This window comes from Azospirillum sp. VT-I1 (assembly GCF_055698305.1).
The window spans coordinates 1-55497 of record NZ_CP168805.1; the positions used below are offsets into that span (position 1 = coordinate 1).

Here is a 55497-nt window from a genome sequence, read left to right on the forward strand (position 1 = left end):
AGCTACGCCATGCTCGCTGAAATCTTTGGGGTGCAGTGGCCGCAATGAGCCTGAAGACGATCATCCGCCTGCAGAAGCTGCAACTGGACGAGAAGCGTCGCGTCCTGGCGGAACTCCACACGCTGGCCGACCGGCTGCGCAACGAGATCGAGAAGGTCAAGCAAGAGATCGCGCACGAACAGGATACCGTGCGCGACGATTTCTCCGTCTCCTTCACCTATTCCAACTTCGCCCAGGCGGCGCTGGAGCGCGGCCGGCGGCTGGGCGAGTCTTTGGCCCAGGTGGAGGCGCAGATCGAGATCGCCACCGACGAGATGGCCGAAGCCTTCCAGGAACTGAAACGCTACGAACTGGCGGAGGAGGAGCGGCAGAAGCGCGAACGCGACAAGCAGAAGCGCAAGGATGCCGCGATGCTGGACGAAACCGCCCTGGTCGGCTTCCGCCGCCGTCAGGCGGAGGAGGAAGCGACCGGCGGGTGAGCGTTCCGTCGGCGCTTGTGAAAACCTCGCCCGCCGGCCCTTACAGCTCTGCTACCTCGACCACGCCCGGCACCGCCTTCAGGGCCGAGCGGCTCTGCGCGGTGATGGTGTAGCTGCCGGGCAGTTCGATCTCGACCTCCTTCAGCGGGTCGATCTCCACCAGCACGTTGATCCGGCTCTTGCCGCGCGACAGCCGGTCCAGCGTGGCGCGCAGATTCTCGATCGGGCCGGGGTCGCGCAGCACCACGCGCAGGCCGGCGCTGACCGAGGCGACGGCCTCCTCCAGCGGCTTGATCTCCTGGCAGGTCAGGCGGACCTCTTCGCCGTTCAGCTGGGCGTCCACCGTCATCAGCACCGGGCGGCCGGGCTCCAGCAGGTCGCGGTTGGCGGCCAGCACCTCGGAGAACAGCGTCACCTCATAGCCGCCGGTGGCGTCGGACAGCTCGACGAAGGCGAAGCGGTTGCCGGACTTGGCGGTCTTCTCCTTCTTCGACACGACGATGCCCGCCATCTTGTAGCGGGTGGAGCCGCCCTTCGCGATGGCGGTCTGCAACTCCGCCGAGCGCACCACCTTCATCCGGCCGAGCGGGCCGGAATAGGCGTCCAGCGGATGGGCCGACAGGTAGAAGCCGATGGCGCCGAACTCGTGCTTCAGCTTCTCCAGCGGTTCCCAATCCTTGACCTTGGGCATGTCGGGTTCGGGCAGGCCGCCGCCGCCACCGCCGAACAGGTTGCCGATGCCGCTGTCGCGCTCCGCCGCCTCGGCCTGGGCATAGCGGATGATGGTTTCCAGCGCGGCATGGACCTGGGCGCGGTTGGGGTTCAGCCCGTCGAAGGCACCGGCGCAGGCGAGATTTTCGAGCTGGCGCTTGTTGATGGTCTTCAGATCAAGCCGGCGGGCGAAGTCGAACAGGCTCTTGAACGGGCCGTTCTTGCGCCGCTCTTCCACCACCGCCTTCATGGCGGGCAGGCCGACGCCCTTCACCGCGGCCAGAGCGTAGCGCACCGCCTTGGTCCCGTCGGGCAGCTGCTCCACCCCGAAGATGGAGTCGGATTTGTTGATGTCCGGCGTCAGCAGCTTGATCCGCAGGCGGGCCAGTTCCTGCCGGAAGACGTTCAGCTTGTCGGTGTTGCCGAGGTCGAGCGTCATCGACGCCGCCATGAACTCCACCGGATGGTTCGCCTTCAGATAGGCGGTGTGGTAGGCGACCAGCGCATAGGCGGCGGCGTGGCTCTTGTTGAAGCCGTAGCCGGCGAACTTCATGACCTGATCGAAGATCAGGCTGGCCAGATCGGCCTTCACGCCGCGCGCCTCTGCGCCGTCGCAGAAGATCTTGCGCTGGTTGTCCATCTCCTCCTTGATCTTCTTGCCCATGGCGCGGCGCAGAAGATCGGCGCCGCCCAGCGAATAGCCGGACAGCACCTGGGCGATCTGCATGACCTGTTCCTGGTAGATCATGATCCCGAAGGTCTCCTTCAGGATGCCTTCCAGGCTGTCATGCATGTAGTCGGCTTTTTCCTCGCCGTTCTTCACCCGGATGTATTTCGGGATGTTGTCCATCGGGCCGGGGCGGTAGAGCGACACCAGCGCGATGATGTCCTCCAGCCGGTTCGGCTTCAGCCGGCGCAGCACGTCGCGCATGCCCGAGCTTTCCAGCTGGAACACGCCCGTCGCCTCCGCCCGGCTGAGCAGCTGGTAGCTCTTCTCGTCGTCCAGCGGGACGGTGGTCAGGTCCGGCTTCTCCGGGATCAGGTCGACCGCCGTCTTCAGCACGGTCAGCGTCTTCAGGCCGAGGAAGTCGAACTTCACCAGACCGGCCTGTTCGACATACTTCATGTTGAACTGGGTGACCGGCATGTCGGAGCGCGGGTCTCGGTACAGCGGCACCAGCTCCTGCAGGGGCCGGTCGCCGATCACCACGCCGGCGGCGTGGGTCGAGGCGTGGCGGTACAGACCCTCCAGCTTCAACGCGATGTCGATCAGGTGGCGCACGGTGTCGTCGCTGTCGCGCGCCTGCCGCAGCATCTCCTCGCTGTCCAGCGCCTGCTGCAAGGTCACCGGGTTGGCCGGGTTGTTCGGCACCATCTTGCAGATCTTGTCGACCTGACCGTAGGGCATCTGCAGCACGCGGCCGACGTCGCGCAGCACGGCGCGCGCCTGCAGCTTACCGAAGGTGATGATCTGGGCGACGCGGTCGTAGCCGTACTTGTTCTGGACGTAGCGGATGACCTCTTCGCGGCGGTCCTGGCAGAAGTCGATGTCGAAGTCGGGCATCGACACGCGTTCGGGGTTCAGGAAGCGCTCGAACAGCAGGCCGAAGCGCAGCGGGTCGAGGTCGGTGATGGTCAGCGCCCAGGCGACGACGGAGCCGGCGCCCGAACCGCGGCCCGGCCCGACGGGGATGTCGTGGTTCTTCGCCCATTTGATGAAGTCCGACACGATCAGGAAGTAGCCGGGGAACTTCATCTTGACGATGACGTCCAGCTCGAACTCCAGCCGCTCGAAATAGGTCTTGCGGGTCTCCTCCCGCTGGTCCGGCGTCATGTCCGGGGTGTAGACGACCTTTTCCAGCCGCATCTCCAGGCCGGCGCGCGACTGGGCGCGCAGCTCGTCGTCCTCGGTGCGGCCGCCTTCGCAGGCAAAGGGCGGCAGGATCGGCTTGATCGGCTTCAGCAGGAAGGAGCAGCGCCGGGCGATGGCGACGGTGTTGTCCACCGCCTCCGGCAGGTCGGCGAACAGCAGCCGCATCTCCTCCGCCGACTTGAAGCGGTGGTCGGGCGTCAGGCGGCGGCGGTCGTCCTGGCTGAGATAGGCGCCCTCGGCGATGCAGAGCAGCGCGTCGTGCGCCTCATACATGTCCTCGGTGGCGAAATAGCAGTCGTTGGTGGCGACCAGCGGCAGGTCGTGCGCATAGGCGAGGTCGATCAGCGCCGGCTCGATGGCGTTCTCGATGGCCGCGAAATGGCCGCGCCCGCCCTCGTGCCGCTGCAGCTCGACATAGAGGCGGCCGGGGAACAGCCGCTTCAGCTTTTCCAGCACGTCGAGCGCCAGATCCTTCTGCCCCTCGTGCAGCAGCCGGCCGATGGAGCCGCCGGGACCGCCGGTCAGCGCGATCAGCCCGCCGGAATGCCCTTCCAGCGCATCCAGCGGCACCTGCGGACCGGCCAGCGGGTCCGATTCGAGGAAGGCCTTGGACACCAGCGCCGCGAGGTTGCGGTAGCCCTCCTCGTTCTGGCAGAGCAGGACGAGCTGGTCGGGGGTGGCCGCCGCCTTGCCGGGCAGGCCGGGCTTAGTCTGGGCCGGGCCGACGCGGGTGATGCCCAGGACGGTGCCGATGATCGGCTGCACGCCGGCATCGGACGCCGCCAGCGCGAATTCCAGCGCGCCGAACAGGTTGCCGGTGTCGGTGACGGCGACGGCCGGCATCTGCTGTTTCAGGCAGAGCTTGACCAGCTCCTTCACCTTGATCGCACCTTCCGACAGCGAATAGGCGGAATGGACGCGCAGGTGGATGAAGTCGGCGTGGGGCATGGCAACCGGGGGCTTGCTGCGACAGGGCCCCCGGTTCTAGCACAGGCGGGGCGGTCGCCGCGACGGTCGCGCGGATGCATGCGAACGTGGTATGGGAGTCGCCGCAACGAGACCCCGTAACGAAATCAGGGATGGGGAGGACGCCGCGATGGATCGGCTGCACCTTGCACCCGTCGCCCGACCGCTGCCGGCCATGGGCCGATGCCGCGCCGTCCGGGCGGCGACGCCTTTGGCCCTGCTGACCGGCCTTGCGCTGGCGCTCGCCGCCTGCGAGACGGTGCCGCCGCCCCCGGCCCCGCCGCCGCCCGCAGCCGGGCTGCCGGATGGACCGGCCAAGCCCTTCAGCGCCGGCAAGGGCTGGACCGTCACCATCCACACGCCGCCCGGCGGCAAGGCCTTCTGTGTCGCGGAGCGCGGCATCCCCGTCGGGCAGGACGCCGCCCCGCGCCTGACCTTCCGCACCGCCTCCGCCGAATCGGGCTTCATCCTGTCCGGCTTCACCCCGTCGGACAGCGGAGCGACGGTGAAGCCTGGCGAGCGCTATGACCTGACGGCCAGCCTGGACCAGGGAACACGGATGTCGCTCGGCGCCCGCGGCCTGCCCAACGGCAGCCTCTATGTCGCCATCCCGACCAAGAGCTACCTTGAGGATCTGGAGCCGCTCGCCCGTTCCCGCCGCGTCAGCTTCCGCAGCACCGGCCTGGGGGATATCGGCGCGATGGTGCTGTCGGGATCGTCCTGGGCGATCAACGCGTCGGACGAATGCCGGATCCTGCACGCCGATCCGTGACGGGACTGCGCAGGTCAGCCCCGCGGTGGGAACGCCCCGCCGCCGATTGACCGGCCCGTCGGCGCCCGTTTAGCCTTCGCACCATGCGTGCTTCCCACATTCTGCTCGCGGTGGCGGTCGCCGCCGTCTGGGGCTTCAACTTCGTCGCGATCAAGGTCGGGTTGCGCGATTTCCCGCCGCTGCTCTTCTCCTGCCTGCGATTCGCGCTGGCCGCCCTGCCGGTCCTGGTGCTGGGCTGGGTCAAGGGGCCGCCGGTGCCCTGGCGCTTCGTCATCGGCATCGGCGTGATGCTGGGCGTGGTGAAGTTCCCGCTGCTGTTCCTGGGAATCGACGTCGGCATGCCGGCCGGGCTCGCCTCGCTGGTGCTGCAGGCGCAGGCCTTCTTCACCGCCATCTTCGCCGCCTTGATGCTGGGCGACCGGCCGGGACCGCGGCAGATCGCCGGCATGGCCGTCGCCTTCGCCGGAGTCGGAGTGATCGCGCTGGAGATGCCGGCGGGCGACTCGCTGCTCGGCCTCGCCCTGACACTGGCGGCGGCGGCGGCCTGGGGCGTGTCCAACATCGTGATGAAGCAGGCCAAGGCGCCCGACCTGTTCAGCCTGATGGTCTGGGTCAGCCTGATCCCGCCGCTGCCGCTGCTGGCGATGTCGCTGGCGCTGGAGGGGCCGGATCGCATCCTCCACGCCTTCACCAGCCTGACGGTCGTCGGCGTCGGCTCGCTGGTCTATATCGCGGCGGGGGCCACCCTGTTCGGCTTCGCCGCCTGGGGCTTCCTGATGCGGCATTATCCGGCCAGCCTCGTCGCCCCCTTCTCCTTGCTCGTGCCCATCTTCGGGATGAGTTCCAGCGCGCTCCTGCTGGGCGAGACCTTCACCGCGATCAAGCTGGCCGGCGGGCTGCTGGTCTTCGCCGGGCTTGCCCTGTCGGTGCTGAAGCTGCCGGGGGCGGTGCGGGCGCGGGCCTGATCCGGCATTTTGCAGGTTGCGGCTGTCAAGGTCCTATTAACCTTGACTGTCTTGACGGATCGGTAGGGCGTCCGGAACATTCCGGCTGAACGGTTAGACACTACACCATAGGCGTGCCTTGATCTCTTCCGACAGGATGGCGCAACCGGACGGTGGGCTGCCGAAGTCCGCGGTCGGGCATTGGCTGGCGCATCTGCGCGCCAGCCGGCCGCTGCGCCTGCTGCTGCTGATCGGCGGGCTGTCGGTCGCCGTTCTGCTGGCGGCGACGGTCCACTATATCGACAGCATGCACGAGCACGAGTTGCAGGGGGCGGAGCGCGAGCTGTCGACCCTGAACCTGTCGCTGGCCGAACAGACCACCCGTGCGATGCAGAGCGTCGATCTGGTGGTGACCACCATCATCGACCAGATGAAGACCGAAGGGATCGCCACCCCCGCCGACTATGTCCGCCGGATGGGCGGGCGCGACACCTACCAGATGCTGCGGGCGCGGATCTCCGGCCTGCCGCAGCTGGACGCGGTGACGATGATCGCGGCCGACGGGCATCTCATCAACTTCTCGCGCTATTACCCGATCCCGCCGGTCAATGTGGCCGACCGCGATTACTTCGCCTATCTGCGCGACCACGACACCGCTGAGCCCTTCATCAGCGAACCGGTGCAGAACCGCGGCAACGGCAGCTGGACCATCTATCTGGCCCGCCGCATCAGCGGTCCGGACGGCAGTTTCGTCGGCCTCGTCCTGGGGGCCATCGAACTCAGCTATTTCGAAAGGCTGTACAAGGCGCTGCAGCCCGACGGCGACGGCAGCATCAGCCTGTGGCGGCGCGATGGCATCCTGCTGGCCCGCTATCCCTTCCTGCCCGACATCGGCCGCCCGCTGGGCCCGCGCCGCTTCCTGGAGGTGCTGCAGAAGGCCCGGTCCGGCGTCTACCTGTCCACCCTGGGGCAGAACGACGTACCGCGGATGGTGGCGACGCGGGCGCTGGCCGATTACCCGCTGGTCGTCAACGTCACCCGCAAGCTGGACGCGGTGTTGGGCGAATGGCGCATCCAGGCCTGGACCATCGGCGCCGCCGGCACCATCGGCGTCGCCGCGCTGCTGCTGTCCTTATGGGCGCTGGCCCGCCAGTTCAGCGCCTACGAGGCGGCGGCGCAGGCGAAGGACGCCGCCCGCCTCGCGGTGGAGGGGCGCGAGAAGGCGGAGCACGCCCTGCGCCAGAGCCAGAAGATGGAGGCGATCGGCCAGCTGACCGGCGGGGTCGCCCATGACTTCAACAACCTGCTCCAGGCCATCGGCATCAACCTGCACGTCATCGAAAGCCGCAGCGACGACGAGCGGATCACCGGCCCGGCCCGTCTGGCCCTGCAGGCGGTGGACCGGGGCGCCACCCTGACCCAGCATCTGCTGGCCTTCTCGCGCCGGCAGCAGCTGCGGCCGATCCCGGTCGACGTCGCCGGGCTGGTGGAGCGGGTCAGCCGCCTGCTCGGCCGCACGCTGGGGCAGTCGGTGCGGATCGAGCCGGAGGTCGCCCCCGGTCTGTGGCCGGCGATGATCGACCCGACCCAACTGGAAATGGCCCTGCTGAACCTCGCGCTGAACGCCCGCGACGCCATGCCCGGCGGCGGCACCCTGTGGATCATGGCCGCCAACCGGGCGGTCGCCGCCGACGCGGTGCCCAACCTCGGCGCCGGCGACTACGTCGTGCTGCGGGTGTGCGACACCGGTACCGGCATGCCGCCGGAGATCGCCGCCCGCGCCTTCGAGCCCTTCTTCACCACCAAGGAGGTCGGGCGCGGCACCGGGCTGGGGCTCAGCATGGTGCATGGGCTGGCGACCCAGTCCGGCGGCGGGGTGGAGCTGGACAGCCGGCCGGGGCGGGGCACCACGGTGACGCTCTACCTGCCGCGCGCCCTGGAGGAACCGGACGCCGCGCGGGCCGGGCAGGGGAAGGCGGAGGACGCGGCCGCCGGCCGCACCGGGGAGGATGGCGGGGCCGGGGCTGAAGCCGGGACCGGGGTTGGGGCCGGCTGCGCCGTTCTGCTGGTGGACGACGAGGAACTGGTGCGCACCGCCACCGCCGAGTATCTGGCGCAGGCCGGCTTCGCGGTGCGGGAGGCGGCCGACGCGGCGGCGGCGCTGTCGCTGCTCGACGATGGCTTCCGGCCGGACGTGATCGTCACCGACCACATGATGCCGGGGATGACCGGGCTGGACATGGCCCGCGCCCTGCGCGCCAAGGACGACGCGACGCCGATCCTGATGGTCACCGGCTATGCCCAGGACCTGACCACCGCCGCCGCGGCGCAGGAGGTGGAGCTGACCGTGCTGTCCAAGCCGGTGGAACCGTCGCGGCTGGCCCGCTCCATCCGCCAAATGGCGGGGGTGGGGGCGGGAGCCGAGGACTGAGGCCGGGGAACAGACCGGGCTGCGGCGGCGTTGGAAGGGCATCCGATTCCTCCCATTGCCTTCCGGAGCAGTCATGAACGCCCAATCCACCATCCGCCATGCCTATGACAGCGTGTTCGAAGGCCAGACCAACCTCAGCATGGGCGAGCGCATCGTCTCCACCGGCCTCGGCCTTGCCGTCGCGGCGGGCGGCCTGCGCAAGGGCGCCAGCGTTCCCGGCGCCATCATGGGTCTGGTCGGCGCCGCCCTGGTCGCCCGCGGCATGAGCGGCCATTGCCCGATGAAGGAGCGCCTGTATGGCGGCCGCCAGGACTCGCTGGGCCATCACGGCTCCCACGGGTCCGCCGACGCCGGTTCCGACCGCATGAGCCGGTCGCACATGGCGGAGTCCTACTGACGGGCACGCCCTTAACCGCGTCCTGGGACCCGTGCCCTGAGACCCGTGTCGCAATCCATTCACCGGCCGTCACAGGCCATTCACGGGAATGAGCGACGCCATTAACCCTGATGGTGAATTGTTGGGCAGACCAGCGACGGGGTGAAGACCGGGCGCCGTGGGTGTGACATCCTGCGGGACCCGGGCTGCAGCCCCCGACCTGTCGTCCCGCTCAGGAGATTCACCGCATGTGGTTTCCCGCTTTCCGGCCCCGTTCCTCCATTGCGGCGGTGGCGGCGCTCTGCGTCGGCTCGGCCCTGGTCCTGCCCCTGGTCCTGCCGGCGCCGGTCCTCGCCCAGAAGGCTCCCCAACAGGCCCCGGCTGCCGCGCCCGCCGGCACCTCCGCTCCCGCGTCGGTCCGCTACGACATCGGCTACGACATCTTCTATCCCGTCCGCTCGCAGAACGGGATGGTGGCCTCGGAACACCGGCTGGCGACGGAGGTCGGCGTCGACATCCTGAAGCGCGGCGGCAACGCGGTCGATGCGGCGGTGGCCGTCGGCTTCGCGCTGGCGGTGGTGCTGCCCAACGCCGGCAATGTCGGCGGCGGCGGATTCATGATCGTCCATGACGCCGCCAGCGGGAAGGACGTCGCCATCGACTTCCGCGAGATGGCGCCGGCCAAGGCCTTCCGCGACATGTATCTGGACGCGCAGGGCAAGGTGGTGCCCGACCGCTCGCTCTACACCCATCTGGCGGTGGGCATCCCCGGCACGGTCGCGGGTTTGGCCCACGCGCTGGAGAAATACGGCACGATGACGCTGGCCGACGTGATGGCCCCGGCGATCCGGCTGGCGCGCGAAGGCTACACCGTCACCCCGCAGCTGGCCGGCCTGCTGGAGGTCGAGCGCGATCATCTGGCCAAGTGGGACGCCACCCGCGCCATCTTCTTCAAGGGCGACCGCCCGCTGACCGCCGGGGAGACGCTGGTCAACGCCGACCTCGCCAACTCGCTGGAGATGATCGCCCGCCAGGGGCCGAAGGCCTTCTACGAAGGGGAGATCGCCGAGAAGATCGCCGCGGAGATGGCCCGCAACAGCGGCTACATCACCAAGGAGGACCTGAAGGCCTACAAGGTGGTGGAGCGTGAGCCGGTCAGCGGCAGCTACCGCGGCTATACGGTGAAGTCGATGCCGCCGCCCAGCTCCGGCGGGACGCACATCATCCAGATGCTGAACATGCTGGAACGCTGGCCGCTGAAGGAATACGGCCCGGCGAGCGCCCGGTCGATCCACCTGATGGCGGAGTCGATGAAGCTCGCCTATGCCGACCGCTCCGAATATCTGGGCGATCCCGACTTCACCAAGGTGCCGGTGAAGGGCCTGACCTCGCGCAAGTATGCCGACGAGCTGGCGGCGAAGATCGATCCGGAGAAGGCCACCCCGGCCAGCAGCATCAAGCCCGGCAAGCCGGCCCCCTACGAGAGCGACCAGACCACCCATTACTCGGTGGCGGACAGCCGCGGCAACGTGGTCAGCACCACCTACACGCTGAACCTCAACTTCGGCAGCGGCATCGTCGCCGCTGGCACCGGCATCCTGCTGAACAACGAGATGGACGACTTCTCGGCCAAGCCGGGCGTGCCCAACGCCTTCGGTCTGGTCGGCGGCGACGCCAACGCCATCCAGCCCTACAAGCGGCCGCTCAGCTCCATGTCGCCGACCATCGTGCTGAGGGACGGCAAGCCCTGGCTGGTCACCGGCAGCCCCGGCGGCAGCCGCATCATCACCACCACCATGGAGACGGTGATCAACCACATCGACTTCGCGATGAACCCGGCCGAGGCCGCCGCCCTGCCGCGCGTCCATCACCAGTGGACCCCCGACGAGCTGCGGGTGGAGAAGGGCCTCAGCCCCGACACCGTCCGCCTGCTGGAACAGATGGGCCACAAGGTCGCGGTGAAGCCGACGATGGGCCGCACCCAGACCATCCAGCTGCGCGAAGACGGGCTGTACGGCTATTCCGACCCGCGCAACCCCGACGGCATGACGCTGGGATACTGACGGGCCGGCGGCCGGTCGGCCGGACGGCATGTGCCGGAAGGAAAGAAGGACGCCCGGCGCAGGCCGGGCGTTACAATTCCCGTGTACAAAGAAAAAGCGCCGTGCTTTGGTAACCTTTGATCCGCCGTGCCGGGGGGCACGGGATCGCGAGGGCTAGGGGCTCGTTCGGATAAGGCAACGGAACAGTTGGCTTAAGGCGGGCCGGTCGGTTAGCCTTTGCAGGAGTGAACCGGAGCATTTGCCGTGGACAAGGCCTTGGTCGAAAAGAACCGCGAGTGGACCTATCAGCGTGAGGGAAAGCAGCCCGTCACCATCCGGGTCGCCGATTTCGAACGCGAGGGGAAGCGCATCGTCGCCTTCCTGGAACAGACCGACATCGCCAAGGCGGCCGGGTCGCCCCAGCCTGCCGTGAACGACTGGCCGGGCATCGCCGAAGCCTATGCCAAGGAACAGGGCGTGGCGCTCGGCGACATCTATTGGTACGAGCTGCACCCGCGCCGTTTCGCCAACGGCCGCCCCAACGTGTCGGAATACCGGCCGGGCATGGCCGAATGGCGGTTCGAGACCAGCATCCCGCTCGCCCGCGCCATCGTGGAGCAGCTGGGCTTCGACCCCGACAACCTGCCGCTCGACATCTGATCCGTCCTCCGACCGCTTCGCAACGCTCCCCCGCGCGCAGCCCCTGTGATGCGCCGCGGGAGCGGTGTATGATGTCCCGTCGGGCATGCCGGCGGCCGGGCCGCTGCCGGGTTCCGCGAAGGGATGTGCCGCGACCGGGAGACTGAGGATGAAGACGGTGCGGAGGGCGCTTGCCCTGGGTGCGGTGATGCTGGCGACCGCGGCGGCCGCTGCGGTGGCCGTGGTTCCTGGACCGGCGCAGGCGCGCACGTCGGTGTCGGTCGGCATCGGCTTCGGGCCGGTATTCCCGGCCTACGGCTATTACCACCCCCACCGCTACTACGCGCCGCCCCCGCCGGTGGTCCAGTATTACGCGCCGCCGCCGGTGGTCTACGCGCCCCCGCCGCCGGTCGTGCAGTATTACAATCCGCCGCCGGCCGCGGTCGGCGTCGATCCGGCCGGGCCGGTCTATTACTCGCGCAGCGGCCAGCAATGCCGCGAATACCAGAGCCGCGCCATCGTCGGCGGCCGGTCGCAGCCGGTCTACGGCACCGCCTGCCTGCAGCCCGACGGCACTTGGCGTATTGTTAACTAGGGGCGCATCGTCAACTGACGGCGTTTGCGCCGTTTCACGCCCATCCGCTTCACGACCAGCCGCTTCACGTATGCTCCGCGCAGAGCGCCGGCAGTTCGTCGGCATTCTCGCGGTGGATGGCGCAGACCTCGTCCCAGCGCGACAGGAAGGCGTCGAGCAGGCCAGGGTCGAAATGACGGCCGCGCTGCTCGACCATGAAGCCGCGCGCCTCCTCCAGCGTCCAGGACCGCTTGTAGGGCCGGGTGGAGGTGAGCGCGTCGAACACGTCGGCGATGGCGACGATGCGGCCGGACAGCGGGATGGCGGTGCCGGCCAGACCGTTGGGGTAGCCGCTGCCGTCATACTTCTCGTGATGGCTGAGCGCGATCTCCGCCGCCAGCCGCAGCAGCGGGATGTCGCTGTTCGCCAGGATGCGGTGGCCGATGGTGGCATGCTGGCGCATCACCGTCATCTCCTCCGGCGTCAGCCGTCCCGGCTTCAGCAGGATCATGTCGGCGATGCCGATCTTGCCGATGTCGTGCATCGGCGCCGCCTTGCGCAGTTCCTGGGCATAGGCGGCGCCGCAGCCCGCCGCCTCGGCGATCAGGCGGCAATAGAGCGCCATCCGCTCGATATGGGCGCCGGTCTCGGGGTCGCGGTATTCGGACGCGCGCGACAGACGGTTGACCAGCTCCTCCCCCTGGCGCTGGAGGGCGGCGGTCACCCGTTCCACCTCGTCGGCCAGCAGGGCGGCGCGGTCGCGCAGCAGGGCGCGGCTCTGGCGCAGGGCCAGCAGGTTGCGCAGGCGGGCCTGCACCTCCGGCACGACGATCGGCTTGGTCAGGAAGTCGCTGCATCCCTCGTCGAGCGCCCGCACCCGGATGTCCACCGCGGTGTTGGCGGTGATCATCACCACCGGAACCGTGTCCAGCCGCGAATCCTCGCGGATGTGGCGCAGCAGCTCCATGCCGTCCATCTCCGGCATCATCTGGTCCAGCAGGATCAGGTCGGGCTCGTTCCCGCGCAGCCACTCCATGGCGTCCAGCGGGCTTTCCATCGCGACGGGCTCGGCGTCGTCCAGGCGGCGGACAATGGCGCCCATGATGAACAGGTTGGTGCGGTCGTCGTCGACGATGAGGATGTTCATCCCGCGGCGTCCCCCTTGTCTCCCTTGTTCCCCTTGCGGGCGGCGACCAGCCGGCCGGCTTCCGCCAGCAGGGCCGACAGGTCGACCGGCTTTTCGAACGCCGCGTCGGCCCCTAGCAGGCGGGCCATTCCCGGCAGTTCCATGCGCAGACGCAGGCTGCCGCCGGTGACCGCGATCAATGGCGGCCGTGACGGTTGTTCCTTCAGCCGCAGGATCACCTCGTACCCGTCGGCTTCCGGCATGATGATGTCGGTCACGACCAGATCGACGGCATGGTCGGCAAGAAGCGCCAGCGCGGCGTTGCCGTTCTCGGCCTCGCGAACGGTGTAGCCGGCGCGGGTGAAGGCGATGCGGGCCATCCCGCGGAAGTCGGGATCGTCGTCGACCAGCAGGACGGTGCCGGTCGGGGGGAAGGGGCCGGGGAGGAGGCGCGATTTGCCCGCAGCTCGTAGAGGGTCATGTCCATGGGTGCCGCTTCCATAGGTCCGCCACGGGGCTGGCGGGTCGCGCTGGATTGAGTATCTCTGAGCACAGAATAACCGGTTGAGGTGCCGTGTGGCGGTTCGGTCTGGGATAGCAGCGCCGGGAAATGGGATAGTGGGGATATTATCCCGCGGGGGGCAAGAAGCGGCCTGGTCGAACTTTGTCCCAATGTGACCGGCGTGAAATATACCGTAGCCACGAAAACTTAAGATTTCGACCGGCATAAAGGGGAATGCTGATATAACGGGTCGGGCGGTTGCCGAGGGTGGCGGAGGCTGTTTGATGAAGATCTTGGTGGCAGACGACCATCCCCTGTTCCGGGATGCGCTTGAGCTGTCGGTCCGGCAGGCCTGGCCGGACGCCGAGGTTGGCTGCATCGGTTCGCTGCTGGAGTTGCCGGCGGTGCGGCAGCCTCCCGACGGCGCGCCCGCCCCGACCTTCCGCTACGACCTGATCGTGCTGGACTGGCGCATGCCGGGTGCCGAGGGAAGCAACCCGGTCAGCGTGCTGCGCCAGGCCGGGATCCAGGGGCCGGTCGCCGTGGTGACGGGGGCTGAGGATCCGGTGACCGCGCTGGAGGTGCTGCGCTGCGGCGCCGAAGCCTATCTGCCGAAGACCACGCCGCGCCGCGTGCTGGCGCAGGCTCTGCGGCTGGTGGCGGAAGGCGGCAGCTTCGTGCCGAAATGCGTGGCGCTCGACCTGATGCAAATGACCGACCTGTCGCTCGACATCGAGGAGGCGGAGGAGGCCGACGATCCCATGCCGGAGGGGGAGGGGGCATTATCGTCCCCCCTGACCGAGCGGGAACAGCAGGTTCTGTCGATGCTCGCCACCGGGGCGACCAACAAGGAGATCGGTCGCCATCTGAGCCTGCAGGAGGTGACGGTCAAGCTGCACACCCGCCGCATCCTGCGCAAGCTGGGCGCCCGCAACCGCACCGACGCCGTCCGCCGGGCCCAGCAGGCGGGGCTGCTGTCGCGCAGCCTGGACGAGGCGGCGTCCTGACGGTTGCCGCGGCCGGCTGGGCGGCCGGAGTGACGCATAGGGCTGGTCCCAGCAGCGCGGTCCCGGCCAGTCTGCTATAGTCCCGCTCCATCCGGCCGCCTTTCCCGTTCCGCCCGCGGCCCGGGGCCGCCGCAAGGCGGGCGCGCAACCGCAAATGGCCGCACTCCGAGTCGCCGATGAGCCCATCCGACCAGTCCCTGCCACGGCCTAACGTTCCGACGGCCCCTGCCGCCGCCCCTGCCACCGCCCCTGACCCGGCCGCCCGGGGGGCGTCCGGTCACGGCGTCGCGGTGCCGGCGCTGGCCGCGCTGGCGGGTGCGGCGACGCTGCTCCTGCCCGTGCTTGATCCGCTGGGTGCCGCTCCCCCTGGGCGCTTCCCCTGGTCGCCGCCGGCACCGGTGCGGCGGCCGGGCTGGCGCTTTATTGTGCCTGGGCGGCGCGGCGCCGGCCGCCACAACCGCAGCCGCAGGCCACCCCCGCGGCGCCGGCCGGACAGGCGGAGGAAGAGGCCAGGCGTGTCGCGGATGCCGTGCGGATCGCCGCGCTGGAGGAGGCGCTGCGTGAGGCGGAGCACCGGATGTCCGACCGCCTGCGCGCCCAGCAGATCGCGGCGATGGACGCCCGTGCGGAACTGGCCTGCGCCATCGTCCACGACGTCAACAACGCGCTGGGCACGGTGGCCGGCTATGCGGATTTCCTCGCCGCCGATCTGCCTGCCGGTTCGCCGCAGGCCGATTATGCCGAGAGGCTTCTGCTGGCCGTCGACCGCGCCCGGCCGGGATTCCGCCGTCTGGTGATGGCGGCGCGGATGGAGCCGGCCTCCGTCGTCCAGGAGCGGGCGACCTGCGTGCTGGACGAGGCCGCAAGCCTTCTGCGCGCGGCGTCGGCGGTCCCGGCCAGTCTGGCGGTCCGGTACGACGCGGCCACGCCGGATCCCCTGTGCGACGCCGGGCTGGTGGCCCGGACGCTCGCCGGACTGGCGGCGGAGATCGTTCTGGTGACCGACGGCGGCGTCGATCTGCGCTTCTCCCTGCGCGCCGGCCCCTCCGGCGTTCCTCGCGGCGGCGGAGACCCTGACGGGGACGCCGCCGGCGCCGGCTGGCATGTGCAGCGGCTGCTGCAGCCGCGCGAGGGGGTGCATGCCCTGTTCGAGCTGCGCGTCAACGGCGCGCCGCTGGCCGACGACCTGCTGTTCGCCCTGGTCGATCCGCTGCTGTCCGTCCGCAAGCGCTACCGGCAAGGCCAGCCGCCGCGGGAGGATGCGGACTGGCCGACGGCCCTTTCGACCGCGCGGCGCCATGACGGCGGCCTCAGCCTGCTGACCCACCCTGTCGAAGGCACCGCCGTCCGGCTCTACATCCCCGCCGTTCCGGCCGGCCGGCCGGCGCCCGTCCCCGCCGCCCTTCCGAACCCGGTGCCGCAGCGCAAGGTCCCGGTGCTGCAGGTTCTGGTCGTCGAGGCCGACCCGGCGTCGGGCGACCGGTTCCAGACCGGCCTGGAACAGCAGGGCTTCGAGGTCTCGGTCTGCGACGACCTGCGCGATGCGCTGGACGTCGTCGCCGACGAGCCCGGCTTCTTCGACGCGGTTGTGATCGGTCCGGGCCTGAGCGCGCTGCCCGCCGGCACAGCGCTGGCCGGCCGGCTCAAGGAATTGCGCGGCGACCTGCCCTGCGTGCTTTACGGCGCGGAGGCCGCATGCGACCCGGCCGGGCCTGCCGACCTCGTGCTGCCGACGCCGGTGGACCTGCCGCGGCTGGCGCGCGGGGTGGCGGCGCTCGCCGCGGGCGGGGCGGGCGGGCGCCACGCCGGCGGAGCGCAGGGCTGATGGGGGAGCGTCTTCAGGAGCACGGCTTCATCCCCGCCGTCTGGGCGGCGACGCTGGTGATCGCCGCCGGGCTATGGGCGGCGGCCTTCACGCTCGCCCGCTACGACGATGCGGATGCGATGGAGCGGGCCAGGCGCGACGGCGGCAACCTTGCCCGCGTCGTCGCCGAACAGGCGACCCGCACCATCGCCGAGGCCGACCAGATCCTCCTGTTCATGATCGACGATTTCCGCGAGCATGGCGACGTTTGGGGCCACGGCGCGGCGCGGATGCTGCGGCAGGCGGTGGACCGGTCGGGCATCCTGATCCAGCTGGCGATCATCGACGAACGCGGCGACCTCACCCACACCAGCGTCGAGGACGCGCCCGCCCGCGTCCATCTGGCCGACCGCGAGCATTTCCGCGTCCATGTCAACAACCCCAATGCCGGCCTGTTCATCGGAAAGCCGGTGTTCGGCCGGGCGTCCGGCAAATGGTCGATCCAGCTGACGAGGCGCATCGACCGCAGGGACGGCAGCTTTGCCGGCGTGCTGGTCGCTTCGATGGATCCCTTCTATTTCAGCCGCTCGCTGGAGGAGCTGGACGTCGGCCCCAACGGCGCCGTGGCGATCATCGGCACCGACGGCATCCTGCGCGCCCGCTCGCTGATGAACGACCGCATCATCGGCCGCGATCTCAACGATTCGCCGACGCTCGTCATGGCGCGGCGGCAGCCCACCGGCTTCGTGCGCACCGCCAGCGCCGTCGACGGCATTCTGCGCCTGCAATCCTACCGTACCCTGTCCACCTATCCGCTGATCGTCACCGCCGCCTTCGACGAGGCGTCCTTCATGGCCGACACCCGGCGGCGGCAGCGGATCTACCTGCTGGGGGCGGCGGCCTGCAGCTTCGGCCTGTTCGGGCTGGCGCTGCTGGCGACGCGGCAGACGGCCCGGCTCGCCGCCGTGGCCCGTCGCCTCGCCCAGAGCGAGGAGCGGTTCCGCGACCAGGCGGAGACGGCCTCCGACTGGTACTGGGAGATGGATGCGGACCTGCGCTTCTCCAGCCTGGCCGGCCCGCTGGTTCCGCACATCGCCGACGGTTCCCTGCCGATCGGCCTGCGGCGGGAGGACATCGCGATCCGCGAGCCCGGCGACGGCGCCAAATGGGAGGAGCATCGCCGCGCCATGGAGCGGCGGGAACCATTCCGCAACTTCCGCTACCGGGTGATGACGGCCGCCGGGCCGCGCTATTTCAGCGTCAGCGGCCGGCCGATCTTCGACCGCAGCGGGGGATTCCGCGGCTATCGCGGCTCCGCCACCGACATCACCGAGCGGGAGACGGCCGCCAACCGGCTGGCCTCCAGCGAGGCGCGCTACCGCGCCATGTTCGAGGCGGTCGGCCAGCCGATCGTCACCATCGACGAACACGGCACCGTCGACGCCTTCAACCGGGCGGCGGAGCGGCTGTTCGGCTACCGGGCGGCGGAGGTGCTGGGCGGTCCGATGACCCGGCTGATGCCGGCCGCCGTCGGCGCGGTCCATGACGGGCTGCTGGCCACCTACCGCGATGGCGCCGCCGACACCCCGCGGTCGGAGGTGCGCGAACTGACCGGACGGCGCAAGGACGGCAGCGAGTTCCCGCTGGAGGCGTCGCTGGCCGGCTGGCGCGAAGGCGACCGCCGCTATGTCACCGGCGCGCTCCGCGACGTCACCGCCCAGCGCGAGATCGAGGCCAGCCTGCGCCGCGCCAAGGAGGCCGCCGATCAGGCCAACCGCGCCAAGGGCGAGTTCCTGGCCACCATGAGCCACGAGATCCGCACGCCGATGAACGGCGTCCTGGGCGCGCTCGCCCTGGTGGACGGCCCCAACCTGGACGAGGAGCAGCGCCAGCTGCTGGACGTCGCCAACCGGTCGGGCAAGGCGCTGCTGCAGATCATCGACGACATCCTCGACCTGTCCAAGCTGGAAGCCGGCAAGGCGGAGGTCGAGCCGGTGGATTTCGAACTGCGCGCGGTGATGCGCGACTGCCTCGACCTGCTGGAGCCAACGGCCGGCGGGCGCGGCCTGATCCTGACGCGGGAGGTGGCCCCGGCGGTGCCGGAGCGCGTGCGTGCCGACCTGCGGCGCATCCGGCAGGTGCTGGTGAATCTGGTCGGCAACGCGCTGAAGTTCACCCACCGCGGCGGCGTCGCCGTGCGGGTCGGGCTGGAGGAGGCGGAGCCGGGCCGCCCCTTCTACCTGCGCTTCGAGGTGGCCGACACCGGCATCGGCATTCCGGAGGACGTGCAGCCGACCCTGTTCCGCCGCTTCACCCAGGGCGACAGCTCCACCACCCGGCGCTTCGGCGGAACCGGGCTGGGGCTGGCGATCAGCCGCGAGCTGGTGACGCTGATGGGCGGACGGATCGGCGTCGCCAGCGCCGAGGGCAAGGGCAGCATCTTCTGGTTCACCGTGCGCTGCGAACCCGCCGCCGACCCGTGCGACGGCGTCCCGACCGCGCCCTGCGCCCCCGAACCGGCGCCGCCGGTCCACCGGTGGGCGGAGGAGGACGAGGGCGGCCTGCGCGTGCTGGTCGCCGAGGACAACGAGATCAACCGCGACATCGTCGTCACCATGCTGCGCCGTGCCGGCCACCGGGTGACCGCGGTGGAGGACGGGCTGCAGGCCGTCCGGCTGGTGGAGGAGGGCGGCTTCGACCTTGTGCTGATGGACGTGCAGATGCCGGTGATGGACGGCGTCACCGCCACCCGCCATATCCGCGCCATGCCGGGCCCGGCGTCCCGCCTGCCCATCGTCGCGCTGACCGGCAACGTCATGCCCGGCCACCGTGCGGAGTATCTCGCCGCCGGCATGACCGCCTACCTGACCAAGCCAATCGTGTCGGCCGATCTGTTCGCGGTCCTGGGCGGCGTGACGGCCTCCCGGACGGAGCCGGCCGCGGCCGGTCCGTCGCCGCCTGCCCAGTGGGCAGGGGCGGGGGCGGGGGCGAAGGCAGGGGTGGGGGCGTCCGTGCCGGCCGGTTCGGCGCCGGCCGCTGCGGATGACGGGCTGTGGCGGAGCGCGCCGCTTCTCGACGCCGGGCAGGCGGAGTCCCTGCGCGCGGTGATCGGCGAGGATGCCTGGACGAGGACGGTGGCCGCCTTCCGCCGGACGGTGGACGACAGCGTCGCCGCGATCCGCGACGCCGGCCGGCCGGGCGGGGCGGAGGACGCGCCCGGCACCCCCACGGTCCATCTCCCCCGCATCGCCCACACGCTGAAGGGGACGGCGGCCAACATCGGCGCCGTGCGCCTGAGCCGTCTGGCCTCGCTGATGGAACAGCGGCTGCAGGCGTCCGGCACCCACCTGCCCGGCGACCCGCTGTGCGAGGCGCTGGAGGAGACCGCCGCCGCCACCAAGGAGGCGCTGTCGCAGCGTCTGCAGCCTGCGGAAAGTGCCGAAACCCGGGGCGAGATGGTCTGACGCAATGGAAGAGATTGCGGCCTGATTTTTTATTTCCGCAAATGAAAATGAAATAACTTGGAGAAGGCGAAGTCGATCAGACGGAAGTATCAGCTATTTCAAACTGTTTGCCGTGACGAAGGTGGTGAAACAGTTTAGAGTATCCGGGCGTCCAAGGGCGTAAATCGTTTGTATTCTTAACGTTCGAAATGCCGGATCATGGTTTCTTCCGCCAACATTCTCCACATCATCTCCATCCGGGCGAAGGTGGTGGCCGTCGCGGTGTTCGTGTTCGCCGCGGTCGGCCTGTCCTCGGTCCTGACCATGCGCGACATGGGGCGGCAGACCGAGCATCTGTCCGAGGTCCAGCGCGAGACCGGCGACGTGGTCGGTCGGGTCATCCCCCTCGTGGCGCTGGTGGCTGAGATCCGGTACGACGTGGTGCAGACCCAGCAATGGCTGACCGACCTGTCGGCCACGCGCGGCCTGGACGGCCTGGACGACGGCGGGGCGAAAGCGGCCGACTTCGCCCGCCGCTTCGAGGAGCACACCGCAAAGGCAACCGATCTGGCGCGCGAGCTGAAGCTTCCGCAGGTGGTCGCGGAGATCGAGAAGACCCGCAGCGCCTTCGGGCCCTTCTACGAGATGGGCCAACGCATGGCGAAGGCCTATGTCGACGGCGGGCCGGCGGCCGGCAATCCGATGATGGGACAATTCGACAGCGTCGCCGAGACGATGGGCGTCAGCCTGGAGGCGCTGGGCGCCAGCGTGGTCGCCGTCAGTTCCGGCCGGCTGACGGAGCTGACCGCCGGCATCGAGGAGGTGCGGGCGACGGCGGACGGGCTGCGCCTGACTCTGATCGGGGCCGGGCTGACCATCCTGCTGATGGCGTCCGCCTGCGTGGTGTTCCTGGAGGCGGCGATGATCCGGCCCATGGAGCGGCTGCGGCGCAGCATGGTGGCGCTCGCCGGCGGCACGCTGGACGTGGAGATCGGGCTGACCGACCGCCGCGACGAGATCGGCCACATGGCCGACACCGTGCGCGTCTTCCAGCAGGGGGCGCAGGAGAATGCCCGGCTGCGCGCGGAGCAGGAGGAGACCCGCCGCCGCGGCGAGGATGAGCGGCGCCAAGCGCTGGAGGCCATGGCGGAGAAGGTGGAGCAGGAGACCCGCGTCGCCGTCGACCATGTGGCGGAGCGCACCACCCGCATGAGCGCGAATGCCGGAGCAATGACCGAGTCGGCGGTGCAGGTCAGCGACAACGCCCAGTCCGTCGCGGCCGCCGCCCAGCAGGCGCTGAGCAATGCCGAAGCCGTCGCTGCCGCGACGGAGGAGCTGTCGGCCGCCATTGCCGACATCGGGCAGCAGGTGTCAAGCGCCACCCAGGTCGCCGGCCGGGCGGTGGACCGCGCCGGTCTCGCCCGCTCAACCATCCAGCGGCTGTCGGTGTCGGTGGAGCGCATCGGCGCCGTCGCCCGGCTGATCGGCGACATCGCCAGCCAGACCAACCTTCTGGCGCTGAACGCCACCATTGAGGCGGCGCGCGCCGGCGATGCCGGGCGCGGTTTCGCCGTCGTCGCCAACGAGGTGAAGAACCTCGCCAGCCAGACCGCGCGCTCCACCGAGGAGATCGGCTCGCTGATCGCGGAGGTGGAGGCGGTGACGGCGTCGGCCGTCGGTGCCGTCGGCGAGGTGTCGGAGACCATCGACGAGGTCGCCGGCATTTCCTCCACCATCGCCGCGGCGGTGGAGGAACAGGCGGCAGCGACCCACGAGATCGCCCGTTCCGTCGGTCAGACCAGCGAGGCGGCGAAGGAGGTGTCGCTGCGCATCGGCCGGGTCTCCACCGAGGCGGAGTCCACCCAGAACCGCGCCGGCGAGGTGCGGACCGTGGCCGTCGACGTGGCCGGCGGTATCGACGCCCTGCGCAACGTGCTGATCCGTGTCGTCCGCACCGCCACCACCGACGTGGACCGCCGCCAGCGGCCGCGCTTCGCCGTGTCGGTGGGCTGCGCGGTCGAGAGTGCCGGCGCGGCGCCGGTCCGCGCCACCGTCGCCAACCTGTCTTGCGGCGGCGCCATGCTGACCGGCGCTCCCGACCGGCCGGCGGGCGCGCCGCTGCTCCTGCGCATCGACGGCGTCGCCCGGCCGGTTCCCGCCCGCATCAAGTCGAGCGAGCATGGCCGCCTGCATGTGAAGTTCGAGCTGCCGGACGCCGACCAAGGTGTCTTCGACCGCGAGGTCGAACGGCTGACCCGCGGGCTGACGCCGCTGGCCGCGGTGGCGTGACGATCCGGCGCTGCCCCTCCGGAGTCTTCCGTGTGTTTGACGGTTCAGGCGGGTTCGCTTGAACCGGTCACACTCTAAAGCCCGATGAAGGGCTGCATCAGCCGGCCCATCAGCCCGGTGAAGCGCAGCGGCGCGTCGGTGGCGATCAGGCAGATGCAGTCGCGGTTGCTGTCGGCGATGGGCTGGTGGTCGGTATCGCCGTCCGCTTCGGCCAGATCGCCCGGGCCGTAACGGCCGAGTTCATCGGCGAAATGGCCGCTCAGCACCACGGTCAGCTCCAGCCCGCCATGGCTGTGATGGGGCAGGGCGGTGCCGGGGGCGATGCGCAGAAGCTGGGCGGCGCCGCCCGAGGCGCTGCGCGGCATCAGCTCCACCCGGCGGACGCCGGGGGCCAGCCGCTGCCACGACAGCCCCTCCAGTCCGCTCGTTCCCGGCACATAGGCCCGCAGCGGCGCCGGAAGCACCGGGCCGCATCCGGGACCAGGGCCGACCGGCCGGCGCCCGCCCCATGGGAGACCGGTCCGCCCGGCCTTGCAGGGATTGGTGGGGGCTTCCTCCAGATCCAACCGGGCCAGCGTGGCGGACAGCGACAGGGTGTCGAGCGGGGCGGGCGGCAAATCCTCCAGCAAGGCGCCGCCGAGTGCCTCCACCTCCGCCAGGGCGGCACGGCAGTCGGGGCAGTGGGCGAGATGGACGGCGACGGCCAGCGACAGCCCTTCCGCGAGGCTGCCGGCGCCATAGGCCACCAGCAGGGCGTCGCTGGGGTGGTGGTTCGGCAGGAAGGCCTGGGCGGCGGTGGGTTGGCGGGCGGTCATCGGTCGTCGTCTCCCAGCGCCTTGCGGATCTTGACCATGGCCAGACGCAGGCGCGATTTCACTGTGCCCAGCGGCACGTCCAGCCGTTCGGCGATGGCCGGGTGGGCGAGGTCGGCGAAAAAGGACAGCTGCACCACCTCCGCCTGTTCCGGCGTCAGCGAGGCCAGCGCGCCGCGCAGGCGGCGAGCGCGGCGGTCGCCGTCCAGCAGTTCGTCGGCCCGCGGGCGGTCGTCCTCATGCTCCAGCAACTCGTCGTCCGACACCTCCGGATGGCGTTCGCGGCGCAGTGCGTCGATGCGCAGGTTTCGCGCGATGGTGAAGACCCAGGTCGCCGCCTCTGCCTTCGCCGGGTCGTAGAGCGCGGCCTTGCGCCACACCGACAGCATGGTGTCCTGAGCCAGATCCTCCGCCCGCTGGGCCGGCATCCCCAGCTTCAGCATGTAGGCCTTCACCCGTGGGGCGAAGTGGCCGAACAGCCGGGCGAAGGCCGCCCGGTCGCCGGAAGCCACCGCCACCAGATCGGCTGACAGCCCGGCCGCCACCGCATCCTCCGCCGACCGGATGGGCGGAGATCGGGCGGGCAATGGCCGGGATGGCCCGGTCCTGCTCTGGTCCGGGCCGGTGGCATGCGACAGCAGTGAGGCCAGCGGTGCGATCATGGCCAGGATACGCCGACGCTGCCGCTTCGGATCACCGCCCGCAGCTCATTTATCGGGGCATATTTCGTCCACTCGACCGGCGCGCCGAAAGCGCGAGCGTGGCATGATCCAACCGCGGCCGACCGCCGTATCTGGATCACCTGCGCCGGGCCTACCCATTTCGGATAGGGCCCGGTCCCGATCACGCCCAAGACCCCGAAGAGGGCCGACCGCCATGCCGCTTTCCGAACCTGCCCTTCCGCCATCGGGCCCGCTCGACATCGCCGTGATCGGCGCCGGCATCGCCGGGCTGTCGGCGGCGTGGCTGCTGTCGAAGGGACACCGGGTCACGCTGTATGAGAAGGAGGACCGGCCGGGCGGCCATGCCAACACGGTGGAAGCCGACGGCGCCGGGCCGGTCGATACCGGATTCATCGTCTACAACGAGCCCTGCTATCCCAATCTGGTGGCGCTGTTCGACCGGCTGGGCGTGCGGACCCGCGCCACGGACATGAGCTTCGCCGCCTCGCTCGACGGCGGGCGGGTGGAATATGCCGGCAGCTCGCTGGGCACGCTGTTCGCGCAGAAGAGTAACCTGCTGCGCCCGCGCTTCTGGCGGATGCTGGCCGACCTGCTGCGCTTCTACCGCGAGGCGCCTGGGCTGCTGGCGGAATTGTCGGAGGGGCCGGCGGCGGAGACGCTGACGCTGGGCCAGTTCCTGGACCGCGGCGGCTATTCCGACGCCTTCGTCCGCGACCATCTGCTGCCGATGGCCGCCGCCATCTGGTCCAGCCCGGCCGCCTCGATGCGCGACCATCCGGCCGCAGCCTTCGTCCGCTTCTGCGAGAACCACGGCCTGCTGAAGATCAAGGGCCGCCCGGTCTGGCGCACGGTGGAGGGCGGGAGCCGCAGCTATGTCGAGAGCATGCTGGCGGACATGCCCGGCGCGCTGCGCCTGAACTGCGCGGTGGAGGGCATCGCCCGCGAGGAGGGGCGCGTCCTGGTGCGCGACCGCCGCGGCGCCGTCCGCGCCCACGACCATGTGGTGATCGCCACCCACGCCGATCAGGCGCTCTCCCTGCTGGAGGATGCCGGCGAGGAGGAGCGCCGGCTGCTGGGCGCCTTCGGCTACGAGCGCAACCTCGCCATCCTGCACACCGACGCCGCCCTGATGCCGAGGCGCCGGGCGGTGTGGTCGAGCTGGAACTATCTCAGCCGGCAGGGGGACGGCAGAAAGGATGGCGCCGATGGTGAAGATGCCGTCTGCGTCACCTACTGGATGAACCGGCTGCAGGGCTTCCTGCCGCGGGACCGCGACCTGTTCGTCACGCTGAACCCGTCCCGTCCACCGCGCGAGGGCAGCATCCTGCGCAGCGTCCTTTACGACCACCCCATCTTCGGGATGGAGGCGCTCGCGGCGCAGAAGCGGCTGTGGACCCTGCAGGGACAGCGGCGGACCTGGTTCGCCGGCTCCTATTTCGGCGCCGGATTCCACGAGGACGGCGCGCAGGCCGGGCTGGCGGTGGCGGAGGCGCTGGGCGGCCTGCGCCGGCCCTGGACCGTGGCGAACGAGTCCGGCCGCATCCATCTCGGCCCTTCGCCCGTCCCGGTCCCCTCCCGTCTGGAGGCCGTGTGATGGAGCGGTATCGGGAGGAGCGGCGCTTCGCCTCCGGCCTCTATGTCGGCACGGTGATGCACCATCGGGTGAAACCGGTGCGCCACCGCCTGTCCTACCGGGTGTTCAGTCTGCTGGCCGACCTGGACGAGCTTCCCCGGATGGACCGCGAGCTGCGGCTGTTCGCCCACAACCGCTTCGGCCTGACCGGCTTCCACGACCGCGACTTCGGGCCGTTGGGCGAGAACGGCACCAAGCTGAAATCCTGGGCCGAGGCGCAGCTTGCGGCGACCGGGATCGAAGCGGGCGGGCCGGTGCGGCTGCTGTGCTTCCCGCGGGTGCTGGGCTTCGTCTTCAACCCGCTCTGCGTCTGGTTCTGCCATCGGCGGGACGGGACGCTCGCCGCCGTCATCCACGAGGTCACCAACACCTTCGGCCAGCGCCATGCCTACCTGATCCCGGCGGAGCCCGGAGCGGACGGGCTGGTGCGCCAGCGCTGCGACAAGCGGTTCTACGTGTCGCCCTTCATGGACATGGAGACCGCCTATCACTTCCGCATCCGCCCGCCCGCGGGCGAGCAGGGGGAGCCGCTGGCCGTGTCGATCCGCCAGACCGATGCGGCGGGGCCGGTGCTGCACGCCTCGCTCGCCCTGCGGCGGGTGGAGCTGACCGACGGCGCCATCCTCCGCAGCTGGGTCCGCCATCCGCTGATGACCGCCAAGGTGGTCGCCGGCATCCATTGGGAGGCGCTGCACCTCTGGCGCAAGGGGCTGGCGATCCGCCCGCGCCCGCCGGCGCCGGCGCATCCGGTGACCGTCGTGAGCACCACCGCTCCGGCCCGTTCCTGACCGTTTCCGAGAAGGCTATCCCGCATGACCGACATCGCTGCGCCAGCACTTCGCCGTCATCCCCGGTGGCTGCGGCTGGTGACCGGACACGATCTGTGGACCGGCGCGCTTCTGAGGCTGGCCGCCCGCATCCGCGTCGGCGAACTGAACTTGCGCTTGCCGGACGGGCGGACGATGCGGTTCGGCGACGGGACGACCGGTCCCAGGGCCGATCTGGCCTTGCTCGACGGGGCGGCGGCGCGGCGGCTGGTGCTGGGCGGCGGGATCGGCATGGCGGAGGCCTATGGCGACGGGCTGTGGCACAGCGGCGACCTGCCGGCCTTGATCGAACTGGCGATCCGCAACGAGACGGCGCTGAAGGGCGTGCTGAAGGGCACCATGGCGGCGTCGGCCGTCAACCGGCTGTTCCACCGCAGCCGGGCCAACTCCCGCCGCGGCAGCCGCCGCAACATCGCCTTCCATTACGACCTCGGCAACGAGTTCTACCGGCTGTGGCTCGACCCCGGCATGACCTATTCCTCCGCTCTCTATGAAGGGGAGGGGCAGGGGCTGGAGGACGCGCAGGATGCCAAGATCCGCCGCGTCGCCGAGCTTCTGCAACTGCGGCCCGGCGAGCGGGTGCTGGAGATCGGCTGCGGCTGGGGCGGCATGGCGGAGCATCTGGCCGGCCGCTGCGGCGCCTCCGTCGTCGGGCTGACCCTTTCGGCGGAACAGCTGTCCTTCGCCCGCAGCCGCATCGCGGAGGCCGGGCTGGCCGGCTCGGTCGATCTGCGGCTGATGGATTACCGCGATGCCGGCGGCAGCTTCGACCGCATCGTCTCAATCGAGATGATCGAGGCGGTGGGGGAGGAGCATTGGCCGCGCTATTTCGCCAGCCTGCACGACCGGCTGGTTCCCGGCGGCGCGGCGGTGGTGCAGGCGATCACCATCGACGATGCCCGGTTCCAGCGCTACCGCCGCGGCTGCGACTTCATCCAGCGCCACATCTTCCCCGGTGGCCTGCTGCCCTGCCCCTCGGCCCTGCGCGCTGAGGCGGAGCGGGCCGGGCTGGCGGTGGAGCATGTCGAGACCTTCGGCGCCTCCTACGCCCGCACTTGCGCGGAATGGCGCCGCCGCTTCCTCAAGGCCGCGCCGCGGGTCGCCGCCATGGGATTCGATCCGCGGTTCCGCCGGCTGTGGGACTATTACCTCGCCTATTGCGAGGCGGGATTCCGCGCCGGCACCATCGATGTCGGGCTCTGGCGCTTCCGCCGGCCCGGCACGGCGGCGTGAGCGGAGGCCGCCAGCCATGAAGGTCGAGGATTTCGCCGGAAATGGGCCGGAACTGCGGATCGAGCGCTATTTCGCCGGCCGTACCCGCGCCTGGGGCCTGTTCGAGGACCGGTTCGGCACCCTGCGCCGCAGCTTCACCGTGGTCATCGACGGCCATTGGGACGGGCGGGAGCTGACGCTGGACGAACGGTTCGACTATGCCGACGGCGAGACCGACCGCCGGGTCTGGCGCATCGTCCGGACCGGGGAGGGACTGTATGAGGGGCGGGCCGACGACGTGATCGGCAAGGCGGTCGGCCGGTCGGCCGGCAACGCCCTGAACTGGACCTACGAGATGGCGCTGAAGGTCGGCGGCGGCCGCTGGCGCGTGCGCTTCGACGACTGGATGTGGCTGCAGCCGGGCGACGCGCTGATCAACCGCGCCAACGTCTATCGATGGGGGCTGTGGATCGGCACGGTCAGCCTGTTCTTCCTGCCCGAAGGGCGGCTGGTCCAGCCGGGCGCCGTCAGTGCGGCGGCGACGCCCCCAGCCGCCGCCGAATGAGGCGCAGCGGCGCGCCCAGCACCGGCAGGCGCAGGTAGACATGCTCGCCGGAATCCCAATGGTCGATGTGCTCGGCCACCCGGCCGTCGGGGGCCTGCCGCACCTCGCTGGTGCCGATGACGTCCATCCGGCCGATGCCGGTCACCGTCGCCTCGAACCGCCAGCGCAGGATCGCCAGATCGTCGGCGGGCAGCCGGTGCGTGACGGTGAAGCGCAGGTCCCGGCAGCCGTTCAGCGTGTGGAGCAGCGCCGCGCGCACCGCGTCGCGGCCATGGGCGTCGTTGAACGGATCGCGGAAGCGGACCTCCGGCACCGTCAGCGCCGTCAGCCGGTCGAGCGTGTCGCGGCTCAGCGTCTCGAAGAAGGCGATCCAGGCGTCGAGCCCGCGGCTTTTCGCATCGTCCGTCATGTTCTCGTCACCTTGCGCACCAGCGGGAAGTAGGCACGATAGGGCAGCAGGCGCGCCAGCTTCAGCTTGCGGGTGAAGCGTTTGGGGAAGGCGATCTCGAAGCCGCCGCGTTCCAGCCCGTCGGCCAGTTCGCGCGCGGCGTCCTCCACCGGCATCAGGTCCGGCATGGCGAAGGGGTTGCGGGCGGTCAGCGGCGTGTCGACGAAGCCGGGACAGACCAGCTGGAGCCGGATGCCAGCGCGGTCGCAGTCGGGCTTCAGCGATTCGCACAGGTTGATGAGCGCCGCCTTGGTCGGGCCGTAGGCCGCGGCGGTCGGCAGGCCGCGGTATCCGGCGACGGAGGCCACCACCGCCACCTGACCGCGGCCACGGGCGCGCATGACCGGCAGCAGCGCCTCCAGTCCATGGACGACGCCCATATAGTTGACCTCCATCAGCCGCCGCGCGGTGTCGGCCGAGAAATCCTCCAGCGACATCGGGATGTGGGTGCCGGCATTCAGCACCGCCCGGTCGATCGGACCCAACCAGCGTTCGATGCCGGCGACGGTGGCGGCGGTCGCCTTGCGGTCGGTGACGTCCAGCGGGAAGACCCGCATGCGCGTCGCGGACAGCTGCGCCGTCGCGGCCAGCTCCCCGGCGTTGCGGGCGGACAGCGCCACCCGCTCCCCGGCATTGGCGAGATGGATCGCCAGCGCCCGGCCGATGCCGCTGCTGGCGCCGGTAATCCAGGTGAGTGGCTGGGTGGATGGCGCTTCGCCGTTCCCCTTGCTGTGCATTCTGCGCTCCACAGGGTTCCCCGTTGCCCGCTACGCAGGCGTGGACCCGGCGGATCACTTCCGGCCGATTGCTGGCAGCCGCCGCGGCCCTACCAGATGCGGCGGGAGAGCTGGTCGCCGCGCTGGGACAGGTCGCGCATCAGGGCCCGCGCCTCGTCCTCGGCGGTCCATCTCGCGACCGATTCGATGCCGTCGGGATTGTCGGGCGCCCCGTCGCGGCCGCCGTCGCGGTCCTGCGGCATGCCGAAGACCTGTCCGGCCCGTGCCTCCACCACGGCGAAGCGGCCGTCGCAGGCGACCAGCCGGAAGCTGCCCTTTTCCTCCACAACCGAAATGCGGTCCATTGGCTTCCTCCTCGGGACGGTATCGACCGACGGTTCAACCGGGGAGGCGCCCGGTTGTTGCGCCGTGCCGGTTCATTTCTGCCGGACCTATTGGTTGAAAACTTCGCGATTTCCCCGCGACAGAGCGGATGAATGGTGGTATTGAGACTTAATCGCAGCATCGGGCTCGTGCCGTTTTTCGATCCTTGAACAGTTCGCAAGGCAAACGGGATGGCCGCCGAGCCATTTGAAATTCCCACAAAAAACGTCCCCATCGCGTGCGCCGCCGGTCGATTTTCCGTGCGAGTGCGACTCATTCGCACTATAACCGCGGTGGGGGCTTTGCTCTGGAGTGTCATCGGGTTTTTGCACCGCGCGTGCCGGACACGCGTCGAGGGGAGTTGGACCGCCATGCCGACATCGTTTCGCCACCGTCCTGTTCTGGCTGCCGTCCTTGCCGGCGCCGGGACGCTGATGGCCGGCGCCGCCGCCCGCGCGCAGCAGGCTGCCGCACCCGCCGCCACCGCGCCCGCCGCGCCGGTGGTGGCGCCGGAGGCGGTTCAGGGTGCGGTGCAAGGGGCGGTGCAGGGCGGTGTGCCCGATGTGGCCCAGGGCGTGTCGCAGGGCGTGGCTCCCGCCGCCCAGGGTGCCGCACAGGGTGCGGCGGAGGCGGCGACGGCGTTGGCTTCCCTGCCGCACGACCTGTCGGCCTGGGGCATGTTCGTCGCGGCCAGCCCGGTGGTGCAGGCGGTGATGGTGGGGCTGGCGCTCGCCTCCGTGGTGACCTGGACCATCGCCATCGCCAAGGCGGTGGAGCTGTCGTCGGCCAAGCGCAAGGCTCGCGCCGCCCTGGCGATGCTGGAGGAGGCGCGGTCGCTGTCCCAGGCGGCGGAGCGGGTCGGCTTCAGCCAGGGCACCGCGGCGGCGCTGGTCCGCGCGGTGATCGCCGAGACCCATCTGTCGGCCGATGCGCCGTCGCGCGACGGCCTGATGGACCGCGCCGCCTCGCGGCTGGAGCGGATCGAGGCGGCGGCCGGCCGGCGCATGGCGCGCGGCACCGGCATCCTCGCCACCATCGGCTCCACCGGTCCCTTCATCGGCCTGTTCGGCACGGTGTGGGGCATCATGACCAGCTTCATCGGCATTTCGAAGGCGCAGACCACCAATCTCGCCGTGGTCGCCCCCGGCATCGCCGAGGCGCTGCTGGCGACCGCCATCGGCCTCGTCGCCGCCATTCCGGCGGTGATGGTCTACAACGCCTGCACCCGCGCGATCGGCGGGCATAAGGCGCAGCTGACCGACGCGTCGGCGGCGGTGCTGCGCCTGCTGAGCCGCGACATCGACCGCCATGCGCTGCCCCGTGCGCAAGCGCAGGTCCATGGCGGTTCCCGGGCGGCGGAGTGACGGCGATGGGTGCGCGCCTGGGATCCAACAACGACGACGAATTGACCGAAACGCATGAGATCAACGTCACGCCCTTCATCGACGTCGTTCTCGTCCTCCTGATCATCTTCATGGTGGCGGCACCGCTGGCGACGGTGGACGTGCCGGTCGATCTGCCGGCCTCCACCGCGACGCCGACGCCGCGGCCGGACAAGCCGCTGTTCCTGACCATCCAGGCCGACAAGTCCCTGTCGCTGGGCGAGACCCCGACCACCAAGGAAGCGCTGGGCGCCGCGCTCGACGCCGCCACCCATGGCGACAAGAGCCAGCGCGTCTTCCTGCGCGCCGACAAGACGGTGGACTACGGCGCGCTGACCGAGGTGATGAACAGCCTGCGCGGCGCCGGTTACCTGAAGATCGGCCTCGTCGGCCTGGAAACGGCCCCCGCCCAATGAGTGCTGCCTCCGATTACGGCGCGGCGGACTGGTCCGCCGGCCTCCCCGACGACGGCAGCGAGCGGCCGGCCCGCGGCGTCGCCCGCTGGGGCGGCAGCCTGCTGCTGGCGCTGGGCGTCCATGCTGCGGCCGGCGTCGCGATGGTGGCGTGGCATGTGCCGATCACCCCGTCGGAGGCGGAGCCGCCCGCCGTTCTGCTGGAACTGGCCCCGCTGCCGGTCGCCCCGCCGGAGCCGGCCCCCGCCATCGACATCCCCCTGCCGGAGCCGATGCCCGAACCGGTGATCGAGCCGCTTCCCGAACCGCCGCCGCCGGAGCCCGAACCGGTGGTGGAGGAACCGCCCCCGCCGCCGGAACCGCCGCCGGTGGTCGAGCCGGAGGTGGTGCTGCCCAAGCCGCCGCCCGAACCGCCGAAGCCCAAGCCGGAGGTGAAGAAGGAGGCTCCGAAACCCAAGCCGGAGAAGCCGAAGCCGCCCCGCCCGGTGGCCCAGCCGGTCCAGCAGGCGCAGCCGGCGCCCGTCGCCGCCCCGCCGGCCCCGGCCGCCGCCCCCGCCCCGGCCGCCCCGGCGCCGTCGGCCGCCCCCAGCCGGGCAGTGCCGAGCTGGCAGGGCCGCGTGCTCGGCCATCTGGAGCGGCATAAGCGCTATCCGCGCTCCGCCCAGGCACGCCGACAGGAAGGGGTCGCCCAGGTCCGCTTCACCATCGACCGCGAGGGCCGCGTCCTGTCGGTCCAGCTCGACCGCAGTTCCGGCCACAGCGTGCTGGACGAGGAGACGGTGGAGATGGTCCGCCGCGCCTCCCCGCTGCCGGCCCCGCCGGACGAGATGGCGCAGGACCGCATCGAGCTGGTGGTTCCGGTCCAGTTCTTCATCCGCTAGGTCCGCGTTTAGCGGTCACCCCCAAAGCCGTCCCCCCAAGGTCGCCTCCATGGCAATCGCCAGCAAGCCGCGCAGCCAGCGCCTGTGGTATCGCACACTTCAGAACATCCATCTGTGGATCGGCCTGATCCTCTGCCTGCCGCTGGTCCTGCTCGGCATCACCGGCTCCATCCTGGTGGTGGAGGACGAGATCCGCGGGCTGACCGGCGACACGCCCGCCCAGGCGACGGCGGAGGGACCGCTGCAGCCGGTGTCGGCGATCCTGGCCGCCGCCCGCGCCGCGGCACCGGCCGGGACCCAGCCCGGCTTCCTGATCCTGCCCGAGGAGCCCGGCCATCCGGCGGTCGTCCGTCTGGTGGCGGCGCGCGGCGGCCAGCAGGGCGCGCCGCAAGCTGCACAAGGTGGTGCTCCCCAGGGCGGGCCGCCGCAGGGACCGATGGGGATGCTGCGCATCGATCCGGTGTCGCTGGCCGTGGTGGGGGGCGCCAATCCGGCCCAGGCGTCCGGCGGCTTCCTGCGCACGGTTCACATCCTGCACGGCAACCTGCTGATCCGCGACCGCGTCGGACGCGAGATCGTCGGCTGGCTGGGCGTGGCGATGCTGGTGCTGGGCGTCAGCGGTCTGGTGCTGTGGTGGCCGCGGCCGGGCCGCTGGAAGGCCGCCTTCACCGTGAAGGCCGGCGCCCGCGGCGTCCGCCTGCACCGCGACCTTCACGGCGCGGTCGGCATCTGGACGCTGGCGGTCTTCATCGTCGTCACCTTTTCCGGCGTCTATCTCGCCTTCCCGCAGAGCCTGGGGGCCGGCGTGTCGTCAGTCCTGCCGGCCCGCGACCTGCGCGCCGCCGTGACGGTCCAGCCGGTGAAGGGCGCCACCCCCATTGACGTCGACCGCGCCGTCGCCCTGGCGCGCGAGGCCCTGCCGGGTGCCGAGCTGCGGTCCGTCTCGCCGCCGGCGCGGCCGGACCAAGCCTACCGCATCGGGCTTGCTGCGGCCGGGCAGGCGCATGGCGCCCCGACTGCGACGGTCTTCGTCGATCCCTGGACGGCGCGCGTCGCCGAACTGCGGGATCCCGCCACCTACAGCGCCGGCGAGACGGTGATGGCGTGGCAGCGCCCGCTGCATGCCGGCGAAGGGCTGGGGCCGCTGTGGAAATGGGCGGTCTTCCTGTCCGGCGTCCTGCCGCCGCTGTTCGCCGTCACCGGCACGCTGATGTGGTGGCTGAAGCGCAAGGCCCGCCGGGCCAAGGACGCGGAGCGCGCGGCGGCGCTCGCCACGGCGGGGTGAGGATTCACCGCCGCAGCGGCACCGCCCGCTTGACCAGCCGGCGGTCCATGTCCGCGGCGGTGACGGTGGGTTCGCCCTGGCTGCGCATGACGAAGGCGAAGGTGTCCATCACCCGGTCCAGCACGATCTCCTGGTCGTCCGGGCGGCGGCTGACCGACACCACCGCATAGCCGGCGGCGCGCGCCACCGCCGGGTCGCCGCGCAGGCCGCGCACGCCCCATCCGGCCAGCGCGTCCTTGCAGCGGAACAGCTCGGCGGCGAAGCCGCCCGCCGACTGGGTGCGGCCGACCACATAGGCGGCGGCGACCGCCAGCGGCGCCAGCAGCCCGTCCCAGTCCAGGCAATCTTCCCGGCTGACCCAGACGCCGCCGACCGAGCAGGCGGCGGCACCGATCGCCTCGCCCAGCCCGGCGCGGAAGGCGCGCAGCGACTCCACCGCATCCGCCGCCGGCATCGGCTCCACCCGTCTCCCGTCCGGCATCAGCATCAGCCGGCCCGCCCATTCCGACGAGGGCGGCAGCTGTTCGGTCAGGCGCGCGAGCAGCGCCTCGCGGGCGGCGGCGAAGGGGACGACCTCGGACATCGGGGCCTGCGGAGATGGTGGGGAGGGGAGGGCGAGAAAAAGCCTGAGATGCCGCGAACTGTCAAGAGCAAGCCTGGGTGCCGGCAACCCATGGCTGCGCCATATGTGCATTGTCACAGGCAAACGGCGCGAATTTGGTCTTCTCTGGAAAAAATGCGCCGCTTTGCATTTTTCCGCTTGCCAGGATCCGCCAGCGCTTTTATAAGGCGGCCTCTGTTCCCGGTTAGCTCAGTTGGTAGAGCAGCGGACTGTTAATCCGCTTGTCGCTGGTTCGAGTCCAGCACCGGGAGCCATCGCGCGGGTGTAGCTCAGTTGGTTAGAGCGCCGGCCTGTCACGCCGGAGGCCGCGGGTTCAAGTCCCGTCACTCGCGCCATTCTCTCCTATATCTCTCCAAATCGATGTAGCGGATGATGGCGACTGCCCCACCGGGCAGCTTCGCGCTATCATGCATTCTTCGCCGTGTTCTCGATGCGGCCGAAGGCGCCGGTTCCCTGTTGTACGGAGTCCGCGCGCCCAACGGCCGCGCGCTTATGGGATCGCGAATTGCCGGGGAGGAACCGCTCATGCGTTTGTCAGGAAAAGTCGCCGTCGTCACCGGTGGCGGATCGGGCTTCGGCGAGGGCATCGCCCGACGCTTCGCCGCCGAAGGCGCCCGCGTCATCGTCGCCGACCTGGACGAGGCGGCGGCCGGCCGCGTTGCCGACAGCCTGGGCGAGACGGCGCTCGCCGTGCGCGCCGACGTCGCGGTGGGGGAGGATTACGAGGCCATCGTCTCCGCAGCACTCGGCGCGTTCGGGCGGCTCGACATCCTGGTCAACAATGCCGGCTACACCCACCGCTACGGCTCGATGCTGGAGGTGGACGAAGCCACCTTCGACCGCATCTATGCCGTCAACGTGAAGTCGATCTATCACGGCGCCATCCATGCCGTGCCGGTGTTCCGCGCCCAGGGCGGCGGCGTCATCCTGAACATCGCCTCCACAGCCGGGCTGCGGCCGCGGCCGAACCTGACCTGGTACAACGGCTCCAAGGGGGCGGTCATCACCCTGACCAAGTCGATGGCGGCCGAACTGGCGCCCGACCGCATCCGCGTCTGCGCCATCGCCCCGGTGGCCGGCGAGACCGGCATGCTGCACCGCTTCATGGGGCAGGACACGCCGGAACGCCGCGAGCAGTTCCTGCGCAGCATCCCGCTCGGCCGGCTCTCGACGCCCGACGACATCGCCAACTCCGCACTCTACCTCTGTTCCGACGAGGCGGATTTCCTGACCGGCGTGTGTCTGGAGGTCGATGGCGGGCGGTGCGTGTGAGGGGAGTTTCCACCCAGCCTCCCCCTCTCCCCCCGGGGAGAGGGTCGGGGTGAGGGGGAGGCGCTGCGTGATCTTTGGGTAAATCCAGGAGTGCTTCCCCCTCTCCCTAACCCTCTCCCCGGGGGGAGAGGGGATTATCGCTGCATCGCGAGGTGTGTGTGATCTGCAATCGCCCAGCGGGGTAGGGTTGGCGTCAGGGCAGGTGGCGTCCCCCGGCAACTCGCCGTCAGCCAACTCCTCTTGGCTATCGGCCACCACCACCGCTACCTCCTCCACCACCACCTCCTCCTCCCGCTTTTCGTCGGGCAGCACAGCGTCGAGCAGGCGGGCGATGTCGTCGGTGGGCAACAGGGCGCCATAGCCGGGGGCGTTGTAGTCCCAGTCATATTCGGCGAAGCCGCGGAAGCCGGCGATGGCCGGGTCGCTGGCCCAGGCCTTGCGCAGGGCTTGGCGGCGCAGTTCCTCCGGCACGTCGCGGCGCAGGAAGCCGGTGTAGTCGCTGCCGGCGTCCAGGCTGTCCAGAGAGGGCAGGTCGGACAGGTCCGGTGCCTCCTCCTCGGCCGGAGGGGCCGCCGCGACCTCTGCCGGGAGCGCGGCCGGCGCGTCGTCCGGCTGCACCGGCACCGCGGCCGGTGCCTCCTCCGTCCGCGTCTCCCGCTTCAGCCGCGACCAGCGGCCGAGGAAGCCTTCGTCGGTGCCTGCGGGGTCAGCCATGCCGCGGCCGCTCCGTCCGGCGGTGCCGGGCCAGGGCTTCGGTGTCGGCGCGGTCGCGCTTGCGCTTGTGGAAGGGGCGTTCGACATGATGGCGGGCGACGAAGCCGTCCATCCACAGCACCAGGGGGATCGGCAGAGGCAGCGGCTCGATCACGTCGTCGCCGGCTTCGGCATGGGCGTCGATCTCGCCGGGGTCGACGGTGACGGCCAGCAGCCGCATCCCCGGCGCCGGACCGCCCGGCCGCAGGATCACGTAGGCGCAGGGGTTGCCGCCGTCGAGATTGTGCTTGTAGTTCTCGGTCTCGGTCGGGAACAGGGCGATCTCGGCGGTGCCGGCGTAATGGCGGGTCCAGTCCGGCCCTTCCGCCAGCACGCTCCAGTCCGGCCGGCCGGGCTCCGCCGGAACCAGGAGGACCGGCTGCCAGCGCGCCTCCACCCAGGGATTGTCGACGCGCCGCCGCTCCACCACGACGCCGACCGTCCGCCGTTCGGCGCGGTCGGGCGGGGAGGCCGGGTGAGTTGAGGGCAAGTCGGGGGCGGGCGGGAACTCGGTGGGCATGGGCGGTGTTCCTGATGGGCTGGAGGCGGACTCCGTCCCCGCTACAACGCGCCGGTGGGCGATTGGTGCCGCCGGCTCGCCGAATGCCCCCGAACCTGAGGATGCGCCATGCGCAAGTTCGCCGCCGCCCTGCTGCTGTCCGGCCTCTTCGCCGGCCTGCCGCTCGCCGCCACTGCCCAGCAGCCGGCCCAGCATGAGCCGGCTCAGCAGCAACCGGCCCAGTCGGTCGACCCCGGATCGAAGGAATCGGCCGGCGACGCGCTCGCCCGCGACGGCAATGTGCAGCAGAGCCAGGATCCGCTCCCCAGCGCCCAGGGCAACAAGCCGCCCAACCCGACCAGTTCCGCCGCCACCGGCAGCGGGGAACTGCAGCAGGCGCTCGCCGAGCTTCGCCGGGCGCCGCCCGACCTGAACGGCACGCCGGTCCCGCGCCCGAACCAGTGGGCGAGCGAGCCCGACCAGCCCAACGAACCGACGCGCTCGCAGAATCCCTCGGACCTCACCAGCCAGGAAGTGAAGTAGCGCCGACTATCCCGAAACCCGGCGGGCGCGGACGCGGATCAGGCCGCTGCCCTCGGGATCGGCGCGGTCGGGCTTCAGCATGGCGTCCAGCAGCCGGTCGTCGCCGGTCCAATAGGGCACGTACCACAGCCGGTCGGGGTCCATCACCAGCGCGCGCCGCGTCGCCGGATCATAGGCCCCCAGCGGCGCGATGTGGCCCAGCCCGACATCGCCGGTCAGCGTCCCCTGGTCGAAGGCCAGCAGGATGATGTCGTCGGCGCTGCGCTCGTTCTCGGTCAGGATGCGGCGCAGTTCCGCCAGCGTGGCGGGGGAGGCGTCGCGCGGGCGCCAGACCTCCACCTCCGCCTCGATGCCGTAGGCGGCGAGGCTGCGGCGGACATAGCGCTCCAGCTCGCCGAAGGAGATGCCCTCGCCATCATCGGCGGTGGCGGCGCGCCAATGGTCGTCGTCCAGCCGGTCGAGCAGCTGCCTGCCGGTCACCAGCCGGTCCGACGCCAGTGCCGGCAGCCCGCGCAGGGCGTTCAGCATCATGGTCACGCTGGCCAGCGAACAGGAGGCGTTGGTCGTCTGCGGCACGTAATAGGGGCTGAGCGCCCAGTAATCCGGCGCGGTGGCGCTGCGGAGATACTCCGCGGAGCGGGTGATCGGCACCGCGTCGGGACCGAATTTCGGCTTCCGGTCCTCCTGCGCGCGGGCGGGCGCCGTGCCGGCCATGCACAGCAGGAGGCCGGCCATCATCGCCGCCGCCATCCCGCCCGCCATCAGCCTGCCCGCCGTCCTGGCGGCCCTGTTCGTCTGCGTCATAACAAACGGTCTCTGTCCGTCCGGTCTCGGATTGGGGTGCGTCCCGCCTTCTTCGGCGCGGGTTCGCGGTCCCGATATGGTGCGCGGTTCCGCCGGAGCCAAGCCGCGGCGATTGCGGGTGCCGGAATCGCCGGTGGAAAACGGCAACGGCACCGGAGGGACGAGTCCCCCCGGTGCCGCTGCCGTTGACGCCGCTGGGCCTGCGATCAGACGCCGTCCCAGAACTGCTCCATTCCGGCCGCCGCCGTGCCGACGACGCCCATCTTCGACCAGGCGAGGTCGTGGATGCCCATCGCGAAGGCCGGCGAGGACGCCTGCAGCGAGTAGTCGCCCCAATAGGCATTGGTGAACATCGGCTTTGCGCTGACGTCGCGGTCGCCGTAGGTCGGCACGTTGTAGACCAGGTTCTGGTCGATGACGAAATCGTTGGCGCTCAGCAGTTCGGTATAGTCGTCCAGCGGCAGGGTCCCCATCACCACGTTCTTGGTGATCGTGTTGTTGTGCGGGTCGCCGGCCGTGCCGTGCACCGGCTGCCATTCGATGCGGATGAAGTCTTCCTTGTTGCTGGCGATGACCGAGAAGTTGTTGGTCACCACGTTGTTGTCGCCGCCATGGATCTGCACCGAGGCCCAGTCGGCGTCCTTGATGAAGTTGTCCCTGACGGTTACGCCGCCGGCCATGTCGTCCAGATAGATGCCGAAGCCCTTCTGGCCGTACATCCAGGTATCCTGGGCGCTGGTGGCGAGGCCGTTGGCATGCTCGATCCGGTTGCCCTGGATGATCAGGCCCGTGTTGGCGCTGGACCGGCCGAGGATCTCGATGGCCCCGCCGTCGGCGGTCTCGAGCCCGGTGTAGGAGATGTTGTTGTACTGGATGACGTTGTTGTGGTTGGCCGTGTTGGTGGTGCCGCCGTAATCCTTGAACGAGATGCCGTAGCGGGCGCTGTGGTCGATGTCGTTGTTGGAAATGACGTTGTTGTCGACGCCGGTTCCGAAGATGCCCGACACCGCCTTGCGCACTTCGCCGATGTTGCTGATGCTGTTGGCGTAGATGGTGTTGCCGTTGCTGCGGCCGTCCATCTCGATGCCGTTTTCCGCCAGATGGTTCAGCGTGTTGTGGGCGATCTGGTTGTTCGACGAGCCCGAGCTGAGCCGGATCGCCGTGCCGACGTTCAGGAAGCTGTTGTCGCTGATGTGGTTGCCGTCGGCATTGGTCAGCAGCAGGGCGTCGCCGCCGGTGGTGGTGTTCTTGAAGGTCAGCCCGTCGAGGGTGACGTCGCTGGCGCCGGTCAGCTTGATCAGCGTGCCGAGCCGCGGGACCTCCACGCCGGTCGACGCGAAGCCGGAGCTGGCGGCCTTGTAGAGCAGCTTGCCGTCCGACGCGCGCCACGCGAACTCGCCCGCCTGATCGACGTAGGCGGCGTTGTTCAGCAGCTTGTAGGTGGTGCCTTCCGCGAAGGGCAGGGAAGCGCCGTTCTTCAGCTTGATCGTGCGGGTGGCGGCGTTGAAGCTTTCGATGCTGGTCAGCGTGTCGCCCAGCCGCTCGGCGTCCATCACCTGGATCATCGTGCCCGGCTGGATGTCGGCCGCGGTCACTTCGGTGCCGTGGGAGCGGATGTACCAGCCGCTGGGCCCCCCGACGCCGCATCGGCGAACTTCCAGCCGCTGGTGACGTCGGCGGCGTCATAGGCGTATTTCTCGGCCAGATGCTGGCGCACGTCGCCGACGATCAGGTCCAGGTTGCTGGCGGTGGCGAGCTTGGCCGAATAGAGGCCGTTGCCCTCGCTGGTGAAGCCCTTCACCACCTCGCCGCCGCTCAGCACCGGCTTCTCGCCGGGATAGTTCTGGAAGCTGTGGCCGTTGTCGAGCGAGGTCAGCTCCAGCGTCTTGGTCAGGTGATAGGTGCCCTCGCGGACATAGGTGGTGTCGATGGTCGAGCTGGCCCGCATCGCGGCCTGCGCCTTTTCCAGCGAGGCGAAGGGGCCGTCGGTGCCGTCGGCGTTCGGGGCGGCCAGCTTGCCGGACCAGCTGTCCTTGCCGTTGGTGGCGACGTAGAAGGCCGGCTTGGTCGGCGGGGTGGGGACCGGGATCTGCGGAGCTGGCGTGTCGCTGAACATGTCGGCGCCGGCCTTGATGTTCAGGGCGCCGCCCCAGTACAGGCCCTCCTGTCCCTTGACCACGTCCTTGCCGTCGACCGCACCCTTGTCATAGGTGACGATGCTGTCGGTGACGGGGACGGTCTTGCCGTTGATGACCACCGACTTGACGAACAGGTTGCGGTCGACGCCGTTCACCGTGGCGTCGTTGTCGTACCAGACCTGGACCGTGTGGGCCTTGGTCGGGTCGATGTCGGCGGTGAACTTGTAGCCCGCGGTGGTGGAGGTGGCCTTGGCGTCGCCGATCACCTGCCCGTCGACCAGCAGCTTGAAATGCGCAGCCTGTCCGCCGGCCGAGGTGCCGTAGGCGTTGACGATGATGTCGACCGGCTTGGTCGGGGTCGGCGGCGGCGGCGGGACATAGGCGCCGCCGAAATACTCCTCCGGCACGCCGAAGGACAGGGCGCCGCCCCAGAACAGGCCTTCCTGGCCGGCGACCACGAACTTGCCGTCGACCGGACCCTTGTCGTAGGAGGCCATGTCGGAGGTGGCGGAAATGGTCTTGCCGTCGATGTTGATCGACTTGACGTACAGGTTGCGGTCGACGCCGTTCACCGTGGCGTCATTGTCGTACCAGACCTGGATCCTGTGGGCCTCGTTGGGGTCCACCTTGGCGGTGAAGGTGTAGTCGGTGGCCGAGGTCGCGTTGACCCAGGCGTCGCCCACCACCTCGCCGTCGACCAGCAGCTTGAAGTGCGGGGCCTGGCCGCCGGCGCTGATGCCGTAGGCCTTCACCTTGATGGTCGTGGTCATGGTGGCGTTTTCGTTGCCGGTGTCGACCGGGGCCGTCGAGAACAGCGTGGCGGGCAGCGCGACGTTCAGCGCGCCCGGCCAGTACATCTCGCTCTGCCCGGCGATGACGTTCAGCCCGTCGATCTTGCCGGTGTCGTATTTCACCGAGGGATCGATGGCGAGGATGGTCTTGCCGTTCACCTCGAACGACTTGACGAACAGGTTGCGGTCGACGCCGTTAACCGTGTCGTCGTTGTCGTAGATCAGCTGCAGGGCATGGGCCTTGTCGGCCGGCACGTTGGCGGTGAAGACGTAGCGCGACTGGGTGGCGGAGGCGACGGTGGCGTCGCCGATGACCTTGCCATCCACAAGCAGCTGGAAATGCGGCCATTTCCCGCCGGCCACGGTGCCCCAGGCATTGACCGCGAAGGTGACCTGGATCGTGCCGTCGGTGTTGGTGGTAGCCATTTTGGAACTCCGCTTTATGGGTATCGCCTTGTTCCGCAGGCTCGTCTGTTAGCCTTAATCGGGTACTAACACTTATGGTTAGGAAATTATGAATGAGGCGGTTTCCCGTGGCATCGATGAGACAAAAAACGGATATCTCTCCTTCGTCATGAATCAGCCAAAAACGAAACTTCCGCGCTCAGGGGAAACCCGAGGACGCTGCTCGGCAGATTTTTCACCGTTACCTTGAGCGTGGCTGTTTGTGTTTGCCGAAAGCATTGTAGATCAAGCTCGAAAGCCATTTTTTCGCACAGTGCGACAGTGCAAGGCGGTCGGTGCCCACGGGAAATGCTCTGCCGGACGGATGGAACCGAATGGGTCCGAACCGCGTCTAGAACGAGCGTCCCGGCGACGCGGAATGTGGCAGGCGGAGGCGGAGAGCGTGGACGGCGGACCGGACGGCAGGCAGTGGGAAGGCGGGCAGTGGGATGATGGGCAGGGGAAGGGCCGCGGACGCATCGACCGCGTCAACCTCGCCCTCTGGCTGCTCGGCATCCTGGCCGGGGTGGCGGTTCTGTGGGTGCTGCAGGCGGCGGCCTCCATCCTGATCCCGGTCATCTCGGCCTTCTTCGTCGCGGTCGCCGTCGCTCCGGTCAGCCGCTGGGTGCGCGAGAGGGTGCCGCGCCGCCTGTCCTGGCTGGGACTTGCCGCGTCGATGCTGCTGATCCTGGGCATCCTGGCCGCCTTCTTCGGCAGCATGGCGCTGGTGGCGCAGCGGGTGGCGGAGGATTTCCCGCAATATGCCGAGGCGCTCGGCAAGCTGTGGGCGAAGGTCGATGGCTGGATCCAGGGCGCCAAGGCCGATCTGGCGCCCGCAGTCGGGCAGGGCGGGGACCAGCAAGGCGGGCAGGGCGGCGAGGTGCCGGTGGACCCGATCACCGGTTTCGCCAAGGCGGCCCTGGCATCGGCCGGCCAGACGGCCTCCATTCTGGTGCTGACCGTCTTCCTCGCCCTGCTGATGCAGCTGGAAGCCCCGGTCTGGCGGGAGAAGATCGTCATGACGCTGGGCCGCGACCGCTGCCGCACGGCGGTGGAGGCGGTGGCCGCCATTGCCCAGCAGTTCCGCCGCTATCTGGTGGTCAGCAGCGTATTGGGGCTGATCACCGGCGCGCTCTATATCGGCTGGCTATCGCTGTTCGGGGTCGATCTGGTCCTGCTATGGGGCCTGCTAGCCTTCCTGCTGAATTATGTGCCGGTGGTGGGATCGGTGGTGGCCGGGGCGCTGCCGGTCCTGCTGGCCGTGGCGACCAAGGACGCCGGCACCGCGACGGCGGTCGCCGCCGGCCTGCTGGTGATCGAGCAGGTGATGGGCAATTTCGTCGCGCCGCACATGCAGGGCAAGCAACTGGCGATTTCGCCCCTGGTGGTGATGATCGCGCTTCTGCTGTGGAGCTGGCTGTGGGGAGCCGCCGGCGCGCTGCTGGCGGCGCCGATGGCCGTGCTGATCGCCATCACCCTGAACCATGCTGACGCGCTGCGTCCCTTCGCCATCTTTATGAGCGACAAGAGCGACCGCGAGCGCTTCGACGCCCACACGCACGCGGAGTGATCCCGGCCGGCAGGAAGGCGCCCATGGGGGCGCCGCCGCGGGGGCGCCAAAAAATGCATAACTATCGTTATGGAAATCTAAGATGAATGCATGGAAGCGCCGCCCAGCCTTGAGGCCGGGCGGCGTTCACAACGCACAGGCTGATTTCGTTCAAGCTCAGGCCGCGTTCTCGCTCAGCACGCCGCGGCGGATCTGGTCGAGTTCGATGGACTCGAACAGTGCCTTGAAGTTGCCTTCGCCGAAGCCCTCGTTGCCGATACGCTGGATGATCTCAAAGAAGATCGGGCCGATGACGTTCTGGGTGAAGATCTGCAGCAGCAGGCCCTGGCCCTCCGTCGGCGCGCCGTCGACCAGGATGCGGTTCGCCTGGAGACGCTTCAGATCCTGGTTGTGGCCGGGGACGCGGGCATCGACGCGCTCGTAATAGGTGTCGGGCGTGTCCTGGAACGGAGTGCCCAGGCCGCGCATCGTCTCCACCGTGTGGACGATGTCGTTGGTGCCCAGCGCCACATGCTGGATGCCTTCGCCCTTGTAGTCGCGCAGATATTCGACGATCTGCGACTTGTTGTCGGCGGATTCGTTGATCGGGATGCGGATCTTGCCGCAGGGGCTGGTCATCGCCTTCGACCGCAGGCCGGTCAGCTTGCCCTCGATGTCGAAATAGCGGATCTCGCGGAAGCCGAACAGGCGGGTGTAGAACTCCGCCCATTCCTCCATCCGGCCGGTGTGGACGTTGTGGGTCAGATGGTCGATGTAGGTCAGGCCGGCGCCCTTCGGATGCTGGTCCACCCCCGGCAGCGGCACGAAATCGACCTCATAGATGCTGCCGCGCTCGCCATAGCGGTCGACGAGGTAGATCAGCGAATCGCCGATGCCCTTGATGGCGGGGATGTTCAGCTCCATGGCGCCGACGCGGTTCTCGACGCCCCAGGCGCCGAGATCGACGGCGCGGCGGTAGGCGAAGGCGGCGTCGGCGACGCGGAAGGCTATGGCGCAGATCGACGGGCCGTGCTGGGCGGCGAAATTGCGCGGGAAGCCCGACGGTTCGGCATTGACGATGAAGTTCACGTCGCCCTGGCGGTAGAGCGTCACGTCCTTGGACCGGTGGCGGGCGATTGCCGAGAAGCCCAGCTGCTCGAACAGGCGACCCAGCGCCACGGTGTCGGGTGCGGTGAATTCGATGAACTCGAACCCATCGGTCTTCATCGGGTTTTCCCACATGTCGGCCATGGTCGCCTCTCCCTTGGTTCGTTATGCGGTCAGTATGCCGGACTGTTCGTGGAAATAGCTTTCAAAGTGGGGCGGGCACACCTATGATTTTGGCAGGATTTTTCATCAGACGCCGACTGACCGGAGAAATCAGCCGTTGCCCGCCGCCCTATCGGAAATCGACGTCAAAATCCTGATCGCCCTGCAGGAGGATTCACGCCTGACCGTGCAGGAACTGGCGGACCGGGTCGGCACCTCCCCCTCCTCCTGCTGGCGCCGCCTGCGCTCACTGGAGGAGACGGGGGTGATCCGCCGCTACACCGCGCTGGTCGATCCCAAGGCGGCGGCGGTGGGCGAGTGCGTGTTCGCCCATGTGACGCTGGACCACCATTCGGCCGAGACCGCCGCGGTCTTCATCGACGCGGTGCGCAAGCGGCCGGAGGTGCTGGAATGCTACGCGGTGTCGGGCGACGCAGATTATCTGCTGCGGGTCGCGGTGCGGGCCATCGCCGACTACAACCGCTTCCTGGAGGAGTTCGTCTTCCAACTGCCCTTCCAGGTCCGCATCCGCTCCAACTTCGCCCTGAAGGAGATCAAGTTCGAGACGGCTTTGCCGCTCGGCAGCCATCCGGGGAGCGGGGCGTAGTGCCGTCGCCGCTACGGCGGCTACTCCACCTCGGTCAGCAGCCATTCCTTGAAGCGGCGGACGCGGCGTGCGCGCTCGGCACCCGGCGCGTGGGCGATCAGGTAACGGCCGCGCGGGCGCAGCGTCTCGGGCATCGGCTGGACCAGCCGGCCCGACGCCACGTCGTCGTGCACCAGGAAGACCGGCAGCAGCGCCACCCCCATGCCGGCCGACGCGGCTTCGATGATCATGAAGAAATGCTCGAAGGCCAGCGACAGCGCCGCCTCCGGCAGGGTCAGGCCGAAGGCGGCGAGATAGACGCGCCAGGAATCGGGGCGGGTGGTGTGCTGCAGCAGCCGGTGCTGCGCCAGATCGGCGGGGTGGCGCAGCGGCGGTCCCTGTTCCAGCAGCGAGGGCGCGCAGAAGACGCCCATCGTTTCCGGCATCAGCGTCGCCGTCTCCGCCCCCGGCCAATCTTCCACCCCATAGCGGATGGCGACGTCGATCCGCTCCTTGGCGAAATCGACGCGGTGTTCGCCGATGCCGACCTCGACTTGGATGTCGGGATTCTCCGCCTGGAAGCGCTTCAGCCGCGGGATCAGCCAGCGTTGGGTCAGGGTGGGCAGCGCGCTGACCCGCAGCACCCCGCCGTCCTGGGCGCGGGCCGCCCGTGCCGCCGCCGCGATGCGGTCGAGCGCCGCCGACGCCTCACCATAGAAGGCGGCCCCGGTCGGCGTCAGTTCGATGCCCCGGCCGACGCGGCGGATCAGCTCCACACCCAAATCGGCCTGCAGGGTCTGCATCATGCGGCTGACGGCACCCTGGGTCACCGCCAGCTCGTCGGCCGCCTTGGTGAAGCTGAGATGGCGGGCCACTGCGACGAAGCTGCGGACGGCGTTGAGCGACGGCAGGACGCGGTCTGGCATGGGGCGAACCGACTCATGAGTTGAACTCATAAATCTCCGCCCGAGAACTCGTTTGTCAAGCCCGGAGGGATCGGGTCTGCTGGGCGCACCAACAGCCCACTGCCAACCGGTTCCGAAAGGCCACGCCCCCTCATGACGACGCTGACGCCCTTCCACATCGCTTTCCCGGTCGACGATCTGGCCGCCGCCCGCCATTTCTACGGCACCGTGCTCGGTTGCCCGGAGGGTCGCAGCAGCGACGAATGGATCGATTTCGACCTGTTCGGCCACCAGATCGTCGCGCACCTGAAGCCGCGCGACCCCGACGCCGCCCCGGCCCACCGCAACCCGGTGGACGGGCATGATGTGCCGGTCCCGCATTTCGGCGTGGTGCTGCAGCCCGCCGACTGGGATGCGCTGGCCGAGAAGCTGAAGGCCGCCGGGGTGAAGTTCGTGATCGAGCCCTACACCCGCTTCAAGGGGCAGGTGGGCGAGCAGTCCACCATGTTCTTCCTCGATCCCGCCGGCAACGCGCTGGAGTTCAAGGCGTTCGCCGACATGTCGCAGCTGTTCGCCAAGTAAGCGGCAAAAGCAAGCGACGGAAGAAAATGGGAAGAACCCTCCCCCGGGATGGCGGGGGAGGGTCAGGTGAGCGCAATGGACAGGCGGGTTACTGGTTCGCCGCAGCGGCGACCGCGCCGGCGCCGGCCAGCTCGCCGCCGATGCCGTTGTTCAGCGCCCAGATGGCGGCCTGGGTGCGGTTGGATGCGTTGATCTTGCGCAGCAGGCTCTTCAGGTGAACCTTCACGGTGGCTTCCGTGATGTTCAGGTGGTTGGCGATCATCTTGTTGCTGTCGCCGTTCAGCAGGCAGCGCAGGATCTGCACCTCGCGCTGCGACAGGCCCTTGCGCGACACCGGCATCTCGGTGCCGTTGCCGTTGACGCGGCCGGAGATCAGCAGAGCCGCCAGATGGGTCGGGAACACCTTCTCGCCCATCATCACCAGCTTCAGCGACTGGGCGAGCGCGTCGGACGACAGGTCCTTCATCAGATAGCCGTCGGCACCGGCCTCAAGCGCATTGGCGAGGCGGCGGGTGCAGAGGTCGCTGGTCAGGATGACCATGCGGGTGTCCGGCAGCAGGGCGCGCAGACGGCGCATCCCTTCCGCTTCCTCGTCGCCGCCATTCTGCAGGTCGAGAAGGAGCAGCTGCGGCTTCAGGCCGTTTTCGACCGACCCCAGCGCCTCGCGCAGGTTTCCCGCCTCGGCGAGGATCTGGAAGGGCGAATCGTCGAGCAGGCGCTTCAGCCCCTCGCGAAACAGCTTGTTCGAGTCGATGAGAAAAGCGCGCACTGTGTCCATTGTCCGCTCCCGCAATTTTGAACCGAGCATCGTCAGGTGATCGCCGACCCTCGGGTCGGTGGTGGCCGCTGCACGAAGGAAGATCCCGACGCATTGGCGACTGGCCGATTACCCCTCGACAGCTTCGGCAGGCCGTTATTTAGGGGAGGTTACCCCCGTGTCGCGTCCTACGGTACCACTCTCCGGAGTTAAAAGAAGAACGCATTGGGCATATGCGCAAAGCCTCCCCAAGATTTCCGGATCCAAAGATATCACAGCAGCGAACATTGACGCGCGCAAAGGCGTTAACTGTTTTGTTAACCACCACTTATTTGCGTATGCCTTCTCCTCATAAGCGAGCTATGCCGCATTTTTCTCACACGAAGTTGAAGCTTTCGTCGCTGCGGTGGTGATGCCAACAGATAACCCGAATGGAGACCCCCACCATTCGATATAGGGAGCGCTGCGGCCATGGTCGTACGGCTTGACCACGCCCGGCCCTGCATGCGCTTTTCCAGCCAGCCTCCTCGATCCTGGGGAGGGGTTCGGGATGGGGTTGGGACGGGAATGGCCTGGCAGATCATCGGCGCCGCGGTGGCGGGTTATCTGGTGCTGCTGGGACGCAGCGCCTGGAAGCAGGGGGAATTCCGCCAGTACCTGCGCAGCCTCGCCATCGTCGCCGCGCTCTGCGCCCTGCTGGCCGGCATCGTCGCGGTGGCGATGCTGCTGGACAGGACTTGAGCCGCGCGGAGCCCCTGCCCTCACCGGCGAACCCGCACAAGCACAAAGAAAAGGGCGCCGGCGGTCTCCCGCCGGCGCCCCTGTCCTTCGCCCGCAGCCGGTCAGCTGAGCGGGATCGCCACGAAGCGCAGGTCGCCCTTGCGGTCGACCAGGAGCAGGACGGACTTCTTGCTCTGCTCCTTGGCCTTCTGGACCTTGGCGGTGACGTCCTCCGGCTTGCGGACCTCTTCCTGGCCGACCTCCAGGATGACGTCGCCGGCGCGCAGGCCCTTCTCCGCGGCGGTGGAGTTGCCGGCCACCTCGGTGATGACCACGCCCTTCAGGTCGGGCTTGATCTCGAACTGCTGGCGCAGCTCCGGGGTGATGCCGGTCAGCTTCATGCCGAGCGATTCGGTCGGCTTCTGGGCCGGGGGCTTGTCCTTCGGCTGCTGCTTCTCGTCCGAATTGGCGGCGAGCAGGCCCTGCTCCTCCGCGGCTTCCAGCTCGCCGACCTTGACCTGGACGGTCTGGGCCTTGCCCTTGCGCCAGACCTCGACCGGGACGGCCCGGTCGATGGAGGTTTCGGCGACGACGCGCGGCAGGCGCCGCATCTCGTCGATCTCCTTGCCGTCGAACTTGGTCACCACGTCGCCGGCCTGGATGCCGGCCTTGGCGGCCGGGCCGTCCGGGGTGACGGAGGCGACCAGCGCGCCCTTGTGGCCGGGCAGGCCCAGGCTCTCGGCGATCTCCGGCGTCACCGCCTGGATGCGCACGCCCAGCCAGCCGCGGCGGGTCTTGCCGAATTCCTTCAGCTGCGCCACCACCTGCTTGGCCAGGTTGGACGGAATGGCGAAGCCGATGCCGACCGACCCGCCCGACGGCGAGAAGATGGCGGTGTTGATGCCGATGACCTCGCCGTTCAGGTTGAACATCGGGCCGCCGGAATTGCCGCGGTTGATCGAGGCGTCGGTCTGCAGGAAGTCGTCATAGGGACCGGCATCGATGTTGCGCTGGCGCGCCGAGATGATGCCGGCGGTGACCGAGCCGCCCAGGCCGAACGGGTTGCCGATCGCCAGCACCCAGTCGCCGACGCGCATGGCGTCGCTGTCGCCGAAGGGAACGGCGACCAGCGGGTGGCTGGTCTTGATCTTCAGGAGCGCCAGGTCGGTCTTGCTGTCCTTGCCGACCAGCTCCGCCTTGATGTTGGTGTCGTCCTGCAGGATGACGGTGATCTCGTCGGCGTCCTGAACGACGTGGTTGTTGGTGACCACATAGCCGTTCTTGGCGTCGATGATGAAGCCGGAGCCCAGCGAGGTCGCCTTGCGCTGCGGCTGGTCCTGCTGCTGCTGGCGGTCGAAGAAGTCCCGGAAGAAGTCTTCGAAGGGCGAGCCCGGCGGGAATTGCGGGATCTCCGGCCGCGGCCCCTGCGGACGCTGCGGCGCGCTCTGGCTGGTGGAGATGTTGACGACCGCCGGCAGCAGCTTTTCCGCCAGATCGGCGAAGCTGCCGGGCGCGTTGCGGTTGGGCGTCGCCGCCTGGGCCTGGGCCGGCGCGGCGGTGAAGGCGCCGATGACGGCGCCGCCGCCGATGACCGACGTCATGCCCCAGACGATGGCGGCAACCAGCGGCCGGACGCCCGCCTTACGCGGCCGGGCCCCGGCCACGGCGCCCCGCGCGGCGGGTTCGAATTTGGGTATGCGAATCAACGTGCTCTCCCTACCAGACGTCCGGCCGGTTCCATGGACGGGAGCGGCCGCCCAGTTCTGGGCCATATATGTGTTGGTCCAAGAGTATGGCCGCAAGATGGCGTGCCGGTCCAGTCGGCACCAGCGGAAATCACAGGCCCGCCGAATTCTTACCACGGCGCCCGCCCACTTTGTCCCGGCAAAGCAACGGCCGGATCGGGGAAAACCCCGATCCGGCCGCTTGCCGTTCGTATGCGGACCTTCGGCCTTACTGCGCCGGAGCGGCGGCAGGGGCCTGGGGAGCGGCCTGGGGAGCCGCCTGCGCGGCAGCCGGAGCGCCCCCGCCTGCGGGCCCGGGCCGCTGAAGTAGCGGAAGAACTCGCCGTTCGGCGACAGCACCATGGTGGTGTCGTTGCCGTTCAGCGACTTCCGGTAGGCCTCCAGCGAGCGGTAGAAGCCGTAGAAGCCGGCGTCCTGCGACGTCGCCTCGGCGATCAGCTTCAGCGCGCTGTTGTCGCCTTCGCCTCGCAGGATCTGCGCGTCGCGCTGGGCCTCGGCGATGATGACCGTGCGTTCGCGTTCGGCACGCGACTTGATCTGCTGCGACTGCTCCTGGCCCTGGGCGCGTGCCTCGGCCGCTTCGCGTTCGCGCTCGGAGCGCATGCGGGCGAAGATCGACTGGCTGGTTTCCTCCGGCAGGTCGGCGCGGCGGATGCGCACGTCGACGATCTCGATGCCGAAGCGCTTGGCCTCGTCGTTCACCTGTCCCTTGATGTCGGTCATGATCGGGCGCGCTCGTCCGACAGGACGGCCAGCACCGTGACGTTGCCGAGCACGCGGCGGAGCGCCGAGTTGACGATGGAGTTCAGGCGCGTTTCGGCCACCGCCTCGGTCCCGGCGGTCTGGAAGAAGCGCAGCGGGTCCTGGATGCGGTAGCGGGCGAAGGCGTCGACGTCCAGGCGCTTCTGGTCGGCCAGGATCACCTGCTCCACCGGCGGATCGAGGTCGAGCACGCGGCGGTCGAGCAGCCGGACCTCCTGGATGAAGGGGATCTTGGCCTGCAGGCCCGGCTCCTGGATCACGCGGCGCGGTTCGCCGAACTGCAGGATCAGCGCCTGCTGGGCCTCGTTGACGGTGAACAGGGACGACGAGGCGATGATGCCGAGGGCGACGATGCCGATACCGGCGATGGCGAGGGTGCGGTTCATGATGCGATCCTCCTCACTGGCCGGACATCAGCGGGTTCTGCGGCAGCGACGACAGCGGCTGGGGCTGCGTCTGCGTGCCGGGCCGCGGCCCGCCCTGGTTGCCGCCTGAACTGGCCGGCGGAGCCTGGCGCGGTGCCTGCTGCGGAGCCGGCGCGGCGTTCGGGGCCAGCTGGTTCAACGGCAGGTAGGGCACGACGTTCTGCGCCGATCCGTCCACGATGATCTTGTTCCTGCCGCGGAAGATCTCCTCCATCGTCTCAAGATACATGCGTCGGGCGGTGACGTCCTTGTTCAGTGCATAGGCCTCGTACACCTTGCGGAAACGCTCGGCATCGCCCTGTGCCAGGCTGACCACCTGCTCGCGATAGGCCGACGCCTCCTGCACCAGACGTTCCGCCTCGCCTCGGGCGCGCGGGATGATGTCGTTGCGGTAGGCTTCCGCCTCGTTGCGGGCGCGTTCGCGGTCGGCGCGGGCACGCTGCACGTCGTTGAAGGCGTCGATGACCGGCTGCGGCGGGTCGGCCTTCTGCAGCTGGATCTGGGTGATCTCGATGCCCGCCTGGTATTCGTCCAGCATGGTCTGCAGGAGCTGGCGGGTCGAGGTTTCGATCTGCTGGCGGGCCTCGGTCAGGGCGGGCTGCAGGTCGGTGCGGCCGATGACCTCGCGCATGGCGCTTTCGGCGGCCTTCTTCACCGTGGATTCCGGATCGCGGATCTTGAACAGGAAGTTGCCGGCGTCCTTGATGACCCAGAACACCGTGAAGTCGATGTCGACGATGTTCTCGTCGCCGGTCAGCATCAGCGATTCGTCCGGCACGTCGCGGTCGTTGCGCCCGCCGCCCACGGAGGAGCGGTAGCCGACCTCGATCCGGTTGACGCGCGTCACCTTCGGCAGCAGCACCGTCTCGATCGGCGACGGCAGGCGGTAGCGCAGGCCGGGCTGTTCGGTGCGCGTCCATTCGCCGAAGCGCAGGACCACGCCCTGCTCGTCTGCCTCGACGCGGTAGATGCCGCTGGCAAGCCAGATCAGCGCGAGCACGCCCACGACCAGGGCCACGCCCCGGCCGCTGCCGAAGCCGCCGGGCATGGCGCGGCGCAGGCGGTCCTGGCTGCGGCGCAGCAGATCCTCAAGGTCGGGAGGCTGCGGGCCGCCGCCACCGCCGCCATTTCCTCCGCCCTGGGGACGGCCCCACGGGTTGCCCGGGCCATTGTTGCCCGGCGGGGGACCCCAGGGACCGCCGCCGCCGCCCCCACCTTGATTGTTCCACGGCATCCGAGTGAGTCCCCCTTACTTTGTGATTCGTCCCATCATGTGGAAGCGCACCGGCATTGCCCCGCGCCTCCCTTTACCGATGTCATCCGTCGGTCCTATAGTCCCCCATACCCTTCGGCAAGGATTCCACCAACGGATATCCGCCAATATCGGGAAGATAGCGGAGTTTTCAACCATGGCGCAGATCAGCGAAGCTCAAGTCATGCAGGCGCTGAAGACCGTCGTCGACCCGGACCGGGGTGGCGATATCGTCAGCTTGGGCATGTTGTCGGGCCTCGTGGTGCGTGACGGCCATGTCGCCTTCTCCATCGAGGTTGACCCCAAACGCGGCGCCCAGGCGGAGCCGCTGCGCCACGCCGCCGAGAAGGCGGTGGACGCCCTGCCCGGCGTCCTGTCGGTCACCGCCGTGCTGACCGCCCACCGCGCAGCCCCCCAGGCGGCAGCGCAGCAGGGCGGGCATGGGCATTCCCACGGCCACTCCCACGGTCACTCCCATGGGCATTCGCATGGCGGGGCGCCGCAGGGCGACCCGCAGAAGCCGCTGGTCCCCGGCGTGAAGGCCATCGTCGCGGTGGCGTCGGGCAAGGGCGGCGTCGGCAAATCGACCACCTCGGCCAACCTCGCGCTGGCGCTGGCCGCCAACGGGCTGAAGGTCGGGCTGCTCGACGCCGACATCTACGGCCCGTCGATGCCGCGCATGATGGGCATCGCCGGCCGGCCCAACAGCCCCGACGGCAAGCGCCTGGAGCCGATGGAGAATTTCGGCGTCAAGGTGATGTCGATGGGCTTCCTGGTGGCCGAGGACACGCCGATGATCTGGCGCGGCCCGATGGTGATGAGCGCGCTGCAGCAGATGCTGCGCGACGTCAACTGGGGCACGCTCGACATCCTGGTGGTGGACATGCCGCCGGGCACCGGCGACGCCCAGCTGACCATGGCCCAGCAGGTGCCGCTGGCCGGCGCGGTGATCGTCTCCACCCCGCAGGACATCGCCCTGCTGGACGCCCGCAAGGGGCTGAACATGTTCCGCCGCGTCGATGTGCCGGTGTTGGGCATCATCGAGAACATGAGCTATTTCTGCTGCCCCAACTGCGGTCACCGCACCGACATCTTCAGCCACGGCGGCGCCCGCAAGGAGGCCGACGACCTGGGCATGGAGTTCCTGGGCGAGATCCCGCTGCACCTGTCGATCCGCGAGACCTCCGACCAGGGCCAGCCGATCGTGGTGTCGCAGCCGGAGTCGGAGCACGCCCAGTCCTACCGCCGCATCGCCACCCGCCTGTGGGAGAAGATCGGCGGCGGCTCCGCCGGCCGCGCGGCGCCGCGCATCGTGGTGCAGTGAGAGGAGTTAAGTGAGGCGGCGTTAGACCCCCACCCTAACCCTCCCCGCTCTCAGCGGACCCACGGTCCGCCTGCCGCGTCAGCACAAAGCGAAGCTTTGTGCGAGAGCTGGGCGGGGGAGGGGATAAGTGCTTGATCGGAAAAGCAGCGGCAGTCCCTCCCCGCCCAGCGGGGAGGTTAGGTGGGGGTCTAACTCCGCGCCGACTCTCACCCATACCGCCGCAGCGCCTCCACCGTCAGCCCCAGGCCGACGGAGCCGAAGATGTTGCCTTCCACCACCCGCGCGTCCGGCGCTTCGGCCAGGATCGCGGCGCGCACCTGCGGCAGCAGGGTGGAGCCGCCGGTCAGGAACACCGCGTCGATGCGGTCGGCGGTGACCCCCGCCTCAGCCAGACAGTCGCGGATGCGGCTTCCGATGCGTGCCGCCAGCGACCCGGTGGCGCGGTTCAGCGCCTCCCGGTCCACCGCCAGGGCCAGATCGCCGTCGCCCCAGTCCAGCGCCAGTTCCGCCGCCTCGCGGTCGGAGAGAGCGATCTTGGTGCGCTCCACCGCCATGGCCAACGCATGGCCCTGACGGTGCTCGACCACGCCGATCAGGCGTTCGATCTTCTCCGGCTCGGCGGAATCGCGCTGCAGGCGTTCCAGTTCGGCCATCGCCTTGGCGGTGTAAAGGAAGTTGATTTTCGACCAGGTCGCCAGATCGAAATAGATGCTCTTGGGCGCCAGCAGCCCGGCGCGCTTCATCGCGCTGCCCAGCCCGAGTTCCGGCATGGCGGTGGCGATGCTGAGGTCGCGGTCGAAATCGGTGCCGCCGACGCGGATGCCGTCGTTGGCCAGGATGTCGCCGGCCCGGTCGGCCTTGCCGCGCCGCTCCGGCCCGATGCGCACGACCGAGAAATCCGACGTGCCGCCGCCGATGTCGGCGATCAGCGCCAGTTCCTCCCCCGCCACCTGCTGTTCGTAGTCGAGCGCCGCGGCGATGGGTTCGAACTGGAAGGAGACGTTGCGGAAACCAGCGGCCCGCGCGATCTGCCCGAGCGTCTCCTCCGCCGCGGCGTCGCCGGCCGGGTCGCCGTCGACGAAATGGACCGGGCGACCGACCACCACGTCGCCCAGCTCGCCCCCCATTGCCTGCTCCGCCCGCGCCTTCACCAGATCGAGGAAGGTGCCGATCACCGCGCGGAAGCTGATACGTCCCTTGCGCAGCGCCGTGTCGGCGTCGATCAGGTCGGTACCGAGCATTGACTTGATGGAGCGCATCAACCGCCCTTCCACCCCCGACACATAGGCGTCGATGGCCTCCTGGCCGATGGTGGTCCGGTCATGCTCGAAATCGAAGAACACCGCCGTCGGCAGGGTGGTGCGCACGCCGTCCAGCGCCAGAAGCCGGAAGCCGCCGGCGTCCTGCACGCCCAGCGTCGTGTTCGAGGTGCCGAAATCGAGTCCGCACGCCGTCATGTCCCGCCTCCTGCCCGGATGACCGCTGCGGCCAGCCGCCGCACCGGAAAAGGGGCGAGCGTATAACGGCTCCCGGCCGCCGGATCAAGCACGCCGGATCAAGCACCGTGCCTGGACCACCGGATGCGGCGTCACCAGACGTGACGCATCCGGCCGGCGCCCAGCGGACGGCTGGCCAGCACCACCGGCAGCAGGAACAGCGTCAGGTTGGTCCAGGAGAAGGGGCGGCGCGGCGGCTTCGGCTCGATCCAGCCGCCGCTGGCGCCCTGGTATTCCGGCATGGCGGTCAGCACGCCGCCCGACGTGGCGGGGGCGGAGCGGTTCTGGAACATGTCGCGCTCGATGGTGTGGGCGAGCGCCCGCTCGGTCAACTGCGGGGCCATGGCGTTGCTGACGGCGGCGATGCGCCCCTCGGTGCCGACGAAGCGTTCGCGCTCGGGGTTGCGGGCCAGCGACAGGATGGCGGCGGCGACCTCCTCCGGCGGGTGGATCGGGTTCAGCGGCTTCACCGCCCGGCCGGTGTAGTTGGCGGCATGCTGCCACAGCGGCGTGTCGATGGAGGCCGGCATCACCATGCAGACATGGATGGCGGGTTCGTCCACCAGTTCCTGGCGCAGCGATTCGGTGAAGCCGCGCACCGCGAACTTCGCCGCGGTGTAGGGGGTGGCATAGCGCTGGCCGATGTTGGACACCATCGACGCGGTGTTGATGATGACGCCTTCGCCGCGGTCGAGGAAATGGGGCAGCACCGCGCGGCAGCCATGGACGGTGCCGAGGAAATCGGTGCGCACCACCTGCTCGAACACCTCGTCGGGGATGTCCTCGAACCGGCCGAAGGCGATGACGCCGGCATTGTTCACCCAGATGTCGATGCCGCCGAAGGCCTCGATGGCGCGGTCGGCAAGGTGCTGCATGGCGCGCTGGTCGGTGACGTCGGTCGGCACCACCATCGCCCGGCCGCCGGCCTCCACGCATTCCTCCGCCACCTCTTGCAGGGCCGCCATCCGCCGGGCGGCCAGGATCACCGCCGCACCCTGGCGCGCGAATTCCAGCGCGGTCGCCCGCCCGATGCCGCTGGA

The 55497-nt window shown here is 69.5% G+C and carries 48 protein-coding genes, 2 tRNA genes and 2 pseudogenes (1 of these 52 only partly in view); 29 read left to right on the top strand and 23 right to left on the bottom strand.

Annotated features, from left to right (window positions below):
• Positions 1–44 precede the first annotated feature (44 nt).
• Entirely contained in the window at positions 45–479 is a 435-nt protein-coding gene (locus AB8P05_RS25675) for a flagellar export protein FliJ (RefSeq protein ID WP_472761400.1), read from the top strand.
• Positions 480–519: 40 nt separating this feature from the next.
• On the opposite strand, the gene dnaE is transcribed toward AB8P05_RS25675, so the two are convergent.
• Positions 520–4011 (bottom strand): DNA polymerase III subunit alpha, encoded by a 3492-nt coding sequence (dnaE, locus tag AB8P05_RS25680; RefSeq protein ID WP_472761401.1) that lies wholly within the window; start codon positions 4009–4011, stop codon positions 520–522.
• A gap of 148 nt (positions 4012–4159) precedes the next feature.
• On the opposite strand from dnaE, the gene AB8P05_RS25685 reads away from it, so the two are divergent.
• The 7 genes from AB8P05_RS25685 (at position 4160) to AB8P05_RS25715 (ending at position 11828) form a co-directional block, all read left to right on the top strand.
• Positions 4160–4801: a hypothetical protein gene (locus AB8P05_RS25685; RefSeq protein WP_472761402.1), complete on the top strand. Its 642-nt coding sequence runs from the start codon at positions 4160–4162 to the stop codon at positions 4799–4801.
• An 83-nt stretch (positions 4802–4884) separates the two neighbouring features.
• A complete protein-coding gene (locus AB8P05_RS25690) occupies positions 4885–5766 on the top strand; it encodes an EamA family transporter (protein ID WP_472761403.1) in 882 nt (293 codons plus the stop codon).
• Positions 5767–5902: 136 nt separating this feature from the next.
• A complete protein-coding gene (locus tag AB8P05_RS25695) occupies positions 5903–8176 on the top strand; it encodes a hybrid sensor histidine kinase/response regulator (RefSeq protein ID WP_472761404.1) in 2274 nt (757 codons plus the stop codon).
• Between the two features lie 73 nt (positions 8177–8249).
• Positions 8250–8573, top strand: a complete 324-nt coding sequence (locus AB8P05_RS25700; RefSeq protein ID WP_472761405.1) for a YgaP family membrane protein — start codon at positions 8250–8252, stop codon at positions 8571–8573.
• A gap of 227 nt (positions 8574–8800) precedes the next feature.
• Positions 8801–10615 (top strand): gamma-glutamyltransferase, encoded by a 1815-nt coding sequence (ggt, locus tag AB8P05_RS25705; RefSeq protein WP_472761406.1) that lies wholly within the window; start codon positions 8801–8803, stop codon positions 10613–10615.
• A gap of 243 nt (positions 10616–10858) precedes the next feature.
• Complete coding sequence (locus AB8P05_RS25710; protein WP_014189657.1) at positions 10859–11254, top strand: hypothetical protein; 396 nt, start codon at positions 10859–10861, stop codon at positions 11252–11254.
• A 148-nt stretch (positions 11255–11402) separates the two neighbouring features.
• Positions 11403–11828, top strand: a complete 426-nt coding sequence (locus AB8P05_RS25715; RefSeq protein ID WP_472761407.1) for a hypothetical protein — start codon at positions 11403–11405, stop codon at positions 11826–11828.
• A gap of 64 nt (positions 11829–11892) precedes the next feature.
• Here the strand turns inward: AB8P05_RS25715 and AB8P05_RS25720 are convergent, their stop codons facing one another.
• Both AB8P05_RS25720 and AB8P05_RS25725 read right to left on the bottom strand, forming a co-directional pair.
• A complete protein-coding gene (locus AB8P05_RS25720) occupies positions 11893–12954 on the bottom strand; it encodes an HD domain-containing phosphohydrolase (RefSeq protein WP_472761408.1) in 1062 nt (353 codons plus the stop codon).
• Positions 12951–13313 carry a response regulator gene (locus tag AB8P05_RS25725; RefSeq protein ID WP_472761409.1) on the bottom strand — a complete coding sequence of 121 codons (363 nt, stop codon included), beginning with the start codon at positions 13311–13313 and terminating at the stop codon, positions 12951–12953. The genes AB8P05_RS25720 and AB8P05_RS25725 overlap by 4 nt, the downstream gene beginning before the upstream one ends.
• 406 nt (positions 13314–13719) lie before the next feature.
• Between AB8P05_RS25725 and AB8P05_RS25730 the strand changes: the two genes are divergently transcribed.
• From AB8P05_RS25730 to AB8P05_RS25745, 4 genes are all read left to right on the top strand, one after another.
• The gene (locus tag AB8P05_RS25730) at positions 13720–14442 is read left to right on the top strand and encodes a LuxR C-terminal-related transcriptional regulator (protein WP_472761417.1); all 723 of its coding nucleotides are present in this window, start codon (positions 13720–13722) and stop codon (positions 14440–14442) included.
• Between the two features lie 529 nt (positions 14443–14971).
• On the top strand, positions 14972–16267 hold the full coding sequence (locus AB8P05_RS25735; protein WP_472761412.1) for a hypothetical protein: 1296 nt from the start codon (positions 14972–14974) through the stop codon (positions 16265–16267).
• A complete protein-coding gene (locus tag AB8P05_RS25740; RefSeq protein WP_472761418.1) occupies positions 16267–19710 on the top strand; it encodes a PAS domain S-box protein in 3444 nt (1147 codons plus the stop codon). Before AB8P05_RS25735 ends, AB8P05_RS25740 begins: the two co-directional genes overlap by 1 nt.
• 198 nt (positions 19711–19908) lie before the next feature.
• Positions 19909–21978, top strand: a complete 2070-nt coding sequence (locus tag AB8P05_RS25745) for a methyl-accepting chemotaxis protein (protein WP_472761414.1) — start codon at positions 19909–19911, stop codon at positions 21976–21978.
• A gap of 74 nt (positions 21979–22052) precedes the next feature.
• Here the strand turns inward: AB8P05_RS25745 and AB8P05_RS25750 are convergent, their stop codons facing one another.
• Both AB8P05_RS25750 and AB8P05_RS25755 read right to left on the bottom strand, forming a co-directional pair.
• Positions 22053–22793 carry a ChrR family anti-sigma-E factor gene (locus AB8P05_RS25750; protein WP_472761415.1) on the bottom strand — a complete coding sequence of 247 codons (741 nt, stop codon included), beginning with the start codon at positions 22791–22793 and terminating at the stop codon, positions 22053–22055.
• A complete protein-coding gene (locus AB8P05_RS25755) occupies positions 22790–23452 on the bottom strand; it encodes a sigma-70 family RNA polymerase sigma factor (protein ID WP_455175289.1) in 663 nt (220 codons plus the stop codon). The genes AB8P05_RS25750 and AB8P05_RS25755 overlap by 4 nt, the downstream gene beginning before the upstream one ends.
• A gap of 214 nt (positions 23453–23666) precedes the next feature.
• On the opposite strand from AB8P05_RS25755, the gene AB8P05_RS25760 reads away from it, so the two are divergent.
• From AB8P05_RS25760 to AB8P05_RS25775, 4 genes are read left to right on the top strand one after another with little or no spacing between them, the layout of a single operon-like run.
• On the top strand, positions 23667–25067 hold the full coding sequence (locus AB8P05_RS25760; RefSeq protein ID WP_472761416.1) for an NAD(P)/FAD-dependent oxidoreductase: 1401 nt from the start codon (positions 23667–23669) through the stop codon (positions 25065–25067).
• Positions 25067–25894: a DUF1365 domain-containing protein gene (locus tag AB8P05_RS25765; RefSeq protein WP_472761419.1), complete on the top strand. Its 828-nt coding sequence runs from the start codon at positions 25067–25069 to the stop codon at positions 25892–25894. The genes AB8P05_RS25760 and AB8P05_RS25765 overlap by 1 nt, the downstream gene beginning before the upstream one ends.
• Before the next feature lie 24 nt (positions 25895–25918).
• Positions 25919–27166: a class I SAM-dependent methyltransferase gene (locus tag AB8P05_RS25770; RefSeq protein WP_472761420.1), complete on the top strand. Its 1248-nt coding sequence runs from the start codon at positions 25919–25921 to the stop codon at positions 27164–27166.
• Positions 27167–27182: 16 nt separating this feature from the next.
• A complete protein-coding gene (locus AB8P05_RS25775; protein WP_472761421.1) occupies positions 27183–27710 on the top strand; it encodes a DUF3833 domain-containing protein in 528 nt (175 codons plus the stop codon).
• Here AB8P05_RS25775 and AB8P05_RS25780 read toward each other — a convergent pair.
• From AB8P05_RS25780 to AB8P05_RS25790, 3 genes are all read right to left on the bottom strand, one after another.
• Positions 27673–28119 carry a nuclear transport factor 2 family protein gene (locus tag AB8P05_RS25780; RefSeq protein ID WP_472761422.1) on the bottom strand — a complete coding sequence of 149 codons (447 nt, stop codon included), beginning with the start codon at positions 28117–28119 and terminating at the stop codon, positions 27673–27675. The two genes, AB8P05_RS25775 and AB8P05_RS25780, sit on opposite strands and share 38 nt — an antisense overlap.
• Positions 28116–28895, bottom strand: coding sequence for an SDR family NAD(P)-dependent oxidoreductase (locus AB8P05_RS25785; protein WP_472761423.1), 780 nt, complete (start codon positions 28893–28895; stop codon positions 28116–28118). Before AB8P05_RS25785 ends, AB8P05_RS25780 begins: the two co-directional genes overlap by 4 nt.
• Positions 28896–28984: 89 nt before the next feature.
• The gene (locus AB8P05_RS25790) at positions 28985–29239 is read right to left on the bottom strand and encodes a hypothetical protein (protein WP_472761424.1); all 255 of its coding nucleotides are present in this window, start codon (positions 29237–29239) and stop codon (positions 28985–28987) included.
• A 453-nt stretch (positions 29240–29692) separates the two neighbouring features.
• Between AB8P05_RS25790 and exbB the strand changes: the two genes are divergently transcribed.
• From exbB to AB8P05_RS25810, 4 genes are read left to right on the top strand one after another with little or no spacing between them, the layout of a single operon-like run.
• Positions 29693–30622: a tonB-system energizer ExbB gene (exbB, locus tag AB8P05_RS25795; RefSeq protein WP_472761633.1), complete on the top strand. Its 930-nt coding sequence runs from the start codon at positions 29693–29695 to the stop codon at positions 30620–30622.
• 5 nt (positions 30623–30627) lie between these two features.
• Entirely contained in the window at positions 30628–31056 is a 429-nt protein-coding gene (gene exbD, locus AB8P05_RS25800) for a TonB system transport protein ExbD (protein ID WP_455175298.1), read from the top strand.
• A complete protein-coding gene (locus tag AB8P05_RS25805) occupies positions 31053–31934 on the top strand; it encodes an energy transducer TonB (protein WP_472761425.1) in 882 nt (293 codons plus the stop codon). Before exbD ends, AB8P05_RS25805 begins: the two co-directional genes overlap by 4 nt.
• A gap of 49 nt (positions 31935–31983) precedes the next feature.
• Positions 31984–33219, top strand: coding sequence for a PepSY-associated TM helix domain-containing protein (locus AB8P05_RS25810; protein WP_472761426.1), 1236 nt, complete (start codon positions 31984–31986; stop codon positions 33217–33219).
• Between the two features lie 4 nt (positions 33220–33223).
• Here AB8P05_RS25810 and AB8P05_RS25815 read toward each other — a convergent pair whose 3' ends face one another.
• Complete coding sequence (locus AB8P05_RS25815) at positions 33224–33802, bottom strand: hypothetical protein (RefSeq protein ID WP_455175301.1); 579 nt, start codon at positions 33800–33802, stop codon at positions 33224–33226.
• Between the two features lie 217 nt (positions 33803–34019).
• Between AB8P05_RS25815 and AB8P05_RS25820 the strand changes: the two genes are divergently transcribed.
• From AB8P05_RS25820 to AB8P05_RS25830, 3 genes are all read left to right on the top strand, one after another.
• Positions 34020–34095: transfer RNA gene (locus AB8P05_RS25820), tRNA-Asn, on the top strand.
• Positions 34096–34099: 4 nt separating this feature from the next.
• A tRNA-Asp gene (locus AB8P05_RS25825) sits at positions 34100–34176 on the top strand.
• Positions 34177–34366: 190 nt separating this feature from the next.
• Positions 34367–35113 carry an SDR family oxidoreductase gene (locus AB8P05_RS25830; RefSeq protein WP_108548930.1) on the top strand — a complete coding sequence of 249 codons (747 nt, stop codon included), beginning with the start codon at positions 34367–34369 and terminating at the stop codon, positions 35111–35113.
• A gap of 375 nt (positions 35114–35488) precedes the next feature.
• On the opposite strand, the pseudogene AB8P05_RS25835 reads toward AB8P05_RS25830, so the two are convergent.
• Both AB8P05_RS25835 and AB8P05_RS25840 read right to left on the bottom strand, forming a co-directional pair.
• Positions 35489–35914: pseudogene (locus AB8P05_RS25835) on the bottom strand (DUF3306 domain-containing protein); the annotation flags it as partial.
• The gene (locus AB8P05_RS25840) at positions 35820–36386 is read right to left on the bottom strand and encodes a DUF3305 domain-containing protein (protein ID WP_472761427.1); all 567 of its coding nucleotides are present in this window, start codon (positions 36384–36386) and stop codon (positions 35820–35822) included. The gene AB8P05_RS25840 and the pseudogene AB8P05_RS25835, both read right to left, overlap by 95 nt.
• Positions 36387–36494: 108 nt before the next feature.
• Here AB8P05_RS25840 and AB8P05_RS25845 point away from each other — a divergent pair, with 108 nt between their 5' ends.
• Positions 36495–36908 carry a hypothetical protein gene (locus AB8P05_RS25845; RefSeq protein ID WP_472761428.1) on the top strand — a complete coding sequence of 138 codons (414 nt, stop codon included), beginning with the start codon at positions 36495–36497 and terminating at the stop codon, positions 36906–36908.
• A 6-nt stretch (positions 36909–36914) separates the two neighbouring features.
• Here AB8P05_RS25845 and AB8P05_RS25850 read toward each other — a convergent pair whose 3' ends face one another.
• From AB8P05_RS25850 to AB8P05_RS25860, 3 genes are all read right to left on the bottom strand, one after another.
• Complete coding sequence (locus tag AB8P05_RS25850) at positions 36915–37712, bottom strand: phytochelatin synthase family protein (protein ID WP_472761429.1); 798 nt, start codon at positions 37710–37712, stop codon at positions 36915–36917.
• Between the two features lie 206 nt (positions 37713–37918).
• Positions 37919–39307, bottom strand: a complete 1389-nt coding sequence (locus tag AB8P05_RS25855; protein WP_472761430.1) for a right-handed parallel beta-helix repeat-containing protein — start codon at positions 39305–39307, stop codon at positions 37919–37921.
• Entirely contained in the window at positions 39304–41067 is a 1764-nt protein-coding gene (locus AB8P05_RS25860) for a carbohydrate-binding domain-containing protein (RefSeq protein ID WP_472761431.1), read from the bottom strand. The genes AB8P05_RS25855 and AB8P05_RS25860 overlap by 4 nt, the downstream gene beginning before the upstream one ends.
• Before the next feature lie 421 nt (positions 41068–41488).
• Here AB8P05_RS25860 and AB8P05_RS25865 point away from each other — a divergent pair, with 421 nt between their 5' ends.
• Positions 41489–42655 carry an AI-2E family transporter gene (locus tag AB8P05_RS25865; RefSeq protein WP_472761432.1) on the top strand — a complete coding sequence of 389 codons (1167 nt, stop codon included), beginning with the start codon at positions 41489–41491 and terminating at the stop codon, positions 42653–42655.
• Between the two features lie 156 nt (positions 42656–42811).
• Here the strand turns inward: AB8P05_RS25865 and hppD are convergent, their stop codons facing one another.
• The gene (gene hppD, locus AB8P05_RS25870) at positions 42812–43885 is read right to left on the bottom strand and encodes a 4-hydroxyphenylpyruvate dioxygenase (protein ID WP_455175309.1); all 1074 of its coding nucleotides are present in this window, start codon (positions 43883–43885) and stop codon (positions 42812–42814) included.
• 136 nt (positions 43886–44021) lie between these two features.
• Here hppD and AB8P05_RS25875 point away from each other — a divergent pair, with 136 nt between their 5' ends.
• Positions 44022–44510: an Lrp/AsnC family transcriptional regulator gene (locus tag AB8P05_RS25875; RefSeq protein ID WP_455175310.1), complete on the top strand. Its 489-nt coding sequence runs from the start codon at positions 44022–44024 to the stop codon at positions 44508–44510.
• Between the two features lie 20 nt (positions 44511–44530).
• Here AB8P05_RS25875 and AB8P05_RS25880 read toward each other — a convergent pair whose 3' ends face one another.
• Complete coding sequence (locus AB8P05_RS25880; RefSeq protein WP_455175311.1) at positions 44531–45415, bottom strand: LysR substrate-binding domain-containing protein; 885 nt, start codon at positions 45413–45415, stop codon at positions 44531–44533.
• Between the two features lie 132 nt (positions 45416–45547).
• On the opposite strand from AB8P05_RS25880, the gene AB8P05_RS25885 reads away from it, so the two are divergent.
• On the top strand, positions 45548–45976 hold the full coding sequence (locus AB8P05_RS25885) for a VOC family protein (protein ID WP_455175312.1): 429 nt from the start codon (positions 45548–45550) through the stop codon (positions 45974–45976).
• An 88-nt stretch (positions 45977–46064) separates the two neighbouring features.
• Here AB8P05_RS25885 and AB8P05_RS25890 read toward each other — a convergent pair whose 3' ends face one another.
• Positions 46065–46754, bottom strand: a complete 690-nt coding sequence (locus AB8P05_RS25890) for a LuxR C-terminal-related transcriptional regulator (protein WP_014189689.1) — start codon at positions 46752–46754, stop codon at positions 46065–46067.
• A 546-nt stretch (positions 46755–47300) separates the two neighbouring features.
• On the opposite strand from AB8P05_RS25890, the gene AB8P05_RS25895 reads away from it, so the two are divergent.
• Positions 47301–47474: a hypothetical protein gene (locus tag AB8P05_RS25895; protein WP_455175313.1), complete on the top strand. Its 174-nt coding sequence runs from the start codon at positions 47301–47303 to the stop codon at positions 47472–47474.
• A 101-nt stretch (positions 47475–47575) separates the two neighbouring features.
• On the opposite strand, the gene AB8P05_RS25900 is transcribed toward AB8P05_RS25895, so the two are convergent.
• From AB8P05_RS25900 to hflK, 4 genes and pseudogenes are all read right to left on the bottom strand, one after another.
• Complete coding sequence (locus AB8P05_RS25900; RefSeq protein WP_472761634.1) at positions 47576–49117, bottom strand: DegQ family serine endoprotease; 1542 nt, start codon at positions 49115–49117, stop codon at positions 47576–47578.
• A gap of 444 nt (positions 49118–49561) precedes the next feature.
• Positions 49562–49921 (bottom strand): annotated as a pseudogene (locus AB8P05_RS25905) (SPFH domain-containing protein); the annotation flags it as partial.
• A complete protein-coding gene (locus AB8P05_RS25910) occupies positions 49918–50346 on the bottom strand; it encodes an SPFH domain-containing protein (RefSeq protein ID WP_472761433.1) in 429 nt (142 codons plus the stop codon). The pseudogene AB8P05_RS25905 and the gene AB8P05_RS25910, both read right to left, overlap by 4 nt.
• A gap of 13 nt (positions 50347–50359) precedes the next feature.
• Positions 50360–51619 carry an FtsH protease activity modulator HflK gene (gene hflK, locus AB8P05_RS25915; protein WP_472761434.1) on the bottom strand — a complete coding sequence of 420 codons (1260 nt, stop codon included), beginning with the start codon at positions 51617–51619 and terminating at the stop codon, positions 50360–50362.
• 175 nt (positions 51620–51794) lie between these two features.
• Between hflK and apbC the strand changes: the two genes are divergently transcribed.
• On the top strand, positions 51795–52961 hold the full coding sequence (gene apbC / locus AB8P05_RS25920) for an iron-sulfur cluster carrier protein ApbC (RefSeq protein WP_472761435.1): 1167 nt from the start codon (positions 51795–51797) through the stop codon (positions 52959–52961).
• Positions 52962–53167: 206 nt separating this feature from the next.
• Here the strand turns inward: apbC and AB8P05_RS25925 are convergent, their stop codons facing one another.
• Both AB8P05_RS25925 and AB8P05_RS25930 read right to left on the bottom strand, forming a co-directional pair.
• The gene (locus AB8P05_RS25925) at positions 53168–54418 is read right to left on the bottom strand and encodes an Hsp70 family protein (protein WP_472761436.1); all 1251 of its coding nucleotides are present in this window, start codon (positions 54416–54418) and stop codon (positions 53168–53170) included.
• A gap of 131 nt (positions 54419–54549) precedes the next feature.
• Positions 54550–55497, bottom strand: partial view of an SDR family oxidoreductase gene (locus tag AB8P05_RS25930; RefSeq protein WP_472761437.1) — the 3' portion only. The gene runs 57 nt beyond the window's last position; only the last 948 of its 1005 coding nucleotides appear in the window; the start codon falls outside the window, past its right edge; its stop codon occupies positions 54550–54552.

Coding starts and splice junctions, on each gene's coding strand:
- exbB (WP_472761633.1), top strand. CDS start 29,693: ATGGCCGGCGCCGCCGCCCGCGCGCAGCAGGCTGCCGCACCCGCCGCC.
- AB8P05_RS25850 (WP_472761429.1), bottom strand. CDS start 37,712: ATGACGCAGACGAACAGGGCCGCCAGGACGGCGGGCAGGCTGATGGCG.
- AB8P05_RS25895 (WP_455175313.1), top strand. CDS start 47,301: ATGGCCTGGCAGATCATCGGCGCCGCGGTGGCGGGTTATCTGGTGCTG.
- AB8P05_RS25765 (WP_472761419.1), top strand. CDS start 25,067: ATGGAGCGGTATCGGGAGGAGCGGCGCTTCGCCTCCGGCCTCTATGTC.
- AB8P05_RS25690 (WP_472761403.1), top strand. CDS start 4,885: ATGCGTGCTTCCCACATTCTGCTCGCGGTGGCGGTCGCCGCCGTCTGG.
- AB8P05_RS25760 (WP_472761416.1), top strand. CDS start 23,667: ATGCCGCTTTCCGAACCTGCCCTTCCGCCATCGGGCCCGCTCGACATC.
- AB8P05_RS25685 (WP_472761402.1), top strand. CDS start 4,160: ATGGATCGGCTGCACCTTGCACCCGTCGCCCGACCGCTGCCGGCCATG.
- AB8P05_RS25860 (WP_472761431.1), bottom strand. CDS start 41,067: ATGGCTACCACCAACACCGACGGCACGATCCAGGTCACCTTCGCGGTC.
- hppD (WP_455175309.1), bottom strand. CDS start 43,885: ATGGCCGACATGTGGGAAAACCCGATGAAGACCGATGGGTTCGAGTTC.
- AB8P05_RS25720 (WP_472761408.1), bottom strand. CDS start 12,954: ATGAACATCCTCATCGTCGACGACGACCGCACCAACCTGTTCATCATG.
- AB8P05_RS25785 (WP_472761423.1), bottom strand. CDS start 28,895: ATGCACAGCAAGGGGAACGGCGAAGCGCCATCCACCCAGCCACTCACC.
- AB8P05_RS25725 (WP_472761409.1), bottom strand. CDS start 13,313: ATGGCCCGCATCGCCTTCACCCGCGCCGGCTACACCGTTCGCGAGGCC.
- AB8P05_RS25745 (WP_472761414.1), top strand. CDS start 19,909: ATGGTTTCTTCCGCCAACATTCTCCACATCATCTCCATCCGGGCGAAG.
- AB8P05_RS25810 (WP_472761426.1), top strand. CDS start 31,984: ATGGCAATCGCCAGCAAGCCGCGCAGCCAGCGCCTGTGGTATCGCACA.
- AB8P05_RS25890 (WP_014189689.1), bottom strand. CDS start 46,754: ATGGACACAGTGCGCGCTTTTCTCATCGACTCGAACAAGCTGTTTCGC.
- AB8P05_RS25755 (WP_455175289.1), bottom strand. CDS start 23,452: ATGATCGCACCGCTGGCCTCACTGCTGTCGCATGCCACCGGCCCGGAC.
- ggt (WP_472761406.1), top strand. CDS start 8,801: ATGTGGTTTCCCGCTTTCCGGCCCCGTTCCTCCATTGCGGCGGTGGCG.
- AB8P05_RS25715 (WP_472761407.1), top strand. CDS start 11,403: ATGAAGACGGTGCGGAGGGCGCTTGCCCTGGGTGCGGTGATGCTGGCG.
- AB8P05_RS25885 (WP_455175312.1), top strand. CDS start 45,548: ATGACGACGCTGACGCCCTTCCACATCGCTTTCCCGGTCGACGATCTG.
- AB8P05_RS25880 (WP_455175311.1), bottom strand. CDS start 45,415: ATGCCAGACCGCGTCCTGCCGTCGCTCAACGCCGTCCGCAGCTTCGTC.
- AB8P05_RS25750 (WP_472761415.1), bottom strand. CDS start 22,793: ATGACCGCCCGCCAACCCACCGCCGCCCAGGCCTTCCTGCCGAACCAC.
- AB8P05_RS25840 (WP_472761427.1), bottom strand. CDS start 36,386: ATGCCCACCGAGTTCCCGCCCGCCCCCGACTTGCCCTCAACTCACCCG.
- AB8P05_RS25830 (WP_108548930.1), top strand. CDS start 34,367: ATGCGTTTGTCAGGAAAAGTCGCCGTCGTCACCGGTGGCGGATCGGGC.
- AB8P05_RS25675 (WP_472761400.1), top strand. CDS start 45: ATGAGCCTGAAGACGATCATCCGCCTGCAGAAGCTGCAACTGGACGAG.
- AB8P05_RS25775 (WP_472761421.1), top strand. CDS start 27,183: ATGAAGGTCGAGGATTTCGCCGGAAATGGGCCGGAACTGCGGATCGAG.
- hflK (WP_472761434.1), bottom strand. CDS start 51,619: ATGCCGTGGAACAATCAAGGTGGGGGCGGCGGCGGCGGTCCCTGGGGT.
- AB8P05_RS25780 (WP_472761422.1), bottom strand. CDS start 28,119: ATGACGGACGATGCGAAAAGCCGCGGGCTCGACGCCTGGATCGCCTTC.
- AB8P05_RS25805 (WP_472761425.1), top strand. CDS start 31,053: ATGAGTGCTGCCTCCGATTACGGCGCGGCGGACTGGTCCGCCGGCCTC.
- AB8P05_RS25790 (WP_472761424.1), bottom strand. CDS start 29,239: ATGGACCGCATTTCGGTTGTGGAGGAAAAGGGCAGCTTCCGGCTGGTC.
- AB8P05_RS25700 (WP_472761405.1), top strand. CDS start 8,250: ATGAACGCCCAATCCACCATCCGCCATGCCTATGACAGCGTGTTCGAA.
- AB8P05_RS25910 (WP_472761433.1), bottom strand. CDS start 50,346: ATGAACCGCACCCTCGCCATCGCCGGTATCGGCATCGTCGCCCTCGGC.
- exbD (WP_455175298.1), top strand. CDS start 30,628: ATGGGTGCGCGCCTGGGATCCAACAACGACGACGAATTGACCGAAACG.
- AB8P05_RS25740 (WP_472761418.1), top strand. CDS start 16,267: ATGGGGGAGCGTCTTCAGGAGCACGGCTTCATCCCCGCCGTCTGGGCG.
- AB8P05_RS25770 (WP_472761420.1), top strand. CDS start 25,919: ATGACCGACATCGCTGCGCCAGCACTTCGCCGTCATCCCCGGTGGCTG.
- AB8P05_RS25695 (WP_472761404.1), top strand. CDS start 5,903: ATGGCGCAACCGGACGGTGGGCTGCCGAAGTCCGCGGTCGGGCATTGG.
- apbC (WP_472761435.1), top strand. CDS start 51,795: ATGGCGCAGATCAGCGAAGCTCAAGTCATGCAGGCGCTGAAGACCGTC.
- AB8P05_RS25815 (WP_455175301.1), bottom strand. CDS start 33,802: ATGTCCGAGGTCGTCCCCTTCGCCGCCGCCCGCGAGGCGCTGCTCGCG.
- AB8P05_RS25925 (WP_472761436.1), bottom strand. CDS start 54,418: ATGACGGCGTGCGGACTCGATTTCGGCACCTCGAACACGACGCTGGGC.
- AB8P05_RS25730 (WP_472761417.1), top strand. CDS start 13,720: ATGAAGATCTTGGTGGCAGACGACCATCCCCTGTTCCGGGATGCGCTT.
- dnaE (WP_472761401.1), bottom strand. CDS start 4,011: ATGCCCCACGCCGACTTCATCCACCTGCGCGTCCATTCCGCCTATTCG.
- AB8P05_RS25845 (WP_472761428.1), top strand. CDS start 36,495: ATGCGCAAGTTCGCCGCCGCCCTGCTGCTGTCCGGCCTCTTCGCCGGC.